We start from the raw sequence: 56,984 nt of genomic DNA on the forward strand, positions 1-56,984 counted from the left end.
CGCACGCGCAGCGCCATCAGGAAGCCGCCGATCTGCGAGGGCGTCGCCTGGCCCGACATCAGGATGTCGAAGGCGGCTCGGGCCTCCTCACGCGTCAGCGGCTCGCGGCTTGCGGCCTTGGCCAGGAACGGCTTCAGATCGGTCATAGAGCCTCCTAGCGGACCGTCGCCTGTTCGGCGAGGGACTGGTTGATCTGCGCACCGTATTGCGTCTGCAACAGGTTGACCATCTGATCGAGAATATCATCGCCGGCGGCATTGGCCATGGCTGTGATCTGGGCATCGCGGTTGTTCAGCACATCGCCGGTCGGCTGGGTGTTGACCTCCGTGACCTTCAGCAGGATCTGCGTCGAGGGATCGGCGCCGACAGCACTTGCGACCGTGTCGACGGGGCCGGAGAAGGCGGCGGTGATGCCTGCCCGGCCGAGGACTGCATCATCGGTGGAGCGGGTGACGCCGCTCTTGCTCTCGACGGCGATGCCAAGCGGCGTCGCGATATCGGCAAGTGCCGTGCCCTTGGCCGCTTCGGCTTTCAATTCAGCGGCCTTCTTGGCGAGCTCGGCCTTCTGCTGCTCCGCCGTCCAGTCTTCGACGGCCTTTTCGTGCACCTCGGCCACCGGGCGCTCGCGGTCCGGCGTGATTTCGCGGACGTTGAACCAGACATAGCCGTCATTGCCGATCGGCAGCGGCGGCGCATCGACGCCGACCTCGGTCTTGAAGGCTTCGCCGAGCAGCTGCTGCTTGGCGGGGAGATCCTTGACCTCCTTGCCGTCCTTGTCGGCGCCGGTCATATCGACGGCGTCGACGGCCACGGCGGTGAGCTTCAGCTGGCCGGCAATATCCTCGAGCGTGGAACCGCCCGCGCGCAGGTCCTCGATGCGATCGTGAACGTTGATCACTTCCTGAGAGGCATTGGAGAGTGCTAGCTGCTTGCGGATATCCTCCTTCACCTCGTCGAAATTCTTCGTCGTTTCAGGCTTGATGTTGGTGACGCGCAGGATGACGGGGCCGAAGGAGCCATCGACGACAGGCGTCGTGCCGCCATCGCGCGAAACCGCAAAAGCCGCATCGGCAACGGCCTGGTCGGGAACCTTGTCCTTGGTGAACTCGCCGAGCAGCACGTCGCTTGCCGTCTTGCCCTGGTCGGAAACCAGTTGGTCGAAGCCGGTGCCGCTCTTCAGCGCCGTTTCGGCGGCGGCGGCGAGATCCTTGCTGGTGAAGGTCAGTTGTTCGATGGTGCGGCTTTCCGGCGTGCGATAGGTATCCTTGCTCTTGTCAAACGCTTCGTGGATCTGGTCGTCGGTGACGGTCGCCGCATCGGCGATATCGGCGGGCTGCAGCTTGAGATAAATGAGCTTGCGGTATTCCGGCGCCCGGTAGCGCTGCTTGACGCCATTGAACCATGTCGCCAGCACGTCGTCGGCAGGCGCCTTGATCGGCTCGATATTGGCGTTGGTCAGCAGCAGGTAGTCGATACTGCGGCTTTCATCGCCATAGAGTTTCAGGGCATCGACCAGCGTCTTCGGGGCCGTGAACCCGTTGGAGATGGCATCGACCACCTGGCTGCGGACAGCGACCTTGCTGCGCTCCTTGATGTAATCGTCCTGGCGGATGCCGGCATTGCGAAGACGCGAGACGAAGAGCTCGCGGTCGAACTGGCCGTTGACCGCCTTGAACGCCGGATCGTCGGCGATCAACTGGGCGAGGCGATCCTGCGACAGGCCAAGGTTCATGTCTTCGGCGAGCTGGTCGAGCGAGGCGCCTGCGACGAGCTGGGCGAGCACCTGCTGCTCGATGCCGAAGGCGCGGGCCTGCTCGGGGGTGAGGCGCGTGCCGAACTGCTGGCTGACGCTTGCCACCTGGCGCTGATAGGCGAGGTGGAATTCGTTGACGTCCACATGCTGATCGCCGACGGTCACGACCGTGGTGCTGTTGCTGCCCGTTATCAGCGACCGGGAGACGCCCCAGATGCCGAAGGACGCGACCAGCAGAAGCATCAGCAGCTTGGCGACCCAGGTCTGAGCGGCCCTTCTCAGGATATGGAACATAGAAACGCAAACCTCGCAGTATCATTGACCCGCGCGCGGGCAGACATTCGACGTTCCTTAAAACAAACCCGACAGGAAATGAAGGGTTTGTCACGCGAAAAGCTGCGCGGACCGGCGGCAGCGCGGCAGCAGCTTTGCGGCGAACAAAAGATCGGCTCCAACGGAACCTTTTTGGCCGCCATTTCGTTGAAGCGGCATCCCATGAAACAGGAGCAGACCATGGCAGAATTGAAAACCGCTTCCGCCGAATCCACCGCTGCGCGCGTCAAGGCTGACATAGCAGCAGACGATCTGTCGGCGCAGGTCGCAGCCCTTCGCAACGATCTTTCCCGGCTGACGGAAAGCGTGGTGGCGCTGGGGCAGGGGGCGAAGTCGGCGGTTACCGACGAGGCTTCGCTGATGACGGAGCAACTGCGCGACAAGGTGCGCGAAGAACCGCTCATGGCACTCGCGGTGACGGCAGGCATTGCCTACGTGTTCGGCCTGCTCAGCCGCCGTTGAACGGGAATATAGGGTGAAGAAAGGCCGGACGTCATGAACGCCCGGCTTTCAATATTTCCGATGACGGCAAAAGCTACCGTCAACGGCGGATGACGCGCCCGATCGCGATCAAGATGCAGGCACCGACGAAACCGGTGATCAGATAACCCAGCCAACCGGCGAGCGGCTGGATGTGCAACAAACCCAGGATCCAGTTGGCGACAATCGCGCCGATGATGCCGAGCAATATGTTCATGAGCAGGCTCATGCTGCTGCGCATGGCCTTTTCCGCCAGCCATCCGGCGACACCGCCGATAATGATGGCTGCAATCCAACCCACGCCTGCGTCTTCCATGGTTATCTCCCTCCTGGCAAAACGAGTCACAGAATGCACGAAACGAAAGGAAGTTCCACTCCCAGTTACTGAGATTGCTTGCAGGTTCAGCAACTTATGTGACTCACGGCTGCAGCAAGGTGACCGGAGAGTTCAGCGCGTGGGCGGCAATCTGGAAGAGCAGGCCGGCAATGGCGAGCATTGCGAATCCGAAAGGCATGATCAGGCTTTTGCTAAACATCTTTCCTCTCCCCTTTTGCGTAAAGCATAAGCGGAAGCGGAAGGAGCGCAACTATATTGTTAACAGATAGTTAAGCCTCACAATTGATTAAACTTTAACACATTTTTTATTGTCGTAATACTTTCGGATGTCGAAACACTTCTTCTTCACGCTTCCCGTGTTTGCTGACGGATCTTCGGCGATCTATGCTCGCCAGACCTTCCGGTCTACGCCGCCTGATCAACGCCGACTGCAGACGCAATAGCACTTGGTGCTGCCATCTCTCCGGATCGCAAACTGGGTCGGCGATGGTCAAGTGATCGAGCGCCTCAAGCCCAATCCACCTCCGGCTGGCAATCAGGTCCGGTGGACGATCAACATGAAGAAGAGGAAGGATGCTGTTGCGACCGTCGCAGCGAAGGCAATCTGATAATCCATGTCGTTAACCCCGGTTTGGATAGCTCCCGTTAACGCCGATCCGCGTCATGGAGTTCCATACCGCCAGTTCGCGCTTATCTCCTGCGGATTGATTTTGGCGAGGAGTGCATCATTTTCTCTAGAATAGGATGATTTTAGGCCCAGTCGGCCTAAAATCTGAATCCTGTTCTAAATTAAGAGTTAGAGCATGATGTCGTCCGAAAACCGCTCACACTTTTCGGCATCATGCTCTGAATCGCCATTCAATCCGGGGGAAAACACTTGATGCCAAAAGCTGCAATCGCCATCGCCTGCATCTGCCTGCTGACACTTTCCGGTTGCGGCAATACCGCATACGGGCTGAAGAAGGATGGACAGGAAGCGAGCCACGCCATGGACAACGCGACCCATCGGGTGCTTTCCGCCGGCGCAAAGAAGTGACGCAGGCGACAGAATAAAAAAGCCCGCCTGGGGTGAGGCGGGCTTAGAATAACAGGGAGAATGGACGGATAGACTCCGTCTCAGCTAATAAAGCACTTTCTTAAACGTGTGGCTTTACGTCATTCGACGTAACCGCGACCGGCAACGATCCGATGCGCACCATGATTCAAAATTGAATCAGAGATATCCGGATCGAATCAATGATATTGGGATCAGATCAGAAGTTGCCCCAGTTTTGAGCGCGGGCACGGGCGCGAATAATCCGGTATTCGCGACCGCCATAGAGCGAGCCGATTGTCAGCAGAAGCGTCAGAACGTCCCAGATGATATGCATGTTATCCTCTTAGGTTGGACGGCCCTGCCGTCGATCGGTTGAAGATACAATAGCAATCTTTCGAATGTGCTTATATGACAAGAAATCGGGATGAGCGGGAAAGCGGGCAGGGCGCTTCCGCAGAGGAGGGGCGGCATCGCCGTCTTGGAGCAGCAAAGTGAACAGATTACCGGACGGCGGCTCATGACGATTTTCTCCGTCCGCCACATCACGTCCTATCGTTACGTCAGGGAGGTCGAATTCGGCGAGCACCGCTTGATGTTCCGACCGCGCGACAGTTTCGACCAGCGGCTGATCGAAGCGTCGTTGACGATCTATCCTGAGGAAAGTCATGTGCGCTGGATCCACGATGTTTTCGGCAATTGCGTGGCGCTCATCAATATTTCGAGGCCGGCGTCCGAGCTTCGTTTCGAAACCTGGATCACGCTCGATCATACGCCGCAGGTCGCCCTGGATCTCAAGGTCGACGACGAGGCCCTGACCTATCCATTCTCCTACGACAAGGATGAGATTGCCGATCTGACGCCGGCGATGCAGCGCCATTATCCCGATCCGAACGACGAGGTCGGACGCTGGGCGCGCCAGTTCGTGCGCGTTGGACGTCCGACGGAGACCGGGCACCTGCTGATGACGCTCTGTTATGCCATTCGGGAAAGCTTCGTCTATGCGCGGCGCCAGGAACATGGGACTCAGACGCCGGTGCAGACCTTGCAGCTTCGTTCCGGCACCTGCCGGGATTTTGCGCTGCTGATGATGGAGGCGGCACGCGTCCTCGGCCTCGCGGCGCGGTTCGTCACGGGTTATGTCTATGTTCCCGACCGGGACGGCTCCACCGTGCTCGGCGGCGGTTCGACGCATGCATGGTGCCAGATCTATCTTCCCGGCGCCGGCTGGACGGAGTTCGATCCGACCAACGGCATCGTCGGCAACCGCGATCTCATTCGTGTCGCCGTTGCCCGCGATCCGCGCCAGGCAGTCCCGTTGAGCGGCAGTTATGACGGGGATGGGAAGGATTTCGACAGCATGACGGTGCAGGTGAACGTCACCACAAGGCAATCTGGCTAGCCAGGCGGTGACAGTCCCGGTCTTGCGGGAACCGGGTAGCGCGATCAGCGTTCCCTACTCACCTCTGCCAATGCGGAGACGCGACAAGGAAGCCACCATGAAGATACGCGCCGGGTTTCATCTGGGCTACGAATGCATGCAGCCAACGCCAATGCTGCTCGTCCTCAATATCCACCCATCCCGTCGTGCCGATCTTCTCAGCGATCAGATCCTGACATTCGACCAGCCGATCGAGGCCTGGAGCTATACTGATGTGTTCGGCAATGCCTGCAGCCGGATCGTCGCCCCGCCGGGCCTGACGACGATCTCGACGGAGTTCGAGATCTACGACAGCGGTCAGCCCGACATCGTTCCCGACGATGCCGTCCAGCACGCGATCAATGACCTGCCAGATGATGTGCTGGTCTTCCTGCTTGGCAGCCGCTATTGCGACACCGACAGGCTTGCCGATTTTGCCTGGGCCACATTCTCATCGACGCCGCTCGGCTGGGCGCGTGTCCAGGCGATCTGCGATTTCGTCCATGACCACATCACCTTCGATTACCTGAAGGCGGACGTTCTCCGGACCGCGCATGGCGGCTTCACCGATAAGGCGGGCGTCTGCCGCGACTTTGCCCATCTCGCCATCGCGCTTTGCCGATGCATGAATATCCCAGCCAGATATTGCACGGGCTATCTCGGTGATATCGGCGTTCCGATCGATCCCAATCCAATGGATTTCAGCGCCTGGTTCGAGGTGTTTCTCGGGGGGCACTGGCATACGGTCGATGCCCGCCACAACACGCCGCGCATCGGCCGGATCCTGATGGCGACCGGGCGCGACGCCACCGACGTCGCCATGTCGACGGCCTTCGGCCCGGCAACGCTTTCCCGCTTCGAGGTGATCACCGAGGAACTGCCGCAGGAGGCACTCAAGGACGATTGATGATGGGCAAGGGAGATCCTATGCCTTCTTCAAAAACTCGGTTTTCAGTACGAGGCCTTTGACCTGCTTGGTGTTACACTCGATCTCACCAGGATTGTCGGTCAGGCGAATGCCCTTGACCAGGGTTCCGCGCTTCAGCGTCTCCGAAGTTCCCTTGACCTTGAGGTCCTTGATCAGCGTCACGGAATCGCCGTCTTGAAGCTGAGTCCCGTTGCTGTCCTTTACAATGATGTCGGCCATGATGTCCCCGCAGTAATTCAAAGTGCTGCAGCGTCCTTTGCGCGTCTGAAAAGACGCACAGCGCTGTCGTGATCCGGACGGGAAATCATGTTGGCATGGGATAGTCAATGCGAAGGGGCCGGCCAGGCTGATCTTCAGTCCTACCCGACCCTTCTTCAATCAACTGATGCTCAGGCCTCCCGAACGCCGGCGATCCCTTACCGGCTGCGCTCAGTGCGCGGGGATAAATGAGCCCGGCACTCATCCGCCGCAGCCAAGCTCAGACCAAGGTCCGACCTGTCTCGGACTTCATGCCCATACTAACGCTTCGGCCGCTGCCATAGTTTTTGCGCCGGGGCGGAGTTTGCGGAGTTTTTGCTGTGACTAAGATTATTGTCGCCGGGATGATACTGGCACCGCTTATCTTCTGGGGTTCTATTGGCGTCCTCATATACTCGTATTTTTCGTGAATATTTATCAGGCGCCCCGAATTCCGAAAACTGGAAAGCTTCTATTCAGTTGTCATGGTTCTCGTTCGCGAGCAACGATCGGCCGGGATCAAGGGGACCGACGACGGCGAAAATTCGACAGTGGGATCAGTTCGATTGGCCGCGGAAGATTGCAACGGCCGCCGCGACCAATGCAGCATTGTCACTCGCAATCGTTCCATCCGGGAGGTGCTTACCATCTTCCAGGCCGATGCGGGTGGAATAGCGGCGTTCGCGCGCCGATCGGACGAACGGCCAGACAGTCCCGTCGAAGCCGTGCAGGAGGATCGGCCGATTGACGCGGCTGCGCTCAAGCACCTCGATGATGCCATCCCTGATATCGCATGCGCGCTGCAGATCCTGTTCGTCGTCAAGCTCGATCAACAGTCGAAAGACCCGCTCATGATCTTCGAGGCTGGTGTAGCGCTCCGCATCGGCGACCGATGCCAGCCCGACTTCAATCCCGACGCCCTTCTGCCGGAGCAGCTGGATGACACCAGGCGCATCGTCTTCCGACAGGTTCACCGACGCATAATCCGGCAGAACGCGCCAGCAGCGGATGCCTTCCCGCGTTTTCTCCCGATCGCCTTCGATCCAGGCGCCTGTGGACACACCGATCAGCGTTCCCGGACAGGCGCGGCGGATCGCGCCAAGCGTGTCGTCTACGGCGGCAAGGCTCTCCTTGCCGTCGGCTCCGCGCGGATGAATGTGGAGCTCCGCGGCACCCGCCGCGACCGAAGCGGCGGCATCGCGCACCATGGCATCGATCGTCAGCGGAATGAGCGGATGGAAATCCCTCGGCCGTGCGCCGTTGATGCAAGCTTGAACGATCATAAGGGAGCCTCGCGCTTGTTGGGCCGCTTAAGACACTGGGTATACCAAAATCTGGAAAATTCGAAGAACCTTGGCGCCGCCGCTATCACGGCTGTTTCCCCTGCTATTGTTGCAGCCCCAGTGATATCAAGTCAGCCGAGATAGGCGGCTGCTGGTTCTGGCCCAGGATCAAGCTGCGCGAACGCCGAGAACCTAAAGCGGCGCAAGGTTGCCGTGTCATGTCAGGACGTCTTTGCGACGCCGGCTCAGAGGACGGCCACGTGATCTCGTGGCAGCGACGTGACGTCAATCTGCCGCCCGACCCCATTCTTGAGTTAATGGCGGTCGCGTCCTGCCGCAGCCTGTACATCATCTCATCATCGACGCAAAGGTTGCCGGTCGGCCTTGGTCTTCTCTCGTTGCTGCATCCGCAATGCGGACGTTAGTTCCCAGCCTCGCCGTTCGCGGAGAACTCGATCTCACGACTCACCAATGACAATGGTGTGGCGTTTGTGGCGGTGCTGGCGATAGCCGGCGTCTGGTTGGCGGCTCGACCTGCATGGAGACAGGTCAAGCTCCTGAAGATCCAAACTGTCGAGCTAACGAGGGAGCGCCTGGCGGAGCGCTACAGGATGATTAGAGACGCAATCAAAGCATTGGAATGGGACCAGTGGGTACAGGAGCATCGATTGCATCCCGGCACGCCGGTAGACAAAGATGCTTTCGTGGAGGAGATGCTGGATACTTTTCGTAATCGAAAGAAAAGGCTTCACTTTGGTTTGTGAAAGAGGTGGCTAGACGCGGCGTTACAAGCCGCCGCGATGGCTAGATCAAGGCAGCGCCCATCCGTTCATCCTAGGTTAATGCTTATTAACCCAGGCTAGACGCCTGAAAGGATGCGCCGATGATGAAGAAACTTTTTCCCGCACTTGCAGCCGTAGTCCTGGCTGCATCTTTCGCCCTGCCGCTAAACGCCACACCGATCGTCGTGCCGAAAGCAGTGCCAATGCAGGCCGCCGACATCGAGCAGGTCAAACACCGCAGCCATGGCAAAAAGCATGCGAATGGCCACTGGAAGCACCAGCGATACGCTTACCGAGACTGTCGGTATTACGGCTCATGCTACCGTCCGCGGAACTATGGCTATCCCCGAAATTATGAATACCCCCACTACGGCTATCGCGACTATTACCCCTACCAACGTAGGTCAGGTGTGAGCCTGTATTTTAATTTCTAGCCGTCCGCGCAGGACGACGAGAAGTACGACACGGGCATCAGAGGTCGTTATTTCGGTACCGATCCGTCCAGTCGATCATCGGGGCGACAGCAAAACGGAAGCCCTCCCTTAGCGCTGTCAGCCTCACCCTCGGGCGGGGCTTTTTTTGCTGTCGGCGCCAGCAAAGAAAAAGGTCGGGGCGAATGCTCGCGCCGACCCTTCTTTGATTGCATCAGCACGGTGCCAGTACATCCGTGGTCACCAGCAAAAGCTATGGACTGAATCTATTCGCCTTGTAAATTTTTGCAAGGATTAGGGGGTGCCGAATTAGGGCTAGGTGAGGGAGGCTCAATACCCACGGTACGACGAGAAGTACGACTTAACACGAAGTCACCTTGTTTCTGGGCCGATCCGTCCAGTCGATCATCGGGGCGACGGCAAAACGGAAGCCCGACCACTGCGCGCCGGTTCCACTTGGATAGCATCCTATCGTTATGATAAGCGTACAATTTTTGGGCAGAAAGCGGAAATTATGCAGCAAATTCAATGTTGCATGGCGGAAGAGGTGGGATTCGAACCCACGGTACGGTTTCCCGCACGCCGGTTTTCAAGACCGGTTCCTTAAACCACTCGGACACTCTTCCATCTGATTGAAAAGGTGGTGAAATCAACATTTTGTTGATTTCTGCGAACCGGCTATTGCCGCCGATTTGCTACCCAATCACTCGATGGCTGGCTTTTTAGCAGCTTTGATAGCAGCGTCAACTTGCTCTGCAGCATTTGCCAGCATCTTCGCCGATCGCAGTTCCGGCGCATAAGCCTCTGCCTCTTTGCGAAACGAAACAGGCAGGGCGGCCTGTTCCGTACATTGGAAATGACTCGCGTTCGCCCCGGCTTGAGCGTTTACTGTGTTGTTCTGGCGGAGGAAACGAACCATGGCCATGTATCTCACGCGCTTCAGCTACACGCCCGAGACGTGGGCGCGAATGATCGAAAACCCCGAGGATCGCCGAGAGGCGGCACGCAGTTACATGGAGTCTGTGGGCGGAAAGCTCCATGGATTCTGGTACGCCTTCGGCGAGCGTGATGGTTGGAATCTGTGGGAGGCGCCTGATAACGTATCGATGGCGGCAGTCGCGCTTGCGATCGGTGCAGGAGGCGCGCTCAGCTCCATGGAGACCACTGTCCTCCTCAGCGTCGAGGATACGATCGAAGCCTTGGAAAAGGCGAAGTCTATTCGGTATCGTCCACCGGCAGCGTAGGTGGCGGTCCACCGATGTGGAAGAAGTGTTTCGCGCGGATCGCATTCCCCGGCGCAAGCTCTCCGTGAATTGCGCCGGAGACATGCGAGACCTAGCCCCCGTCAGATCCGAGGCCCTTCGGACCGTTGAGCTGGTTCATATCCTCGCAGAGAGAGCGAACCGCCTCCATCGTCACAGCGAGTGCCGACATCAGGATTGCGATGTCGTTGTCTTTATCTGGTTGGGAAAGCGCCAGAGATCGGGCATGCAGCTGTTGGCTGACCGTGTCGAGCTGCGTCAGGGTTTCATCGTTCATGGTGATCCTCCAAAGGTCTAAACCTTCAAAGCCTGCGGCGGCCATTTCGTTCCCATACAGCCACGAAGAGTCAAATACGCGATCCGCGTTGCATCATAGCCAGTCGGCGGGGTGACCTACCCATTCGGCTTGCGCAGGGGTGGAAGCCGCAGGTAGGGATTTTGGGGATCGTAGGGTCCCTTCGGTTCACCCTTGCCGGCCTTTACCAGATTGGGCACCAGCTTTCCCTTCGGCCCGAAAATATAGTCGATGCCGGCGCAGAGATGGGCGAGGGAGCGGTAGTTGAAATATTTGAACCAGTCGTCGGCGAGGAAGGCGGCTTCGTCCCACGTCTTTCCGCGGATGCGGTCATAGCCGGCCCGCTGCAGATAGGCTTCGCCTGTTCTCCTATCGACGGCGGCGCCGAGGCATAGGTTGCCGGTGATCAGCGACAGCCTGAGCACCTTGAGGGTTTCGGCATCCTTGTTCGGCAAGGGTTTCAAGGTCTCCGCAAGATAAAAATTCGTCGAGGGATCATTGGTCATCGTCTTGCGCCAATAGGCGGGGAAACTCTCCGTGGCGGCGCCGACCGCCGATGGGGCTGACATCACCACCAGCAAGATCAAGCTTTTGAAAATTCGGCCCATTCTTATGCCCCCAACCCGCGATGAGCGTGCATAGCGTCATATCGCCGGGATAGGCAAGGAGTGCCGCGCTGCCGCTCGCGAAATACGCGCAGACCGTGTTTCAATATGGAGCTTTTGGGGCATCCGGAAGCGCCCAGATGTTCACCATATGCCCCGCATCGGCACGATGATTTCCGGCCTCATTGCGGCGGCGGAAGGGTAGGCGGAAAGGGCTCGCGTTAGTGATTTATAAACCATAATCATTAGAATTGTCGCTATCGCTGCGAAATCGTTCGTAAATTTGCCATGAACTTAACAAGATTAAAGCCTCGTTAGGCGGGTGGGGATAAGGCGTTATTGGCCCAGGATGGGGCAAGGTTCCTTAACCATAACGATCTTTGAGCGGCGTGGGACATATGAAACTGGAATACGGGGCGGCGTCTTTCGCAACGACAGCACGGTGGCTGGCGATCTCGGCGATGTGTGCAACGGTTGCGGCGTGTGGCACGACGCAGGCAGTGCCGAAGAAAAAATCCCACGGCAAAGAATATTTCTCCGAATCCGAATATGGCGTGAAGGCGAGCCCGCGGGTCGCCACCGGCAACAATATCCCCAAGGGCGGCGGCCGCTACATCGTCGGCAACCCCTACGAGGTGAAGGGCAGGTGGTACTACCCGAAGGAAGACTTCGCCTATAACAAGGTCGGCGTCGCCTCCTGGTATGGTTCGGCCTTTCACGGGCGTCTAACGGCGAACGGCGAAGTCTACGACCAGATGCATCTTTCCGCCGCGCATCCGACCTTCCCGCTGCCGAGCTATGCGCGCGTCACCAATCTCGAAAGTGGCTCCTCCGTCATCGTGCGCGTCAACGATCGCGGCCCCTATCACGAAGGCCGTATCATCGACCTTTCCAACAAGACGGCCGATATGCTCGATCTGCAGCACAGCGGCACCGGCAAGGTGCGCGTGCAATATGTTGGCCGCGCCCGTATGGACGGCCACGACATGCCCTATCTGATGGCTTCCTACGTGCCGAAGGGCAGCCGTATTCCCGGCGTCAATCCGGAAGGCCAGATCGCAACCGGCGTGATGGTCGCCTCCAACAGCCGCAAGATCACCCGCGACCAGCTGCAGAGTTCGGAAGATTACGAGACGCCGGCCAACGTGCCGGTGCCGATGTCGGCAACCTCCTATGCCGGCTCGACGCCGAGCGCACGCTACAACGCAGCACCCGCTCTGGCACCGGCTGCCCATGTTCTGGTCGCGCCATCGCCGCCGTCCTTCAACAATGGCGCGCAGGCCATGGATCAGATGGTCGTACTGCCCGAGATCGGTCCGATGCCTTATGAGCGGCCTCAGAATTCGCTGGCGCTCGGCTACCAGGACGAAGAGGTGAAGACGGTGACCGTCGATCTCGCTTTCGATGCGGTGATGGTGCGCAATGACGGGCTGACGCAGGATTCGATCCTTGCCGCAGCCAAGCGTCATCAGGCCAAATCCGTCGCGCGCTGAGCATGGCATTGCATCGGATTCTCCCTGGCTCTAACCTCTCGACATACGCCGCTCCATAAATGGAAATTGCGATGCTGAAGCCTGCGCTTCGCCTGCTTGCATGCCTGATGCCGTTTGCCACCGGCGCGTTTGCAGCCGATGGCGGTGCCGCCGGTTTCGCTACCAAGGCGGCGCAGGCCTATATGATCGAGGCTGCCACCGGCACTGTGCTTCTCGCCAAGAACGAGGACCAGGGCTTTTCGCCGGCTTCGCTCGCCAAGCTGATGACGATGGATCTCGTCTTCGAGGCGGTGACGAAGGGCCAGATCACGCTCGATACCGAATATCCCGTTTCCGAATATGCCTGGCGCACGGGCGGCGCGCCGTCGCGGACGGCAACGATGTTTGCCAGCCTCAAATCGCACGTGCGCGTCGAGGACCTGATCAAGGGCGTCGCCATCCAGGGCGCCAATGACAGCTGCATCATCCTCGCCGAAGGCATGGCCGGTAGCGAGCAGCAATTTGCCGTGTCGATGACGCGCCGGGCCCACGAGCTCGGCATGGAGAAAGCTGAGTTCGGCAATTCCACCGGCCTTCCCGACGGCAAGAGCAAGGTGACGGCGCGCGAAATGGTCACGCTTGCCGCGACCCTGCAGCAGACCTATCCGAACCTCTATCCCTATTTTGCCCAGCCGGATTTCGAGTGGAACAAGATTTTCCAGCGCAACCGCAACCCGCTGCTCGGGCTCGATCTCGGCGCCGATGGGCTGGCGACCGGCTTTACCGAGGGCGAGGGGTATTCGATCGTCGCGTCGGTTGAGCGCGACGGCCGGCGGCTGTTTCTGGCGCTTGCCGGCATCGATTCCGACAAGGAGCGGACGGAGGAGGCCAAGCGGGTGCTCGAATGGGGGCTGACGGCCTTCGAAAACCGGCAGATCTTCGCCGAGAAGGAAGTGATCGGTGCCGCCAGCGTCTATGGCGGCACGGCACGCACCGTCGATCTCGTCGCCAAGGCGCCGGTCAGCGTCTATATTCCGATCAGCAATCCCGACCGGCTGTCGGCGCGCATCATCTATCGCTGGCCGCTGACGGCGCCGGTCAAGCCGGATACCCAGGCAGGCACGCTGAGGATTTTTGCCGGCAGCCGGCTGCTCAGGGAAGTGCCGCTCTATACCGTGCAGGCGGTCGGCGAAGGCTCGCTCAGCAGCCGGGCGGTCGACGCCGTGTTGGAACTCGGCGAATCGCTGTTCTTCTCCTGGCTCTGGGATAAGTCCGCGCCCGGCTAAAAGCCCGGTCCTTTCATGCAATTTGCCGGGAAAGGTGAATATGTCGCCGCGGCAAAAGGTTTTCCTACCTGATATCTTCGGATAGATAGAAGGAGCAGGGCGCGTGCGGCGCCTGGAATGCGGGAAGTTGTCATTGTCATCCGGTACGGGATTGTTCGTTACGTTTGAAGGCGGGGAAGGCGCTGGGAAATCCACGCAGATCCGCCGCCTCGCCGAGGCGCTGAAGGGCGAAGGTCACGACGTGCTGGTGACGCGCGAACCAGGCGGATCGCCGGGCGCCGAAGCGGTGCGCCATGTGCTGTTGTCGGGGGCTGCCGAAGCCTTCGGCACGCGAATGGAGGCGATCCTCTTTGCCGCGGCCCGCAACGACCATGTCGAAGAGGTGATCCGGCCGGCCCTTGCATCAGGCAAGGTCGTGCTCTGCGACCGCTTCATGGATTCCTCCCGGGTCTACCAGGGCGTCACCGGCAATCTCGAGCCCGATTTCATCGAGACCCTGCAGCGCATCGCCATCAACGGTGTCATGCCGGATTGCACCGTGATTCTCGACATCCCCGCCAAGGTCGGGCTGGAGCGGGCGCAAAAGCGTGCTGCGGCCGATGCTCCCGATCGCTTCGAGAAGGAGCGGCTGGAAACGCACGAGAAACGGCGCGAGGCCTTTCTCGATATCGCCGCCCGCGAGCCGGAGCGCTGCCACGTGGTCAACGCCATGCAGGCGGAAGAGACGATCGGCGCCGAGATCCTGGCGATCGTCAAACAGCTGCTATCGCCCGCAGGCCGTGCCCGAATGCCGGAAGCCGCACATCATGAGTGAGGCCCAGTATGAGTGAGGAAAGGCCCGGACTGCTCGACGGCGCCATCTGGCCGGGAGAAAATACCAGGCTGTTCGGCCATAAGGATGCGGAAGCCTTCCTCGCGCAGTCCTACCGGTCCGGCAAGGGCCACCACGCCATCCTGATCGAGGGGCCGGAAGGCATCGGCAAGGCGACGCTCGCCTTCCGCTTCGCCAATCACGTGCTCTCGCATCCCGATCCCGAGACAGCGCCGGAGACGATCGGCGATCCGGATCCTGCCTCTCCCGTCAGCCGGCAGATCGCGTCGGGCGCCTCGCACAATCTCCTGCACCTTGCCCGGCCGGTGGACGAAAAGACAGGCAAGGTGAAATCAGCGATAACAGTCGACGAGGTGCGCCGCGCCGGCAAATTCTTCTCGCAGACCTCCGGTACCGGCAACTGGCGGATCGTCATTATCGATCCGGCCGACGACATGAACCGCAATGCGGCCAACGCCATCCTGAAGATCCTGGAAGAACCGCCGAAGCGGGCGCTTTTCCTGGTGCTCTCGCATGCGCCGGGACGGCTGCTACCGACGATCCGCTCGCGCTGCCTGCCGCTGAAGCTGGCGCCGCTCGCCGACGATGAACTCGTCGCGGCCCTTGCCCATCTCGGCATATCAGGCGAAGGCGGGGCGGTGCTTTCGGCCGCCAAGGGCAGCGTCGGTGAGGCGCTGAAACTCTTGAACTACGGCGGCGGCGAGATCATCGCCGCCTATGACGAGATGCTATCCGCCGAGGGACCGACAGCACGCAAGGCAATGCATCGGCTGGCCGACGCGCTTTCGGGGAGGGAAAGCGACACGATTTTCGATTTCTTCGTCAGCCACGTCGGCGACGACATCATGAACCGGGCTCGCGTGGCAGCGGGCGAAGGGCAGATCACTGCTGCGGAGCGGCTGGCGCGGCTCTATTCCGAGATCACCGAACGGCTCACCGTTTCCGATGCCTACAACCTCGACCGCAAGCAGACGATCATCAGCATTCTCGCCGATATCAAGCAGCCAGGCCTCTAAAGCGCGTCACCGCTGATACTTTTCGGCACCATGCTCTGATCAGCCGGTCAACAGCTTCAATGCGACGACAGCAAGCGTGGCGGCAAGGACGATGCGGATGGTGCGTTCGTGCAGCTTCGGCGCCAGAAGGCTTCCAATGATGATGCCGGGGATAGAGCCGATCAGCAGGGCAAGCAGCATCGGCCAGTCGATCTCGCCGATCAGCCAATAGCCCGTGCCGCCGATCAAGGTCAGCGGTACCGCATGGACGATATCGGAACCGACGATCTCGCGCACATCGAGCCGGGGATAGAGGACCAGCAGGATCGTCACACCCAGCGCGCCGGCCCCGACCGAGGTCAAGGTGACGAGTACGCCGAGAACGAACCCGAGAATGACAGTGAGGGCGAGGATGGTCGTCGGCTTTGGCGGCGTTCGATCACCGATGGCGCGGCGCGCCAATTCGAGGATCGGGCCACGGAAGACCAGCATGATCGCGGTCATGACGAGAAGCCAGCCGAGCGCGGTGGTGATGGTATTGGTCACGCCGATGCTTTTGCGATCGACGCCTGCCAGCAGCCACAGCATCAGCAGGGCGGCCGGCAGGCTGCCGGCTGCGAGGCTGCCGACGATCTTCCAGTTGACCCGCCCATGCATGCCGTGAACGGCTGTGCCCGCCGTCTTGGTGATCGCCGCATAGAGAAGATCGGTGCCGACGGCAGTGGCCGGATGAACGCCGAAGAGCAACACCAGCAGGGGCGTCATCAGCGAACCGCCGCCAACGCCTGTGATACCGACGAGGGCGCCGACACACAGACCGGAAAGCGAATAGAGCGGCTCGAATGTCAAACAAGCGCCCCTGGCTGCGCGGGGCCGCGACAAATCCGGTAGATGAAAACTGGCACTTCGTTCTTGTCCCGCCCTCTTTCCCAAGACGGGTAGATTGGGCGAGAAGCCGAGTCAAGTTCACCACGCCAGCGTCTGGGAAATCATCGACAGCTGGAAAGTTGAGGTTTCGCTCGGCGGTGACATGCGCTAAGAGCGGCTGACCATTTTTATAGAGTTAGCCGGACATTGGCCGCCATGACAGACAAGACACCCTTCTACATCACCACCGCGATTTCCTACCCTAACGGTAAGCCGCATATCGGCCATGCCTATGAGCTGATCGCGACCGATGCGATGGCGCGTTATCAGCGCCTGGATGGCAAGGATGTCTTCTTCCTGACCGGCACCGACGAACACGGCCAGAAGATGCAACAGACGGCGCGCGCCGAAGGGATCACCGCGCAGGCGCTCGCCGACCGCAACTCCGGCGAATTCCAGGCGATGGCGACGCTGCTCAACGCCTCGAATGATGATTTCATCCGCACCACGCAGGAGCGTCATCACGAAACGTCGCGGAACATCTGGAAGCTGATTGCCGACAATGGCGACATCTACAAGGACAGCTATGCCGGCTGGTATTCGGTGCGCGACGAGGCCTATTACCAGGAAAACGAGACGGAGCTGCGCGCTGACGGCGTGCGCTACGGGCCGCAGGGCACGCCTGTCGAGTGGGTGGAAGAGGCAAGCTATTTCTTCAAGCTCTCCGAATACCAGGAAAAGCTGCTTGCGCATTACGAGGCGAACCCCGACTTCATCGGTCCGGCCGAGCGCCGCAACGAGGTGATCTCCTTCGTCAAGTCGGGCCTCAAGGACCTCTCGGTCTCGCGCACCACCTTCGACTGGGGCATCAAGGTGCCGAACGATCCGGCCCACGTCATGTATGTCTGGGTCGACGCACTGACCAACTACATCACCGCAACAGGCTATATCGAGGACAGGAACGGCCCGCGGGCGAAATACTGGCCGGCCGACGTGCACATCATCGGCAAGGACATCATTCGCTTCCATGCCGTCTACTGGCCAGCCTTCCTGATGTCGGCGAAGCTGCCGCTGCCGAAGCGGGTCTTTGCCCACGGCTTTCTGCTCAACAAGGGCGAGAAGATGTCGAAGTCGCTCGGCAACGTCGTCGATCCGGTCAATCTGGTGAACCATTTCGGCCTCGACCAGGTGCGCTACTTCTTCCTGCGCGAAGTGTCATTCGGCCAGGACGGCAGCTATAGCGAAGAGGCAATCGGAACCCGCATCAACTCCGACCTCGCCAACGGCATCGGCAATCTCGCCAGCCGCTCGCTGTCGATGATCGTCAAGAATTGCGACGGCAAGATCCCGGAATGCGGGGTCCTCAGCGACGAAGACAAGGCGATGCTGGCACAGGTCGATGCGCTGCATGCCTCGACCCGCGAAGATATGGGCAAGCAGCAGATCCATCGGGCGCTCGCCTCGATCATTTCGGTCGTCTCCGAGACCGACCGCTATTTCGCCGGCCAGGCGCCGTGGGCACTGAAGAAGACCGATCCGGAGCGGATGGGCACGGTGCTCTACGTGACCGCCGAAGTCGTGCGCCAGATTGCCATCCTGCTGCAGCCCTTCATGCCGGAATCATCCGGCAAGCTGCTCGATCTTGTTGCAGCACCTGCAGACAAGCGCGATTTTGCTGCCCTCGGCGAAGCCGGCCGTCTGGTTGCCGGAACGGCGCTCGAAGCGCCGACGCCGGTCTTCCCGCGCTACGTGGCTCCGGAGGCTTGAGGCCGTGTTGATCGACACGCATTGCCATCTTGATTTCGCCGACTTCGAGGCGGAGCGGGACGAGATCGTCGCGCGCGCCCATTCGGCCGGTGTTGCGCAGATGGTGACGATCTCGACGCGGGTGCGCAAGCTCGAGACGCTGCTTGCCATCACCGAGAAATATCCCTCGGTGTTCTGCTCGGTCGGCACGCATCCGAACAATGCCGACGAAGAGCTGGATATCCAGACGGAAGAGCTGGTGCGTCTCGCCAATGCCCATGAGAAGGTGGTGGCGATCGGCGAGGCCGGTCTCGATTATTTCTACGACACGCAGAAGCCTGAGGATCAGCAGACCGGCTTTCGTCGGCATATTGCGGCGGCGCGCGAGACCCGGCTGCCGCTCGTCATCCACAGCCGCAGCGCCGACGAGGACATGGCTGACATACTGACAGAGGAAAGCGGGAAGGGGGCCTTCCCCTTTATTCTCCACTGCTTCTCCGCCGGCCCGGAGCTTGCCAAGACCGGTGTCGCACTCGGCGGCTATATTTCCTTCTCGGGCATCCTGACCTTCCCGAAGTCGGAAGAGCTGCGCGAGATCGCCAGGACGATCCCGCATGAGCGGCTGCTTGTGGAAACAGACGCGCCCTATCTCGCGCCGAAGCGCTGGCGCGGCAAGCGCAACGAGCCGTCCTACGTCGTCAACACGGCAGAGGTGCTCGCCGATACGATCGGCCTGTCCTACGAAGAGGTCGCGCGGATCACGACGGAGAACGCTTTCCGGCTGTTCTCGAAGATGCCGAGGATCTAGCGGCGTGCTCTACCGGCGGCGTTTCACCATTCTCGGCTGTTCGTCGTCACCGGGCGTGCCGCGCATCACCGGCGACTGGGGCGCCTGCAATCCCGACAATCCGAAGAACCGGCGCACGCGCGCAGCCTTCATGGTGCAGCAATTCGCACCGGATGGTGGGGTGACCACCGTCGTCATCGACACCGGGCCGGATTTCCGCGAGCAGATGATCAGGGCAGGGGCCGACCATGTCGACGCCGTACTCTACAGCCATCCGCATGCCGATCATATTCACGGCATCGACGATCTGCGCGGCTATTTTCACAATACCCGCCGCCGGGTCCCGATCTTTGCCGACCAATTTACGATGGACAGGTTGCGGGAGGCCTTCGGCTATTGCCTGGAAACGCCGCCGGGCAGCAATTATCCGCCGATCGTGCTGCCGATTGTCATCGAAAATCTCGACGAACCTCTGGAAATCCGCGGCCCCGGAGGCACGATTGCCTTCCATCCGCATATCCAGCAGCACGGCGACATCCACTCGCTCGGCTTCCGCATCGGCGATGTGGCTTATTGCAGCGATATCAGCGACTTCCCGCCGCAGACAGTCGAGAAGCTTCAAAATCTCGACATGCTGATCATCGACGCGCTGCAATATACCTACCATCCGAGCCATCTGTCGCTGGAACAATCGCTCGACTGGATAGGCCGGCTGAAGCCGAAACAGGCGATCCTCACGCATATGCACACGCCGCTCGACTACGACGTGGTGATGGCTGAGACGCCGGACCATGTGGTGCCGGCGTATGACCAGATGAGCTTCGAGACCGAGGTCAGGATCGAGACCTGAGCCGCGTTACCGCATGCCCGGTCCCTGCATGCAGGGTCACTGCATGTAGGGCAGAACCTCGACGGCGCCGCGGTGGATCATGTCGAGCGAGACATAGAGGATGATCAGCAGACCGACATAGGCGATCCAGCGATGGTTGGTGAGCAACCGGGCGATCAGGTTTGCGGCAATACCCATCAGCGCGATCGACAGGCCGAGACCGATGACCAGCACGCTCGGATGTTCGCGCGCCGCACCGGCAACAGCCAGAACGTTGTCGAGCGACATCGAAACGTCGGCGATGACGATCTGGGTCGCCGCCTGGAAGAAGGTCTTTTTCGGCGCGCCTACGGCACCTGCGGCTTCGTGGTTCTCGCCATGACCGGCGCGAAGCTCGCGCCACATCTTCCAGCAGACCCAGAGCAGCAGCAAGCCGCCTGCCAGCAGCAGGCCGACGATTGCCAGCAGATAGACTGCGACGCTGGCAAAGAGAATACGCAGAACTGTCGCGGCCAGAATGCCGACGATGATCGCCTTGCGGCGTTGCGTGGCCTCGAGGCCGGCAGCGGCAAGACCGATAACCACGGCGTTGTCGCCGGCGAGAACGAGGTCGATAGCGATGACCTGCAGCAAAGCCGTCAGACCGGCTGCCGTAAACATGTCCATATGAATTATCCCCAATGCGTCAAAGCCGTGCTAGCGTCTCGACGGTTTGACGTCAACCGCTGAGGGATTTCGCGAGCGGCGCAATTTGCGACTTTGCGTATCTGATGGCAGGCGGCAACGTTATGGAACGCGAGCGACATGCGGAGTCATTCCCATGCCATTCCCTTGGAACATTCAACTCAGCCGCCGGTTCTTCAAGTCAGGACACCAGACTTCGCCAAACTTCGGATTGGCGGCTGGGCCAGACATCGAGAGGAGAGTCCCATGGGCAGCATTTACAACGATACCAACCCGGCCTTTTCAGGACCGACAGGCGGCAGCAGCCTTACTGCATTCTTCGACAGCCGATCGGAGGCCGAATCCGCCGTCTCCCGTCTTGAAGATGCGGGCGTGCCGGTTGCGAGAATAAGGCTGATGCCTGGATATGAGGCGGATGGAAAAAATGCCGGCGCGATGAGCGACGACCGCAGCGGCTTCTTCGACGCGCTGGCAGACTTCTTTTTCCCCGACGAGGATCGTGCGGTCTACGCAGAAGGGCTGCGGCGAGGCGGCTTCCTCGTCCAGGTCAATGATATCGATGACGCGCTTTATGAGACCGTCCACGATATTCTGGACGACGAGGGCAGCATCGACATGGATGAGCGGGCAGATCTCTGGTCGTTGGAGGACAGACAGCAAGGCGCATCCAATACCGGCTTTGCCGGCCAACCCTCTGGCGGCAAATCGTCGGAAGATCTCGCTGTGTCCGAGAGCGCGTTCGACGATGCGCGCCCGGTTGCAATGCGCAACACCACGCATGGAAGCGCCAAGGTGCGTGCCTATACCTTGCCCGACCCCGACACCCCGTCATCGGACGAAACCAATCGCCAATCGCAGACCCAATCGCAAGGCGGATCTCACCAGAGCCAGGGTTTCCGGCGCGACCACTGATATTATGAGGCCCGGCCGCAATGCCGGGCCTTATTGCCTCTCGCTCACCTATTCGAGGATACGTCCATGCAATCATCCATCAACCGCCACGGCCTTCCGCCAGATCCCGACGAACTGATCGCAGAAGGCGATCCGCCCTTTGCCGATGCCGCTGAGCAAACCGCGCGTGAAAAGGCCGACGAGAGCCTGAACGCTCTGCAGCATGAGGTCAGGCTGCTGAATGCCCGCATAGGCATGCTGCGCGAGGATGCGGAAGCGGCGCTGAAAGCCAAGGCCACATCGGTCGATGCAAGCGCCCATGTCCAGCTCGGCGACTATCCCTGGCTGAAACTTGCCGCGGCGATCGGCGCAACCTTCATTGCGGCCAGACTGGTACGACGTCTTCCGCTCGGCGTGCTGCTTGCGGGATTTGCCGGTCATCTCTCTGAGGTGAGACCGCGGTGACGATCGTTGATGGTGTCCCCAGGCACCGATTGGTTGGACGAACGTCATTGGAGCCGGTGATCGACATGCGAACAAGGGCTCATGTCAAAACCAAGCCGGCAATTCCGGCCAAGGTCGCGACACCACCTGCGATCGCAAAACGAACCGCATAGGCGATGGTCCCCATACTTGCTGCAAGAACGGCTTTCGCCAGAAGATTGGCGAAAGCGGCGACCGCGATGGCTCGAGCGGCCGCATCTGCAGGCACCTGGATGGATGACAGTTTCGCAACGGCAAGCGTTATCGCATCGAGATCGCCCAGTCCTGTGATGAATGAAAGGGCGATCAGCGACTGAGTTCCAAAGACGATCAAGGTCATTCGCGTCAGGACTGTCACGACGGCGAGTACGAGTGCGAAGCGCAGCACGACCATCACCTCGAGCGGGTTTCGAGGTGAAAAATCGGTGCTGTCATCCGGGCGTTGCAGCAATGCAGCAAAGCCGCCTGCTATGGCAAGGGTGGCAGCAGCCGGAGCGAGTAATGGAGCAAGCTCCCTGAAAACAGCTGGTGCAATGACGCCGCAAATTAAAAGCACGCGGGCGAGAGAAACGGCTCCCGCCAGCATTGCTCCCGCTGAGAGGAGTGGCGAGAGGGCAGGCATCTCTTTCGACTGACGGGCGAAGGAAAGCGTCAAGGCCGTCGAGGAAACAATGCCACCGCTGGTCCCGGTCAGCAGTATTCCGGCGCGGGCGCCGCTCAGCCTGATGAGGATATAACCGGCAAAGGAAACGGCTCCCACCAGGATTGTCATCATCCAAAGCTCGAAAGGATTGATTGTCTGCCAAGGATCAATCGGTTCGTTGGGAAGGATAGGGAGGATGACGATGGTCATCGTCAGCAGGATCAGAGCGGCCCTGAGTTCAAGCCAGGTCAATCGGCGAAGAAATCCATGCAACGGCTCCCGCGCTGCAAGAAGGGCCGTTATTGCCACAGCGCTTGCGGCCGTTACCGTCATATCCGCCACGACCGCACCAAAGCCGAGCGCAAAGACCGCCAGGGCGGCGATGGTGCCGGTGGCGCTGTAATCCTCTTCTTGTGCCGCCTGCATGCGGCTGAAGAGGAGTACCGTGATGCAAAAGAATATAAAGATAGCTGTCGGCAGAATCGGCCCTGTCACCGGCTGCAGGAAACCGCAGAAGCCGCCAAGGAAACTTGACAGGCCATAGGTGCGGATACCGGCAACTCTTTTGCCTGGCGCAGCCTCACGATCCTGCCAGCCGCGCTCAATGCCGACAAGAATGCCGATTGCAAGCGCCAGACTGAGGCGCTGGAATGCTTCTGTCGTCACCAATGATGTCATCATCCGATGGGTCCAGGCGCGCCGGCCGATTCATCGAAGGCAGCTGCGCCGTATATGCCATTGCTGTTCATCCACAAGCTGCTCTGCGAAGTGCTGATATTCAATCGCGCATCGCACTTCATCGCTTAGCATAGATCTTTGCCGCTTCGCCCAACGAATTCCGCTTCCTTCCGGTTGAGGACGTTCATTATCACGCTCGCGCTTTCGCGGTTTCGCGACCTTGATCTTCGTCAAAGCGCGAGAGACCCCCCATATGTAATGATACCTGCAAGCATTCGGAGGACTTCAGCCATGAAAGCGCAATTCCATTTACCGCTGGCCACCTATCCAGACGCAAGCTCCTTCTCGCTCCTTCAGAATGCTGTCGATTTTTCCCTTCACCAAAAGGCCGGTTTGACGGCAAGTATACCGCTGGTCAGGATCGAACCCGTTCAGCCGCGATTTCCATCACTCCTTGACGTCGCCAACATGCGTGCGGAGGCGGAGCGCTTGAGTAAAGACAATGGAACCGTTCTCGGGCAGACGCTCCGTGATTATGCGAAAAAAGCCGAGGTCGAGGTCGAGATCCAGCCATTCGATGTGAGGCAGCCGTTTGTCGCACAAACGCTTGCCGAGCTGTCGCGCGCATATGATCTTTCTATTTTGGAAGCATCTGAGCTGATGAAGCCGCTGATCGAGAGCGTGCTGTTTGAAAGCGGTAGACCGCTCCTGCTTTTTCCCCCGGATAATTTCTCCGGCCGGATCGATGCTGTTGCCGTCGCCTGGGATGGAGGAGCCACTGTCGCGCGGACACTGGCGGGTGCCAGGTTCTTGCTGGAACGGGTTTCGCGTATCGTCCTGATTTCCATCACCGATGATAAGCAGATTGACGAGGGCAGCCGAGATCACCTTGCGACGGCGCTCCGCAAGGCTGGTCTTGCCGTCGATGTCGCCGCCGTGCAAGCGAAGGGAGACTCGCCAGCTAACGTCATTCAAGGCGCAGCCCTGGAACGCAAGGCAGATTTGCTCGTCGCCGGCGCATACGGCCATTCGAGGCTACGCGAATTCATCTTGGGAGGGGTTACACGGTCCCTGTTGACCCGCCTCGAAATGCCCACTGTCCTTTGCCACTGACTGCGGTGCGCGCGGCGCGTTGCTGATGACCGAAACATCGATCACTGCCCGGAGAAGAGCGTCCTCTGCGGGTGTCAAGTATCAAGGGCTCGCACAGACCATCGCAATCGCCAAAAATCTGATGCGACAACTAGCACTTGGGAAGGAATCAATGAACCTGCGCGACGTCTGAAGGCATCGGCTTGGCAAGCTCTTTGAGAATCGCTTCAAGCGCATCGGCCGTCGCCTGCAGGCCGGATGACCGCGCGATTTTCAGTGCCGCACTGCAGTGAGCAGACAATTCGTCCTGCTGGACGTGATCATTCGTCGGAAATACGATGCCCGCATATTGCGACGGGTTTCCGTCTTCATCCCTGAAGCAGCGACCTAAGGCAGCCACGGCTACTATTTGCCCGCTTCGATCAAACACCCGATAGTCACAGCGATACGGATTTCCTGTGATCACCGATTCGGAAATCGCCTTGGCCACAGATGGCTTGTCGTCAGGGTGAATTCGGTCGAGGTATCGTATGACCGGCAGCCCTGTGAGGGTCTGTTCCGGATCAAGCCCAAAGAGGTTTGCCAGCGCCGAATCCGCATAAACCTTGTCGGTCGCCAACTCCCAGGTGAAAATCCCAGGCTCTTCGGCATCCGAAAATTCGGACGCTCCGAAAGCTCTGTCGACAAGGTTCATTCCGCATCCCCAGTCTGCGCGCCAATGCTGCCGGTCGATCACGTCACCCCGGCTCTTCAGAGAATACGACGTGCTCGACCATTTCTCCGCCGATCTTACTGCATAATTCCTCAAATCGGAATCGATTTAAGGATTCCTCGCTTGGCAGGAACCTACGCTTGATGGGTTCGATCTGTGCCGAATGAGTGGTAAGCTTGCCACCGAAGCTCCGCGCGAAAGTCGGCCCGTGACCGCCACACAAGCTCGCCACGCGCAGCCAGCAGCGTCGTTTTCTTGACGCGTACGGCGAAGGTGTGCTCCACCTCGGCTTCGACGTTCCAGAATGCGACGAAGCTGACAAGACCGGCGCGAAGGGTTGAGGGAAATCATGACGAAAATCGATCTCAATTCTGATCTCGGGGAGGCGTTTGGACCTTGGCGCATGGGCGACGACAAGGCGATCCTTGACGTCGTCACCAGTGCGAACATCGCATGTGGCGGCCATGCCGGAGATCCGGCGACCATGGTGGAGACGCTGGCGCTCGCAAGCCAACGGGGCGTCGTCGCCGGGGCCCACCCGGGCTTTGCAGATCGCGAGGGCTTCGGACGACGCCTGATCCCCTTGAGCGTCCGGGAAGTGGAGCAGCTTGTGGCGACGCAGACAGGGGCGCTGATGGGCGCTGCGGCTCTGGCGGGCGCCCGCATCCGTTACATCAAACCGCACGGCGCACTCGCCAATTGGGCGGCCGACGAACGGCCGGTCGCTGACGCGATCATCCGTGCAACCCGAGCGGTTTCGCCGGAACTTGCCGTACTGGCGATCTCCGGGACGGAGCTGGAACATGCGGCCCGCGATGCTGGCATGACCGTCTTCAGCGAGATTTTTGCCGACCGCGGCTACCTCTCCACGGGTCGGCTCGTTCCGCGCAACTTGCCAGGAGCGATGATCGATGATCCAGCACAGGCGGCATCGAGATTGATCGGGTACCTCTCCAGCGGCCTCATGCCGACGGTCGACGGCGTTCCGATCCCTCTCGATGCGCACTCGATCTGCGTTCACGGGGACAGCCCAGGAGCGCTCGCCATGGCCGTCCACGTGCGAAGGGAATTGCAAAAGGCAGGCATCGAGGTGGCTCCATTCCTCCAACCGACACAGGAAAACAGGTGATGGCCAAAGGCTATCTTATTGCCCGGGTTACCGAGCCGGATGCCTACGGGACCTGCGCGCGAGCCGCGGATGCGGATTTCATTCTGATCGAAGGCGCCGACTGACGTGTCACAGACCCCGTTCGCAGCGTCCGGCACGGGTCCGAACTACCGTCCGGTGGGCGGCCACGCGGTGCTCGTCGAATTCGGCGCGACCATCGATAAGCGGATCCACGATCGGGTCGTCAAGTTGGATGCCGCCTTGAAGGCGGCACCCTTTCAAGGATTCGTCGAAGCTGTACCGGCCTATGCCAGCATTCTCGTATGCTTCGATCCGCTCGTGGCCGATCACCGCACGACGGAGGCGGCCATTGCCGAGCGTCTGGGAGCTGAGGTTCCAGCGACGATTGGAGCGATGCGCGAAGTCGAAGTCTGCTACGATCCTGATCTTGCGCCCGACCTTGCCGCCGTCGCGGAGGCAAGCGGATTATCGCCGGAAGACGTTATATCCGCCCATCTCTCGGGCGACTACAGCGTCTTCTTGTACGGCTTCGCTCCGGGATATGCATATCTTGCAGGCGTGCCCGAAGCCATTCAACAGCCGAGGAAGCCGGCGCCCATTCGCGGCATAGCTGCCGGAAGCGTGCTGATCGCGGGGCCGCAGTGCCTGGTGAGCACGCTCACCATGCCGACCGGCTGGTGGATCATCGGCCGCTCGCCGACGAAGATCCTCGACGCCGCGTCTGACGACCGTCCGTTCCTTTTCGACGTCGGCGACGCGGTGCGTTTCCGCCGCATATCGAGAGCCGAATTCGACGCGAGGTGCCCCGAATGAGCGAAGCCGTCCTTGCAATCGACTTCGCGGGTCCTCACGTCGCGGTCCAGGACGGAGGACGTCACGGATTGATGCGGTATGGCGTTCCGGCCTCCGGTCCGATGGACAGGACCTCGTTTGCAGCCGCCAACGCCGCCGTCGGCAATCCTGCTGGCCAGCCGGCAATCGAAGTCTCCATGGGCGGCCTGGTTCTCGACTGCGTGTCGGGAGAGGTTACATTCGCCGTCGCGGGAGGAGGCTTCATCATAGAGCATGCCGGCGACAAGCGCGGCGCGTGGATGGTCGCCACCTTGAAGGCCGGGGAACGGCTGGCAATCCGTCCGGGACACTGGGGAAGCTGGACCTATCTGGCCTTCGCCGGTCATATCGAGGCGAAGACCTGGCTGGGCAGCATGTCGACTCACAGTCTCTCCGGCCTCGGCGGCGGGCGCCTTGCGGCCGGTCAAACGCTCACTCTCGCCGATCCGGAAGTGCGAGATGATCGAAATGGTCCGATCACATGTCCGGTCATCGCAAGACCGCGATCCGAGCTGCGTGTGGTGGTTGGTCCACAGGATCGGTTCTTCTCGAAAGAAACCTTATCGAATTTCCTATCGTCGCCCTTCCGCCTGAGCGACGCCTATGATCGCATGGGCGTACGCCTCCAAGGTCCGTCGCTTGCGCCAAGCGTCGCGTTGGACATGCCATCGGAAGCGATTGTGCGGGGCTCGGTGCAGGTGGCCGGAGACGGCGTCGCCACCATTCTGCTGGCCGACCACCAGACGACCGGAGGCTATCCCAAGATCGCAACGGTGGTGGATTCGGATCTGGACGCTTTCGTCCAACTGCGCCCACGCGACCATGTCGGTTTCCTGGCCGTGACACCGCAACAGGCGGTCGAGCACATTCGGCTTCGGGCTGCGACGATGTCCCGTTACCTCGCGGCAGTCCGCGACGGACCATGCAACGCCATTATATAGGCGTGTCGATCTGAAGGGGCGGCGATAGACGCTTGGAGCTGCCGTTAGCTCGAAGTAGTGTTCAGAAAATCCAGATTCAGTTCGGGGGCACCATGGATTTTCTGAACGTCGCGGCGATCGCTTTCTTCATTCTCGTCTGGGTGGCGGTCGAGCCTTTGATGGCAGCAGGGTGGCCGAGGAGGAACGATAGCCTTTCCGTTGATATGGTGCGCGTTCGCGCGGCCTGGATGCGGGAGGTCCTGACGCGAGACAACAACTTCATCGGCGACGCCGCGATCCTGGGACACACGATCAATTCGGCATCCTTCTTCGGATCCGCCAATCTCATCGTCATCGTCGGGCTGAGCGGCGCGTTGTTCATGGAGCCGAACTATGGATCGGGTGGCCTGATTGCGATGTTTGCGGCTCAGGACCCCGCGTGGTTTTTCCAGTGCAAGGTCTTGTTGGTCATGGCCACACTGCTGCGGGGACTATCCGATTTCATCTGGGCGGTCCGGCAGATCAACTACTGCCTGGCGGCGATCGGGGCGAGCCCATCCCGCGATGAAGACCGGGACATCGCCAGCTGGACAAACGCCCTGACCCTGGTTTTGAACCCTGCTCTTCGATCCTTCAGCGTCGGTGTCCGATCTTACTACTTCACCGTTGCAGCCGCCTTCTGGTTCATCGGGCCAATCCCCTTCGCTGTTGCGACCATCCTCAGCGTCGGCGTGTTGATTTGGCGTCAATCCTGGTCGGATGCTGCAAAAGGGATCATGGCCATACGGAAGCTGCTTGACTAGAGCATGATGCCGAAAAGTGTGAGCGGTTTTCGGACGACATCATGCTCTAACTATATAATGTAGAACAGGATTCAGATTTTAGGCCGACCCGGCCTAAAATCATCTTGTTCTAAAGCCAACCCTTAAGCTGGGCTGAACAGAAGCGATATCTTACTGGCGGTGTCCGATGGATCGTCTAGAAGCGATGCGCATATTGCTGGCCGTCGTCGATGCCGGAAGCATCTCTGCCGGCAGCAGGAAGCTGAACGCGCCCTTACCCAGCGTCAGTCGCAAGGTGGCGGACCTTGAACGACATCTTGGGGCGAACCTGATCGTCCGCACCAGCCGCAATCTTCAGCTCACCGATGCCGGGCGTGACTATGTCGACGCCGCCCGAAAGATCATGGCGGATCTGGAGGAGGCCGAACGAAGGGCGTCCGGGGAATACCAGACGCCCAGAGGCGTGCTGACGATCACGATGCCGATCGAATACGGGAGCCGCTACGTGCTGCCCGTTGCTCTGAGCTTCATGGACAAATATCCCGAGGTATCGCTGAACCTGCTGTCGCTCGACCGCACGGTCGATCTCGTGTCCGAGCAGGTGGATATCGCGATCCGTCTCGGCAACCTCGCCGACAGTTCGCTCCATGCCGCCAAGGTCGGGGAATTCCGCTTGATGACCTGTGCGAGTCCTGCCTATCTCGAGCGGCATGGCATGCCGGAGCGTCCCGGCGATCTCATCGATCGCGACGGGATCATCTTCAACAAGCGGACATTCTTCTGGACCTTCGACGTCGACGGCACGCCGCTTGAGGCGGTGCCCCGCAACCGGCTGGAGGTGAATACGGCGGCGAACTGTGTTGCGGCGGCCGTCGGCGGGGCGGGGATCGCGCGGCTGTTCGATTATCAGGTTCCCGACGAGCTGGCGTCTGGCGCGCTCGTTCCCATCCTCCGCAATTTCGACGGCGCGCCGCAGCCTATTCATATCGTCTACGCCCGCCAGGGGCTTCTCGCCTTGAAGGTACGGGCTTTCGTCGACTGGGCATTGCCTCACTTGCGCGCTATCTAAAAACGAAAATAATCAAACATTATCTGAATGATGTGTTGATCTCTTCAACCGTTTGTTTCGAGTTCTGAAGATGCGGAAAGTGGCCGATACCTGAGAGGATATCGACTTTTGCACCGATTTTGCCGGCGAACTCGATGCCCATCTCCCTTGCGATGTAGATGTCCTTCTCGCCCCAGATCACCTTCACGGGCGTCTTCAGCCGGGTGAGGTTGGCCTCGAGATAATGCTGATCGCCGGTGAAATTCGCGTAGTAGTGGGCGAAGGCATCCGCTGAAGTCATCCCGTCAAGGCTCCACGAACGGGTCATGTCCCGCTGGACGTCAGCCGGCAGATCGAATTGTTCAGCGGGAGATAGGCCGCGCCTGTGCACGTTCTGGAGGATCTCGTCGCTCGTCTTGTTCATGTAGGCACGGGTCGGCGAGGCGGTCGGCTCGGCTTTAAGGTTCTGCAGGTTCTCCCACATGTAGTGCGGCCGGTCGAACGGCGCGAAGTCTCCGACGATGATCTGCCTGGCGATCGTCGGCTCGTCGAGAGCAAGCAGCAGGACGGGGAGGGCACCGATGTCAGTGGCGTAGATCACGAGCTTCGACCGATCGATGCCTGCCCGTTCGATATAGGCCTTCAACACCTGGGCGTACGCCATCGGCGCATAGGAAAACCGTTCCGAAGCCGGGCGCGACGACTGCCCGTAGCCCGGCCAATCGAAGGCATGGACGTCGTAGTCGTGAGCAAGGGTTGTCGCGATGACGTTCCACACCGTCAGCGTTTCCGGAAACCCATGCAGCAAAAGCACCGTGCCTTTTGGCGCGGGGGCGCGGACAATCATCCTCCTCAGCGTGAGGACCTCATCGATCTCGATGAAGTCGACGGCGTCTTGCGCGGCCTCTCTGGACGCGGAAGTGAAGGCTCCAGCCGCCTGGGAAGAGAGAGTTGCTGCGGCCGATGCAGCATTTACGGTTTTGTCCTTAGACATAGGATGTCCTTTCTGAACGGCGGTCAGCCAAAGCCCAAAAGCCGGCTGTCGCCACAAATAATTGAGCACGGCGTCAGCCCGCGGTAGCCGGAGAAAGTGAGAGGAACCCTCTCGACGGCGGCACGCTGAAACCCGGCAGCCCAAGGCTGACATCTGAACGAGAGGGTGCCTCTCACTTTGGCGAGGTGCCGGCCGGCCATCGACCCGCCCAAATATCCACCAGCCGCCGATTTGAGACAGCTCGTTGGCGTTTGCGTGCGGAAGGCAGAGCGTCGGCCGCGACAATATAAGGAAGAACTGATATGAACGACATTTCCCAAAGCAGACAAGTTGCGGCCGCCCCCAACAAGGTCCGCAGCCTCCCGGGCCACGCCACTGTCGGCACGAATGATCTGGATGCCGCGTCGGTATTCTACGACAAGCTTCTGGCCGTGTTCGGGATCGGACGAGTCCTCGTCCAGCCCAACCGAGCCATCTACTACGGTCATCGCACGCTCGAATTCGGCATCATCAAGCCGTTCGATGGCCGCCCTGCCACCGTCGGCAACGGTGGAATGATTGCTTTCGAAGCTCCGTCCCGCTCAAAGGTCGACGAAGCCCATGCAACGGCATTGGCGGCGGGTGGCTCGGACGAAGGAGCGCCTGGCCCACGTGGCGAGAATGGCACGGGTCCTTACTGCGCATATTTTCGCGATCCGGAAGGCAACAAGTTTCTGATCTTTCGTTCCGGAGCTGACGAGACCTGACGTTTTCGGCATTGAAGCGGGGCAGGGCCATCGTTTCCCCTCCCGCCCCAGGAAGACCCTCGATGTCATGAAAGGACACGTGCCATGGCACTGCCGAACTCTTTGAAACACAGGGATATATCGCGACGCTCGCTGTTGTTGGGGGTTGCCGCGGCCGGCATATCCGCCGCTCTCCTCCCACGCACGTCCGCCGCTGCAGATGTCGTCGTCGCCGCATCCGGAGAGATCCGACCGTTCAAGGTTGAGGTCTCCGAGGCGGCGCTTACAGACCTCAGGCGGCGTCTCACCGAGACCCGCTGGCCCGACGGCGAAACCGTGATGGATCGTTCGCAGGGCGTCCAGCCGGACAGGCTGAAGGAACTGGCGCGTTACTGGCAGTCGTCTTATGACTGGCGGAAGGCAGAGAACAGGCTGAACAGCTTTCCGCAGTTTCTTACCAATATCGATGGACTGGACATCCATTTCATCCATGTCCGCTCCCATCATGAAAACGCGCTGCCGCTGATCATGACCCACGGCTGGCCGGGTTCGGTCTTCGAGCTGCTTGACGTCATCGGGCCGCTCACGGATCCGACGGCGCATGGCGGCAGGGCTGATGATGCCTTCCATCTGGTGATCCCTTCGATTCCAGGATTCGGCTTTTCCGGGAAACCGCCAGCAACAGGTTGGAACCCTCAACTGATCGCGGCTGCCTGGGACGTGCTGATGAAGCGGCTTGGCTATGACCGCTATGTCTCGCAAGGCGGCGACTGGGGCGCGATCATCAGCGACGCCCTGGGTCGCCAGGCGCCCGATGGGCTACTAGCGATCCACGTCAACAGGGTCGAGCGTGCGACGACTTTCCCAGCGGACGCAGCGCAGGCTCTTAAAAATGGAGGGCCGGCTCCCGATAGCCTGTCTCAGGATGAGAAGGTCGTCTTCGACGAGGCCCGGGACTTCCTCAACAACGGCTTCGGCTACGCAGCGATCATGAGCACACGGCCGGAGACGGTCGGCTACGGGATTGCGGATTCTCCAGTCGGCCTCGCCGCCTGGCTTTACGACAAGATCGCCGACTGGGTGTATACACGCGGCGATCCCGAACAGGTTCTTGGCAAGGATGCCATCCTTGACAACATCACACTGTATTGGCTGACGAACACCGGCCCTTCAAGTGGTCGGATCTATTGGGAAAACGTCATGTCGGGCGCCAAGCTCACGGCCGTCAAAGTACCGGTCGCCGTCACGGTGTTCCCCGGCGAGGTCTACAAGCCGCCAAGGCATTGGCTGTCGAAGGCTTATCCGAAGCTCATCTACTACAATCGCGCCTCCAAGGGTGGTCACTTTGCTGCCTGGGAGGAGCCGGAACTCTTCAGTCAGGAGATCAGGGAGGCCTTCAGAAGCTTGCGGTCTTAACGCCGCCTGGCCTTTGGTTCGCAGTCAGCGTCCCCGAGACCGGTTCGTCGATTGACGTTGGTCGTGCAACGCTTCACAAAGTCCGAAGTTTCGACCAATCCGGCAAAAGCGACGACACCATCGCGGGGACCACGGCCATATGCGCATCATCGACGACCGTCATCCCCTCCGCAGAGTGTGTGCATTCGTGGCGGTGGTATTTTCAACGCTTCTGCTGGCGAGCGCAAACCCCGCCTCGGCGGCTGAGCCGACCAATTCCTCGGCGCCGATCCGGGTTATTATCGAATTGCCGAATGATGATTCCGGACGAGCGCTGGTCGGCCGGATCGTTCCCGGCAATCAGGAACCGGCGCAGCCGGTGGCAGTCTCGCAAGAGGCGGCACCGACTTCGATTGCCACGTCACTGCAGGATTTGCGCCAGAGGTTGCTGACACTCGTCGATGCCGTTCCGACCCTTCCCGGGCAGATCCAGTCGGCGATCCGGGTCTTCCAAACGGATGATCGTATCGAACCTGTCGGCCTGATCTTGGCGGTCATACTCTTCGTCGCAGGCGGGTTCGTTGCGCAGCGCCTTGCCTGGTGGTCAGGGCGAGGGCTGCTCCATTTTGTGCTGAACGCGCCTGCCGACACCGTTCGGCAACGCATCAAGCTCCACGCCGCCCGGCTTTCAATGGGTCTTCTCGCGTTGGTCGGTTACCTGATCGGAAGTCTCGGCGCGTTTATCCTCTTTCCATGGCCTGCCGTGTTTCGCGATATCGCGCTCATCTTGCTATCGGCCGCGCTCATGGTGCGCCTTGGCGTGCTTGTGGGCCGCATTGTCATCGCGCCAGGCGCCCGTCTGCCGCATATGCGGCTTCTGACGCTTGTCACCTCGCTTGCCTGGTTCTGGTACTACTGGCTCCTCGGAATCGTCGCAGTGCTGGCGGCTGGCTGGGCAACCATTGAAGTGATCGGGACGATCGGGGCTTCACCGATCTTGGCCGACCTCTTTACCGCGGCATGGCTTGTGGTCGTTTCAATCGCTTTGATCGTCATGATCTGGCTGCGGCACTTTCGTTCTGACGGGCCGCCCGTGAGCCGGCTGGTCTGTGTCGGCTTCAGCGCGAGCATCTTGCTATCGTGGCTGTTATGGGTATCCGGGCTGCGCGGGGCATTCTGGACAGTGATCATCATTACGCTTCTGCCGCTTACCGTTTCAGTGGCTCATGATATCATTCGTCGCATTATTCAATCCGGGGAGGGGCAGGCGGTCGAGGATCCGGCCATCGTCGGATGGTCTGTTGTCATCATGCAAACGCTGCGGAATGGCCTCATTGTGGTCGCCGCGCTGCTCATTGCCCGCGCGTGGAATGTCAATCTCAGTGACCTCGCCGCAGCCGAAACGGTGACCACGCGCTTGATCCGCGCCGGAATCCGCATCGTTATCGTGCTGCTGGTGACCGACGTTATCTGGAAGCTCGCAAGCACGCTGATCGACAGTCAGATGGCGGTGGCGTCGCGAAGCGTGCAGGAAGGGCATCAGGAAGGACCCGATGCACGCCGGCGTCAACGGTTGAATACCCTCCTGCCCATTCTTCGCAATGTACTGTTCCTGGCGATCGGCGCTGTCGGCTTCCTGATGATCCTGGATGCCATCGGCATTCAGATCGGACCGCTGCTGGCGGGCGCCGGTGTCGTCGGCATAGCCGTCGGCTTCGGCGCCCAAACACTCGTCAAAGACATCATCTCCGGCGTCTTCTATCTGTTCGACGATGCTTTTCGCATCGGCGAATACATCCAGGCGGCAAAATATAAAGGAACGGTCGAAGGTTTCTCGCTGCGATCGATCCGCTTGCGCCACCATCGCGGTCCGGTCACCATCGTTCCCTTCGGCGAACTGGGCGCGGTGCAAAACCTCAGCCGCGACTGGGTCATCGACATCATTACGCTCACCCTGAACTATGACAGCGATCTTGAGGAGGTCCGCAAGACCATCAAGCGCATCGGCGTTGAGCTTCTGGAGGACGCCGAACTCGGGCCCAACATCATCGAGCCCTTGAAAATGCAAGGGATTGAGCAGATGGCGGACTACGGTGTGCAGATTCGGCTGAAGTTCATGACGAAACCCGGCGAACAGTTCGGCGTTCGCCGAAAGGCTCTCGCCATGCTCAAGAAGACATTCGCGGAAAAGGGCATCCAATTTGCAACGCCGACCGTTCATGTTTCCGGCGGTCCCGCCGATGCCGCGGCTTCTGCTGCCGCAACGGAGCTGCAAAGACCATCGAAAGTCATCTCGACACTTGAGGAATAGCAACGGCGGGCGGACAGGCGAGCTTTCCGTCGAATGCCGTCAAGGCAACTCTCTGACCCGGACGTTGCGGCCAAGCGCGTCGTCCGAGACACGGGTTTCGAAAGAGTTTGTCGGCTGGGATCAGTTGTTCCATGTGGGCACGTTCGCCGGTGAACTCGTCGATGTGCTGGATCGTCAAGACGCAAATTCGAGCAGGCCGATTTTAAAAGAGTGGACCTGTGAGATGGATGACGAAGGTATGCCATTGTAATCAAATGGCATCTTTCTGTTCCATAATCTATCTTATGCGATATATGTGTGTAGCCGGGTACATTCTATTTCCAAGCGCGACTTGCGAAAGATGCCAATGGGTTATCGCTCGCAAGGAAAGCGCAATGAGACACACCTACTCCCATATCGACCTGGATGAACGCCGCAAGATCGCTCGCTGGTCACGATACGCGTGGCCGCTCCCATCCACTGACCTAGTCCTGATTGGCAACCACTGGCAAACTGCCTTCGTTGGAATGACGGGTATCGGTCTGCCGGGCGGCAGAGACAAGGCGGCGCTTTGCGCGGATCGCGTGCCATTGTTGGTCGATCAGAACGCCGATGAGGATCACGCCACCCATGACAGCGAAATTCAACGACGAAGGGATACCAAGTAGATTCACGAGATTCTGCAACTCTTGGAGCAGGACCGTCCCCAGCACGACGCCGACGATCGATCCCTCGCCGCCGCGGAGCGAAAAGCCGCCTAGTACGGCAGCGGCAATCGCGTAGAGTTCGTAGAACTGGCCATGGCTCGCCGGCGAGATCGAGCGTGTGTACATGGCGAAATAAATTGCCGAAAGCGCCGTTAGCAGCCCGCAGATGACATAGGCCGACATGACCATGCGGCCGGTACGGATACCAGAATAGCGGGCCGCCTCCTCGTTCTTGCCGATTGCGTAAAGATAACGCCCGAAGACAGAGCGATGCAGCATGACCCACATGACCACGGCAATGATGACGAGTGCGATGAAAGTGTTGGGAACGCCGTAAAACCGCCCAGCGGTGAGGAATTCGAGGTCTGGGAAATTCTGGCCGAAAGCAAAGCCCGCCGTTCCGTCGGCCGTATAGAAGCGCGCTGCCCCACGATAAATCAGGAGGCCGCAGAGGGTGACGACGAAGGGCTGCAGGTTGAGCCGGGTGATCAGCCAGCCGTGGACGGCGCCTATGACCGCGCCAAGCACGAGAATGAGCGGCAGCGCCAGCATCCAGGACATATCCTGGACCGCGATGAAATCGACGAACAGCACGCCGAGAAGCGCGACGAGCGAGCCCACGGAAAGCTCGATACCGCCGGTAATGATGACAAAGGCTTGGCCAATCGACAGGATGCCGAACAGGCCGATCAGGTTGGCGGTGTTGGCCAGGTTGATCGGTAGCAGGAAGCGCGGATTGATGATGGCGACGACGATGCCGACGACGACGATCAAAAGCAGCAGTCCGAGATCTTTTTTGATCATTCGAGATCCATCCCCGATACTTATTTATATTGGCCGCAGCCGCTATTTTACCCGTTTGCCGACAGCAAGCAAAAGGACGCTTTCCTGGCTGATTTCGTCCTCTTCCAATATGCCGGCGATCTGGCCCTCGTGCATGACGGCGATGCGGTCAGAAACGCCGATCACCTCTTCCATGTCGCTGGAGATCATCAGGATCGCCACTCCGGCATCGGCAAGCGCTCGCATCAGGCCGTAGATCTCGTTCTTCGCGCCGATATCGATGCCGCGCGTCGGCTCGTCGAAGATCATCACCCTCGGGCTCATCGACAACCATTTGGCAAGCACTACCTTCTGCTGGTTGCCACCGGATAGAGTGCCGGTTCGCGTCGAAACGGAGGGCGCCTTGATACCGAGGCGAACGCGCTGTTTTTCGGCCGCCGCCTTCTCCTGCTCAGCGGAGAGCATGAAACGGCTGGAGAGCTTGGGGAGATCGGCAAGGGTTATGTTCTGGGCGATCGGGAAATCAAGAAGAATGCCGTTGCGCTTGCGATCCTCCGGCACCAGGAAAATGCCCCGAGCGACGGCGTCCCGGGCAGACCCGATCGCAATTTGCCGCCCGTCCTGAAGAATGGCTCCGCCGTAGCTCCGGTCGATGCCGAAGAGTACTTTTGCAAGCTCGGTGCGGCCCGACCCAACGAGCCCTGCAAGCCCCATGATTTCTCCATACTGGATTTCCAGATCAACGGGACGCCCGGGATAGGCCTCGGTGCGCACGCCGCTTGCCTTCAGCGCCACCGAGCCGGGCGAGCGCTGCGGTTTTGCGGTCCGGGCCGCAAGCACCCGGCCGATCATCAGCTTGACCATCTGGTCGTGGCCGATGTCTTTCTTGGCGAGCGTGCCGACGAGCGTGCCGTCGCGCAGGACTACGACGCGGTCTGCGACGCGCTCAACCTCGTGGAGGCGATGCGAGATGAAAATTACGCTGATGCCATCCGCTTTCAGCGATTTGATAATGCTCAGGAGCCGCTCGGTCTCGGCCAGCGGCAGGCTGGACGTGGGTTCGTCGAAGATGACGAGCCTGGCGTTGATGGACAGCGCCTTGGCGATTTCCACCATCTGCTGCTCGGCAAGGGAAAGCGATGCCACGGGTGTATCGGCGGAAAAATGAGCCCCTACCCGCTTCAAGAGCGGCTTCACCATGTCTCGCAGTCGATCGCGATCGACGAGCTTGAAAGGTCCCGCCTTCAGCGGTTCGCGGCCCAGGAAGATATTGGCGGCAACGTCGAGATTCTCAAAGAGATTGAGTTCTTGGTGCACGAAGGCAATGCCGGATGCGATGCTCGATTCTACAGTGAGGAAACGAAGCTCCGTGCCGTCGAGCAGGATCGTGCCTCGGTCGGGGGCGATCACGCCGCCGAGAATCTTCATCAGCGTCGATTTTCCAGCCCCGTTCTCGCCGACGAGGCCGATGACCTCTCCTGGCATGATGTCGATCGACAGGCCCTCAAGCGCAACGACGCCCGGATAGGTCTTGCCAACGCCGGAAAGCGACAGGAATGGCGTTGCAAGCGCGTCCGGTGACGGGATGTCGGAGCTGTGGTTCATCGCCTGTCCATGGCTGCCAATGGCTGTGTCGGCATGAGACGTCTTTCGCGGCAGCGGCAAGTGCCACCGCCGCGAAGGAGGATTATTTTCCAGACATGGCCTTCAGGCTAGCGGCATACTTGTCGACGTCATCCTTGCCGATGATCACCGTCGGGATGATGATCAAGCCGTTGCTGGGAACGCCTGATTTGTCGCCCTTGAGGTAGGCCGCCATCAGCTTCATGCCCTGATAGGCCCACTCGAACGGCTGCTGCACGACGGTCGCTGCGATCGTGCCTTCCTTGACGCCGCCGAGCGTGATCGGATCGTCATCGAAGCCGACGACGGTGATCTGGCCGAGTTTGCCGGCGTCGCGCAGCGCCTCATAGATGCGCGGCGTATTGTAGGAGTAGAAGCCGACCATGCAGGTGACGTCGGGGCTGGCCACCAGCGCGTCCTCGACGTTCTTCTTTGCGCGCGTCTGGTCGATATCGTCGCCGCGTACATCTGTCAGCTCGATCTTCGTGCCCTTCAAGCCGTCCTTCATGCCCTGGATGCGTTCTTTGGCATTGTCGGCGCCGAGCAGGCCGACGAAGCCGATGCACTTGCCGCCGTCCGGCATCGCCTTCTTGGCGATTTCGGCCGCTTGCAAGCCGGCGTCGATATTGGACGAGCCGATATAGGCAACGCGGTTGGTCTGCGGCGCGTCACTATCGGTCGTGAAGAGAGCAGTCTGCGAGCCGATCTTGTTCAAGCCATCCGTCTGGGTCTTGGGATCGACCGCGGAGACCATGACCCCCTTGACGCCGGCACTGACCAAGTCTTCCATAAGTCGTTGCTGAACGGCGACAGATGCCTGCTCAGGGTACTTCAGCTCCATCTGGTAGTCAGGCATCTCGCCCTGCGCCTTCTTCACGCCCGCTTCTGCGGCTTTCCAGAAGTCGGATGCGCCGTTGACGACGAATGCAAGTGTCGGTTTGTCGGCAGCATGCGATACGGCAATCGGCGCCGCGCTCAGCATCAACCCGGCGAAGAACAAGGCTGCATTGCGTTTCAGCTGTTTCATAATACACCTCCCGAGGGGCCGCAGTTGCACGGGCCCGTTTCCGATTTACGGCCGGCCGGATGCGCGCCCCCTCCTAGGGCCGTCGCCAAGCGACGAGTGGCATAGGTTCCGATCGCTCCCTGACGGTATACAAGAAATTTAATTAGTAAATAGTATTATCAATGCAGATCAAAACATTTCATCACGCAGTGGCCAGGATGGCTATTTTGTACTGGCAATGGCCAATAACTGATAGTGTTGCAACAATTCATGCAATTGCCAGCGCTTTCAGATAGATGCTAATATTAATTAGCCGAAACGACGATCAATCCACCCGACCCTATTATCCCGAGAGAGACAGTTTCCACGAATGCGAAAACCCAAGACCCAAAATAAGCCTGCGCGCGTGACGATGATGGACATCGCCGCGGCGGCTGGCTGCTCGCAGGCGGCCGTCTCCTTCGTCCTCAACGACACGCCCGGCACCCGTATCTCACAGCAGACGCGCGACCGCGTATGGGAGGCGGCGCGCGCGCTCGGCTACATGGAGAAGACCTATACGACGAAGGCCTCCTATTCGGGACTGGACAACGTCATCGGTTTCGCCGTGGATCAGCTCGCCACCAGCCCGGAAGCGATCGTTGCGATCGAAGGCGCGCGGCAAGCCTCCTGGAACGCCGGCAATGTCCTTTTGGTAACCCAGACGCTCAGTGATCCCGTCATGGAGCCGAAAGCAATCGAGGCGTTGACGAGCGGAGGCATATCGGCGCTCATATATATGACAATCTATACCCGCCAGGTGGAGCTTCCTTCCTATGTCCGCAAGCTTAACATCCCGACGGTCCTGCTGAACTGTTATACGGCGGACCATGCTTTTCCCGCCGTGGTGCCGAGCGAGATCGCGGGAGGGCAGAGCTCCACGCGACATCTGATCATGCATGGACACCATCGTATCGCGACGATCACCGGCGAAATCTGGATGCAGGCTGCGCAGGACCGGCTGACGGGATATCGCCGCGCGCTGGCGACCGCCGATATACCCTTCGATCCGGAATTGGTCATTGAAGGCGACTGGTCGGCCAGTGCCGGCTATGCCTCCACGATGAAACTGCTTGCTTTGAAAGAGCCGCCCACCGCGATCTTCTGCCAGAACGACCGCACCGCCATCGGGTGCTACGAAGCGCTCAAGGATGCAGGGCTTCGCATTCCCCAGGACATGTCGGTGGTGGGTTATGACGACGAAGAAATTTCACGACATCTCGTACCCCCGCTGACGACTTCGGTCCTTCCACATCTTGCCATGGGGCAATGGGCGATCGAACATCTCAACCCGGAAAGTACGCCCGGCAAGCGCTATCCGATTGCGAAGCTCGAATGCTCGCTGGTTAATCGTCACTCCGTAGCCGCGCCGCGGGCCGAGGCGCGGCAAATCCTCGATGGCGCATATACCTCGCCATAGGATTTGGGTTCGCGCCGGGACCGAACGCCGCCGGCTGGCACGGAACCCCTGACCGGCGCGCATTGGAGGAAGTGGTCGAAGTCGCTTCGCGGACGATAGAACGGGAGAGTTTGCCTTTGGTCGATAGGTTGCGAACGGGTTGCCCCCTGCCCTTGCTTTGTCACTGACCGAACCACTGATCTCAAACATTCTCAACCACAGACACACTCTGCGCAGAGACGACGTTGACGACGTGTAGATTTGGAGCTAGCTCTATCGCCCATGAAAATCGCAATGGTTCTCGTAGTGGTGATATCGCGCATGGGCAGGACGGTCTGATCGTCCGGCAATAGCCACCCATGCGCCGAAAACAGGTCCCTGACGGGGCCTTTTTTTATGCCCCGTCGCACCTATCACCTCACTCACGACGGAACCCAGATATGACCGGCGAGAAAGCCAACTCTTCCCTCAATACCCCTTCTGATCGTCTCATGAACGGTGGCGAGATCGTTATGCAAGCGCTGCGCGACAACGGTGTCGAACACATTTTCGGTTACCCCGGCGCAGCGGTGCTGCCGATCTATGACGAAATCTTCCAACAGGAGGATATTAAACATTTCCTGGTGCGCCATGAGCAAGGCGCCTGACACGCAGCCGAAGGCTATGCCCGCTCGACGGGAAAGGTCGGCGTCATGCTGGTGACATCGGGACCAGGGGTCACAAATTCGGTTACGGCGCTGCAGGATGCGCTTATGGATTCCATTCCGATCGTCTGCCTCTCCGGTCAGGTGCCGACAAGCCTGATCGGCACGGACGCCTTTCAGGAATGCGATACGGTCGGCATCACCCGTCCCTGCACAAAGCACAATTTCCCGGTCCAACACATCGACGATCTGGCCAAAACGATCCATCTGGCTTTCCGGATCGCGGCGGCCGGTCGACCCGGCCCTGTTCTCGTCGACATGCCGAAGGACGTGCTCTTCGCCAGCGGGACCTACGTCTCACCTGACAAGGTATCTCCCCTGCCCAGCTACCAGCCCGCAATGCAAGGCGATCAGAACGCGATCCGGGCGGCTGTCGCATTGATGGCCGAAGCCCGACGACCTATCATCTATGCCGGCGGCGGCGTCATCAACTCGGGGCCGGAGGCGTCACGATTGTTGCGTGAGCTCGTCGACCTCACCGGCTTTCCCATAACGTCCACCATCTTGGGGCTTGGAGCCTATCCCGCCACCGGGAGGAACTGGCTACGCGTCGCCGGACAGGACGGCTCGCATGAAGCCAATATGGCAATTGGCGATTGCGACCTGATGATCGCCATCGGCGCGCGCTTTGACGACCTTGCGACCTCGCGCATCCATGAGTTTTCGCCTCACTCGAAGAAAATCCACATCGATATCGATGCCTCGTCGATCAACAAACGCGTTCCCGTCGATATCGGCATTCAAGGCGACGCCGCGCACGTGCTGGCGGATATGCTCCATGCCTGGCGGTCACTTTCCTCTGTCCCCGACCAGAAGCGGCTGCGGGCGTGGTGGACACAGATCGACCATTGGCGAGCCCGCCATTCGTTTTCCTACGAGCGGCTGGACCATACAATCATGCCGCAACACGCCCTGGAGCGTCTGCATGCGCTGACAAAGCCACACGACCCCATCATCGCCACGGAGATCGGTCAGCAGATGTGGGTGGCGCAGTTCTTCGGGTTCGACAAACCTAATCGCTGGATTACCTCAGGGGGATTGGGGACTATGGGCTTCGGTCTTCCTGCCGCCCTGGGGGCGCAGCTCGCAAATCCCGGCCGCCTTGTCATCGACATTGCGGGCGACGCGTCGGTGCAAACGACGATGAAAGAGCTGTCGACGGCGATACAGCATCAAGCGCCGATCAAGATCTTCATCTTGAGCGATGAGCATCCGGGCATGGCGCGAGAATGGGGTCAAGTGCCGGATGGCAATGGTCGATCGCGCGCTTATTCGGCCTCGCTGCCCGATTTCACCAAGCTCGCTGAAGCCTATGGTGCCATCGGCCTTCGTTGCGAGAGCCCTCGCGAACTCGATGCCAGGATCGAGGAGATGATCAACGTGGACCGGCCGGTGCTCTTTGACTGCCGGGTTGCAAGGCTCGCCGACGCCCATCCGCAGTGACGGCGGATATCGACACCCCAAAAGCAAGCCATGCGATCCAGCAGCCGCCGCACGGTAAGTCCATTCGTTCGTGAACGCTCATGACGCCAAGATCGCCGTTCTCGAGCTGCCGAAGCTGTCCCCAGATCCGCCGCTTGTTTAGTGCTTGCGGGCCTGGGGCAGCAGGTTCATGCTTGTCCCCTGTCTGAGGCCTGCTGGTTGCGGCTGAAATAGCCGTACATCGGGGTTTCGTGAGATGCGTCCGATGGAGTGCAGCGGCTGCGGGTTCGATATTCAGAGCGGTTTTGCTTTCTGTCCGCGATGCGGCGCAAAGCAACCACTCTCCTGTGCTGCCTGCGGCCATCCTTGTCAGCCCGATTTTGCCTTCTGCCCCCGATGTGGTGCGTCGATACCAGGCACAGCGCAGTCCGCATCGAAGCCGAAGATCGAGGCGGTCCTGTCTAAATCGGAGGGTGACGCCGACCGGCGGCCGGTGACCGTGCTCTTTGCCGATCTCTGCGGCTTCACGACGCTGAGCGAGCAGATCGACCCTGAAGTCATGCGGGTGCTGCAGAACGAATTGTTCGAAGAGATGACCCAGGCAGTCGAGGCCTATGGCGGCTTCGTCGACAAGTTCGTCGGCGATGCGTTGCTGGCGCTGTTCGGCGCGCCGGTCGCTCACGAGGATGATCCCGTCCGGGCGCTCGGTGCCGCACTTGACATGATCGGTCGAGCGACGCAGGTCGGCGAGCGCTGGCATGCTCGCGCCGGTGTGCCGCTGCGTCTGCATATCGGCATCAATAGCGGCCCTGTCGTCACCGGTGGCTTCGGTGCGGTCAGTACAAAATCCTATTCCGTGACCGGCGACACGGTGAACACCGCCCAACGCCTGCAGTCCATGGCCGGCGAAAACGATATCCTCGTCGGGCCGCTGACCTATCGCCTCACCCGCCACGCCTTTGCCTTCGAGAGCCTCGGCGCGCAGGCGTTGCGCGGCAAAAGCGGAAACGTCCTTGTCCATCGGCTGACCGGGCTGTCGGAAGCGCCGCATACGGCGCGCGGGCTCGAGAGTCTCGGCCTTCAGGCACCGATGATCGGACGGGATACGGAAATGTCGCGGTTGCTGACATGCCTCGACCTTGCCTGCGGCGGCGCGGCGCAGCTTGTCCGGCTGATCGGCGAAGCGGGCATCGGCAAGTCGCGGCTGGTCAACGAATTCGTCGCAATTGCCGGCAGTGCTGCCCGTTTCCAGGGCCTCGCCATCCGCAAAGCGACCTGCTCTCCGCTCGGCGAACAATCCTATGGCACGCTCGGCGCGGTGGTGCGCAGCGCCTACGGCATCGGCGAGCGGGATGATCTCGACAGGGCGCGGCAATTGCTGGCAACGGGGTTCCGCGCGCTCGATCTGACCCAGGATGAGGTCGAGGGACTTTTGCCGCTGTTTCTACATGTCCTCGGCCTCGGCGATCCCGATGGCGCGTTGCGGTACATCGAGCCGGAGCAGTTGCGGCGGCAGATCTTCTATGCCGTCCGCACCGTCTTCGAGCGGCGGCTGGCGCAAGGTCCGCTGCTGCTTGTCATCGAGGATCTGCACTGGGCGGACGCCACCTCTCTGGAAGTGCTTCGCTTCATGATGGACCGGCTGGAGCGCAGCCGGTTGATGCTACTTGCGATCTACCGGCCGACATCGCAGACCGACCCTCTGGACTCCAATCGTGTCAGCGTCACCGTGCAGCGTCTTGCCCCACTCTTTGTGGCCGACGGGCAGAAGCTGCTTGCTGCGTTTTTTGGCGTGGATCATGGCAAGTTGCCGGCCACGATGCGCAAGCGCATCCTCGACCGCGCCGGCGGCAATCCGCTTTTCATCGAAGAAATCCTTCGGGCGTTGATCGACATGGGCACGTTGCACAATGACGGCCAGCGCTGGCATGTCGCAGCGGAAGACACGGATGTCGATATCCCGGTGAACCTGCAAGCCCTGTTGCTTGCCCGCGTCGATCGTCTGCCACAGGAGATCAGACGGCTGGCGCAAGAGGCGGCAGTGGTCGGCCCGAAGTTCGATACCGCCCTGCTCCGCACCGTCGCCACAGAGCCGGCCGCCATCGATGCTGCATTGGATCATCTCTGCGATGCCAATATCATCGAAGAATTGCGCGGGCCCGATGCGGGGCAATCGCCGGGCTATCGCTTCAGCCAGACGCTGATGCACGACGTCATCTATCACAATCTCCTGCTTCAACGGCGCATGGAACTTCATCGACGGATCGGCCAGGTTCTGGAACGTCAATATGGCGCAGCACCCGACCGGCCCGAGCACCTGGCGCAGCTCGGCCATCACTTCAGCCTGACCACAGAAAGGGCCAAGGGGGCCAGCTATCTGATGGCGGCGGGCGATCTGGCGCGCAAAACCTACGCCAATGACGATGCGATGCGCCTCTATCGTCAGGCCCTTGCCGCCCTCGCAAACGAGGTGGAGGTTACACCAGAGCAACTCGCGCTGCTGGAGCGTCTTGCCGATCTCTGCGGTCCCGCCGGTCTCCGCGACGCTGCCTTGAACCACTATCAGCGAGCGCTTGCGATCCACCGCAACAACAACCCTATCGCCGCAGCGCGGATATTGCGCAAGGTCGGCCGTTTGCATCTCGATGCAGGACGCCGCGATCAAGCGGAGACACATTTGGCCGAAGCCGAAGCAATAATCGCAACAATCGATGCGCCGGTCGAACGTGCACATGTCCTGCAGGAGCGCGGCCATCTGGCCTTCCGCATGGGGGATCAGGCCGCTGCCGCCGAGTGGGCGACGCTGGCACTGCAATCCCTGCAAACGCTGCCGATCGACGGGACGACCGAGGCCGGACGGGAGACGGCGCGAGCGATGGCGGAGGCGCTGAACACCAAGGGTGCGGCCTTTGCGCGGCTCGGACGTCGCCGCGAGGCCGTGCAGGAAGTGGAGCGCAGCCTCTCGGTCGCCGAAAAGGCCGATCTGCAAAGTGCTGCCTGTCGTGCCTATTCCAATCTCGGCGTTCTCTACACGATTGTTGATCCGGCCAACGCCATCAAGATCTGCCGGCGCGGACTGGAGCTTGCGACCCGTATCGGCGATCTCGGCTTCCAGGCGCGGCTTCTCGCCAACCTCGCAGTTGCCTGCTGCACCTTCACCGATCGCTGCGCTGCCGAGGGTGTACCGGCTGCGGAAAAGGCCGTCGAAATCGACCGGGCACTCGATCAGCGCGACCATCTCTCCGTGCCGCTGATCGTGCTGGGCCAAATTCATCAATGCCACGGGCAACCGAAGCTAGCTCGTAAGTATTACGAGGAAGCCCTTGAGGTTGCGAAGGAAATTGATGAACCGCAACTGCTCTTTCCGTGCTATGATGGCTTGGCGACACTCAGCCTTGAGCATGACGACATGGACGAGGCGGAACGGTATTTCACCCTGGCACAGGATGTGTGCATCCGCCACAACCTCGATCCTGGCACGCTCGTCGTCCTGCCGTTTCTCGACTGACTTGCCCTCGTTTCAGTGATCGCCGGAGATCGATTAGGCAAATCGATTCAACAATATAAAGGGAGGAACGAAACATGCATGAGAACCACGCCGGAAGACCGCTAAAGCCGGGAGATCGCGCGCCGAACGTGGTGCTGGACGCAATCACCCGCCAGGGCAAGGTCGCCATCGACGATTTTCGCGGCCAGAAACCGGTGCTCGTCGGCTTGTTCCGCGGACTGCATTGCCCGTTCTGTCGCCGGCAGATTGCCGCCATGGCCGAACTCACCGATGCCTTGCAGGAGAAAGGCATCGACAGCCTGACCGTTGTCAACACGCCGATCGACCGCGCTCGCCTCTATTTCCGCTACCATCCGCTTCCCAATCTGCTGGCGGCCTCGGATCCGGAACGGGTATCGCACAAGGCCTTCGGCCTGCCGAACCTTGAGTTTACCGAAGACGAGAATGACTGGCCGCACAAAATCAGCATGAGTGCGGTGACGTCGATGCGCATCGACATGCCGGACGAGCTTCCAGCGCCCATGGACCTGATGGCGGCGGTGGACTACCTCGACAAGGCGGACGGCTATGAATTCACCGAGGACGACAAGCAGATGATCGCCACCGGCCACGGCCAACTTGTCGGCGAATTCCTGCTCGATCGGGATGGAATCGTGCGCTGGTGTTTCACGGAAGTGGAGGAGGATGGTCGCCATATGTTCGGCGGTCCCGCCCCTCGGGAAGTGATGTCGGCAGCGTCGAATATGGCTGTTTGAAGCGAATGATCTGGGACGGCGCGGCGTGCCCGCGCCCATTCCACTTATCTTGAGGAACAAAACTCGCATGTCGATGTTGTCCTTGCGATGGCATGGCCATGGGAGGTACTCATGCGGAAATCACTTCAGTTCATACTCATCGGCTCGGCGGCCTTAACCGGGTTGACGATCTCGCCGACGATCGCGGCGGCGCAAGATTTGGAGTTGCGTGTCGGCCCCGGTGGCCTCGGCGTTTACGAACGTGATCGCGACCCTGATCGATATGACCGATATGACCGGCGCGGACCACGGGGCTGCGATCCTGACGACGCTCTCGACATCGCACGCAGCGAAGGGTTTCGCAGGGCACAGATCGTACGCATGTCTTCCCGCACTATCGTTGTGCAAGGGATGACGCGCCGTGGACCGGAACGAATGACCTTTGCAAACAGGCGAGGTTGCCCGGAAATCTGACCGCTGCGTGAGCAACGAGGTGGACGGCCGGGCCTTCGAGGCCGCAAACGAATGCGGACGGCGCGGCCTTGTTTCCAAACCGGCGCGGAACCTTTGAGCACTCAGGACATTGCGTCCTTGCGGCGCGCCGCGCTGCAGGAGCACCATAGGAGGATTCATCATGATGAGCGGTCAATTGAAGGCGCTTCTCGCCGTCCTTGCCGTTGCCGGCTACCAAAACAGAGACAAGATCGGGGAGCTCCTGCGGGGCATCCAGAACCCTCAGCAGGCGGGCGCAGGAAACCAGCAGCCCGGCGGGCTTGGGGGCCTTCTTGGCGGACTGGGCGGTTCGGGCGGTCTCGGCGGCCTTCTCGGTGGGCTGACATCAGGCGGTATCGTCAGCGGTGGTCTCGGCGACCTGCTGAAGACGTTTCAGCAGAATGGTCAGGGTGACAAGGTGGAGTCGTGGATACAGCCCGGTCCGAATGCCGACATCGATGACGGCCAGCTCGCGGAAGCACTAGGTCCGGACGTTCTCAACGAGATCGCTGCCAATACCGGGCTTTCGCATCAAGAGATTCTTGGGCGACTGAAGCGCGATCTTCCCAAGGCTGTCGACGACCTGACCCCAAACGGAAAACTGCCCACCGCCGAAGAGGACTTTTTGTCTTCCGCGAGCCAATCAACTGCGCGGCCCGGCACCGTCTAGATCGAGCCGTCTTCGAGGCGCGCCGGCGTCACTCCGGAAGCCCCGCCTTGCGGTAGCCGTCAACGAAATGCTCAAGCGTCCGGGCGTCGCGGAAGGGTTCCGTCGCTGCCCAGTGGCGGGTTGAAAAATGCGGGTTGGCGACGAGGAACAGTTCGGCCTCGGCGCGCGCCTCGTCGAGCCGGCCAAGTTGGGCAAGACTTGCCGCCAGGAAACGGCGTGAGCTTGTCCGATAGGTCTCGTCCCTGCGCAGCGTCTCGACGGCGGCTTCGTATTGGCCGGCGGCATATTGCGCCTGGCCGAGCGCCAGATAGTACCAGCTTGCCGGAAACGGGTTCAGCCGGAAGGCCTTGGCAATATGCTCAAGACCTTCCCCGACCCGCCCGGCCAAGACCGCAATGTCGGATAGTGCCGCAAAGGTGTCGGCCTCGTTCGGGTCGAGTTCGATCGCCTTGGCGAATTCCGCATCCGCCTCGGCAAAGCTGCGCTCATAGGCAAGCAGGTAAGCCAGGATCCAGCGGCAGCCGGCATCATTAGGATCGATCGCGACGGCCTTGCGCACCAGCTCCAAAGCTAGGCTACGGGTGGGTTGCGTTGGTCCGCCGGAATGCACCTCTCCCATCCAGTGGTTCATGGCAAGCCAGCGATAGGCCTCGGCATAGTTGGGATCGAGGGAAATCGCGCGCGTCAGCATCAGATGCGCTTCCCGCGCTGTCTGCGGCGTATCATCCATCAGCCTGCGCGCCCGCACGCAGAGATCGTAAGCCTCGAGATTATTGGGCCGATTGCGCGATGGCGGTGCCCGCAGCCGCCCGAGCAGCGCTTCGACGATCTTGCCAGTCACCTCGTCCTGAACGGCAAAGATATCTTCGAGGCTGCGATCGAAGCGTTCCGCCCACAGATGATCGCCACTTGCCGCATCGACCAGTTGAGCGTTGACGCGCACGTGCCCTGCTACGCGTCTTGCGCTTCCCTCCAGAAGGTAGCGCACGCCGAGCTCCTCGGCGATCTCGCCTACGTCCCTCGCCTTTCCCTTATAGGCGAGGGCCGAGTTGCGGGCGATGACGAACAGGCCCGGTATCCTGGACAGGTCGGTGATCAGGTCTTCGGTCAGCCCATCCGTGAATGATTCCTGTTCGGGATCGTTGCTGATATTCACGAAGGGCAGCACCGCGATCGATGGTTTGTCAGGCAGCGGCAAAGGTTTTCGCTGCACGCCGCCAAGTTGATTGATGGCGCCTATGAAGCGGTAGCCGACGCGCGGCACCGTGGAGATCCATTCGCCGCCGTCACCGGTCGGACCGAGCAGCTTGCGCAGTTGCGCGATCTGAACGGTGAGGTTGCCTTCCTCGACCGCCCTGCCCGGCCACGCCGCATCCATCAACTCAGCCTTGCCAAGGATTTCGCCGGGCCGCCCGACGAGTGCGGCAAGCAGCATTACCCCGCGGTGGCCAACGGCAACGGGATCATCGTTCCGAAGGAGCGTTCCCGCAGCCGGATCAAGCACGAACGGTCCAAAGGCAAAACGCGATCCCTGCATGAGGCGCATCTATAATCCGTTTGGACGTTTTTGAGAACTTTTTGGGAAAGCTTAAGTACGGCACTCCCGGCCTCCTGCAGAATTCATCCTCTTTGACGTTGAGGCTTTCTCGGCCCTTCAAACCATACGGTCTGACAAGGACATCTGCATGACTGCCGAAAGCATCACATCAGCGCGCACTGATCGGATCCCATGGGCCGCGATGGCGGGTATCATCGCGACCGTCACGGTATTCGCCGTGGCACAGGGGCTGACCTATCCGCTGCTCAGCTTCATCCTGGAGCGGCAGGGAACGACATCGGGCCTGATCGGCCTGTCGGCGGCGATGACGCCGTTGGGCTTTATCCTATCCGCGCCCTTCATTCCGGCGCTGTCGCAGTGCCTGGGCGGGGCGCGGCTGGCGATCCCTTGTTCGATCCTGGCTGCCCTCACCCTGATTACGATTGCCTGGATGCAGGACATCTGGGCCTGGATGCCTCTGCGCTTCCTGCTCGGCTTCTTCGCCAATCCGCTTTACGTGATCAGCGAAACCTGGTTGATTTCGATCACGCCGGCGCCGCGCCGGGGCCGGATCATGGGCCTCTATTCATCGATCGTTTCGGGTGGCTTCGCCATCGGACCACTGTCGCTCGGCCTCACCGGCACCGAGGGATGGCCGCCCTTCATGATCGGCATTACGGCCTTTGTTCTCTGCGGCCTGATCGTGCTTGCCGTCGCCGCTCGCCTGCCCGAGATGCCTAACGAAGGCGAGGCAACCTCGGTCGGAGGCTTCTTCGTACTGGCGCCGCTGCTGCTGTTTGCGGTTTTCACGGCCGCCGCCTTCGAGCAGATTCTGCTTTCCCTATTCGCGGTCTATGGCTCCGCACTCGGCAGCGCCGAGGGACGCATCGCGTCGCTCATCACCTGTTTCATCGCAGGCAATGCCGCGCTGCAGATTTTGCTCGGGCGGGTCGCCGAACGGTTTGGCTCGACGCGGATCATGTTATTCTGCGTCCTGGCTTGCCTGGCCGGCTGCCTGCTGCTGCCGTCGGTCTTCACCACGTGGCTTATCTGGCCGCTGGTGTTCGTCTGGGGCGGGGTCTCGTTCGGGATCTACACCCTGTCGCTGATTCAGCTCGGCGAGCGTTTCACCGGTCAGGCCCTGATCGCCGGTAACGCGGCCTTCGCCTTGGTATGGGGCATCGGCGGCATCGTCGGCTCGCCCGCGACAGGACTGGCGATGCAACTGATCGGACATCAGGGTCTGCCATTGTCCCTTGGGCTGCTCGGCTGCGTGCTGGCGGTGTTTCTGATGGCCAGGACATGGCGGGGCTGATTGAGGCTCTTGCTCGTGCCGCCCTGCCCTGGCCTCGTCTGCCGACCACATTCGAAGGAGAATTGCCACAATCTATAACACGTTATATAACATCCAATACAAATGAGGAGTTGGCATGGTCGAGGATGTAGTCCGGACGCTGGGGTTTCTCTGCATGGGCAGCCGGCTGCGGCGCATCGGAGAAAGGCTGCAGGCCGATACGCAGCAGGTCATCGACGAGGCCGGTCTCAGCATCCAGGCGGGCCAGTATCCATTCCTTGCAGCGATCGACCGGGCCGGGCCGCTGACGATCGGAGAGCTTGCGCAGGCGGTGGGCATCACCCAGCCCGGCGCAACGCGAACCACCGGCCAGCTTCTCGAACTCGGTTACGTCGACATGCAGCCGGCGCCGGACGATCAGCGTCGCAGGCTGGTCTCGCTGACCGACAAGGGACAGGAGCTCGTCGATCATTCAAAGAAGGTGATCTGGCCGCGCATCGCAGCCGCCGTTGCCGATCTCTGCGGCGATCTCGACGGACCGATCCTCGAACAGCTGGCGGCCATCGAGGATGGGCTTGCGGTGGCGCCGCTTGCACGCCGCAGCCCTGTCAAGGAGGAAGGATGATGAAACATATTCTCGACCGGCCGATCTGGAGCGCACTGGAAACCGCACATGCAGATCTCGCAGAAGGCAATGAGAAGGCACGGCGATACCCGCCGTCAATCGTCCCCTTCGCGGCGTCCGCCGACGATGCGCCGGAAAGCCTCGACGCCCTGGAGGAACTGCCGGCGCCGGAGGAGAGCATGATCCTCGTCGAAGCCGGGCCGATCGCCATTCCACCGAGCCTGGCTATCGTCACAGAGGCATCGGTGGTCCAGATGGTGGCCGAGCGGCCCCACGCGCGGATTTCCGATCCCCGCATCGAGCCCCTGACGGAGACCGATGCCGCCGACATGCTGGCGCTGGCGACACTGACCAAACCCGGGCCGTTCACCCTGCGAGCCCAGAGCCTCGGCAGCTTCTGGGGGATCAGAAGCGAGGGCCGCCTGGTGGCGATGGCCGGGCAGCGGATGCGGCAGACTGGCTTTACCGAGCTTAGCGGACTTTGCACCCATCCCGATTTCCAGGGGCGCGGCCTCGGCACCCTGCTCTTCCGTTTCGTCGCCGGCGAAATCGCGTCCACCGGCGACACGGCCTATCTACATGCCTATGCGGCGAATACCTCGGCCATTTCCCTCTACGAAACCCAGGGCTTCGCTCTTCGCTCGGAAATGAACATGCGCGTGGTCAAACGCCGTTCGTGAGCGGAGCTCACGACCTATCGTACCGCCGCCGGCAGCACCTCGAATTTCCAGAATTTTTCAGGGCTGAAATAGGCCGTGGCAAACGCGCGGATATCCCCGGCAGTGACCTTGCCGTAGCCGCTGAGACTATCGCGTATCCGGTCTAAACGACGCGAATCCTCTTGGGCGTGGTGCAGGTATGCGATCCAATATTCGTTGCTCTGCTGCTGATGCTTCAATGTCTCGATGATGGGTTCCCGGGCGCGCGCAAGCTCGTCTTCGGAGACGTCATGCGACCGCAGATCATTGGCGGTCTCGTCGACAAGTGCATAGAAGCGCGCAACCTTTGCCGGGTCGGTCTCGACGTAGAAATATGCGTAGCCGTAGCCCGGGATTTCCCTTGACAGGTCAACGTCGCCCTGCACGGCATAGCTTGAGCCTTCTGCAATGCGAAACTGGTCGATCAGCCTGTTTTGGATAATCTGGGTGGCAATATTGGCGGTTAAGGACCGGGGCAGATCGGAGAGCAAATCGCCGATGGAAGCTCCTACCGCGGCGGCGGCGTTATCCGCCCTGCCGTTATGGGTCTGCAAGACGGGCTTCTCGGTCGTCGCCGGAAAGCGCACTTCGTCCCGATCGTTGCTCAAGGCCGTCTCCGGGCGCGGCGGCAAAGCGCCAAAGGTTTCAGCCGTCAGCCGGATTGCGTCGTCCACGGTTACGTCGCCGACGATGGTGATGTCGATCGGGCCATTGGAAACCATAGGCCGGAACAGTGTCTCGAATTCGTCTGGCTTGGCGGCGGACAACTGCGCGCGGTCGGGGAAGGTCCAGCGCGGGTCGCCGGAATGCACGAGACCTGCGAAATCGCGGCTGAAAACGCCGCCGGGCGACGCGTCATACTGATCGAGGCCGCTCAAATAGGCCTGCTGCACACGCTTGAACGCCTCGGGGCGATAGGCGGGATCGGAGGTGTATGCGCTCATCAGCTGCAACTGCGTCGCAAGATCTTCAGTCCGTGTACGACCGTCGAACCTGAAGGAACTGTCGCCGACCGAGAAGTCGACGCCGACAATGTTGGCCGTCAGCGCTTTCTGCATATCCTGGTAATCCATGGCCTTTACGCCGGACAGCACGACGGCCGGAGATGCCCAGATCGCGGCGGAACGGTCGTGCGGCAGGTCCAACCGACCGCGGCCGATATCTTCGCGCACTAGCACTTCGTTGGCACGCAGCTTGGTTGGCTTGACGGTAAGCCGTACGCCGTTGGAAAAGCGCACCATGGTCAAGCCGAGATCTTCAACCGCACGACGTTCGACCACAGCGCCCGGTTCGCCGAAATGGGTGTAGGGCCAGGCAACGTCAGTTGCACCGGATGGTGCCGAGACGGCAATGGCCTTTGAAGCGTCATAGACCCGCCGAACCGTGTCGGCTCCGCCCTCAGGTGATTGGTCCGCCTGCAGCACGACCTGCGGACCGTTGCCGGAGAAAGCACGCTGCAGGGCCCGATTGACCTCGTCCGCTGTGACGCCGTTCGTCATCGTCTCGAACATCGAGAGGTCTTCGGCGGGTGAGGTGAAGACTTGATCGTCATCGACGCTGCGAGCCAGCATGGAAGCAATGTCGGTGGTCATCCGCGTCGCGGCTCCGGCCGCAGCAGCCTGCAGGGCCGAGCGATATTCGCGGATTTCGCGATCGATCTCCGCCTGCGCAACGCCGAACTCCTGGATCCGGCGCTGTTCCTGGTCAATGGCCGCGAGCGCCGCCTGCCATTTGTCCGGCTCCGAATTCGCCGCGATCAGGACGACATGGGCGGAATCGAGGAGATCCTGGGAGCCGACGTCCGCACTGATGAAAGGGGCATCCGCCTTGCTGGCGATGGCGCTCACCCGACGTTTGAGCACCAGGAAACCGAGATCCTCAATAAGCCCAGCGCGGCGCTTGGCGAAGGTGTCAGGCGCGGCGTCATAGGGACGCGTCCAGGCGATCTGTATGCTGGTCATGCCGCCGGGAACGACGATGACCTCGGCGCTTTCGCTTTTCGTCACAAGCGTGCCAAGATCCGGTTTTGTCGGCGCCGGACCCACGGCCTCCCAGTCGCCGAAGCGCTGCCGGATTTCGACTTCCATGGCGGCGGGGTCGATATCGCCCACCACTATCAGGGTTGCCCGATCGGGTCGGTAATTGGCCCGGTAATAATCACGGACGAGGTCTACGGGCGCATTGCTGATGATGTCGGCTTTGCCGATCGGTGCGCGCATGGTCGCGCGCTGGCCGGCGAGCAGCGAATTCATGATTCCGAGTGACGCGCGATACTGCGGCGTGTCGCGCAACCGCTCCTCCGACAGGATGACGCCGCGTTCGCGATCAAAGGCGCTGGCATCGAGGGTCAGCTCGCTCGCCGTGTCGCGCATCAGCATCAGGCCCGTCGAAATTGTGTCTGCATCGACCTCGGGCAGATCGAGCGCATAGACGGTCTCGTCATACGAGGTATGGGCGTTGGTGTCCGGTCCAAAGGCCAAGCCCTTGCGCTGCAAGATACGGATCATCTCCCCTTCGGCGACATGTGTCGAACCCTTGAAGGCCATGTGCTCGAGAACATGCGCCAGGCCCTGTTGGTCGTCGTTTTCGTCGAGCGAACCGGAGCCAATACGAAAGCGGATAGCTGCCTGTCCGGGCGGCGTGACATTGCGCATGATCGCAAACCGCATACCGTTGGCGAGCGTGCCAAAATGCACATCGGACTCGGCTTGGATGTCGCTTTGCGTTTGTGGCCAGGACACGGACGTGGTGTCCGCATGGGCTGGCAACGCGAAGTTTGCGACAAGGGAGACCGTCGCAAAAAACCACCACGCCGTGGAGCATTCCATTTTTTTGTGAGACATTCTTGTCCAGGTGATGAGAATGAAGTGGGTAGATGGCGTAAACTTGACTATTCCACAGGTTGCATTCCCCAGCAACTTCCTTGTGTGTGAATAAATAAGAAGCAGATAATTCTGCCTAGAACAGGATGATTTTAGGCCCGGTCGGCCTAAATCTGAATCCTGTTCTCAATTAAAGAGTTAAGCATGATGTCGTCCGAAAACCGCTCACACTTTTCGGCATCATGCTCTGGGTGTCAGATCATTGTCATCGAACCCGCCTAAAGGATTGCGCCTCGATGCTGTCACCAGGAGGCGCTTTCGATGGCGACATTGGAGCAGGTCGCATTCCGGGCAGGCTGCTCGCTGGCGACCGCAAGCCGTGTCCTCAACCGCAACGGACCCGCCAGCGATTTGATGGTGCGCAAGGTGCGCCGCGCGGCCGCAGAACTCGGTTATCACTCCGCCGGCCGGCTCGGGCGCAGGCCGGTGGTCGGCGTGCTGATCCCGAGCATCACCAATCCGGTCTTTGCCTCGTCGCTGTCAAGCATCCAGAATCGCATGCTGGTGGCCGGCCACGGCGTATTGATCGCCCAGTCGAATTACGATCCGGCGCGCGAGGCCGATGCCGTCGCCGCACTCTTGAACGACCGGCCGACCGGGCTGATCCTCACTGTCTGCGATCCATCGACCAGCAAGGCGCTGCTTGCGAAGCTCCCGCCGACCGTGCTGCTCAACAACCTGCCGACGGCGCAGTTTCCGGCGGCTGTTACCGCCGACAACCGCGGCGCGGGCCGCGAGATCGCAAGCTTCCTGATCGGCATGGGCCATCGCCGCATTCTCTTTCTCTCCGGCAATTTCGCCACCTCCGACCGCGCCCATCTTCGCTACCGTGGTTATCTCGACGCCATGGCCGAGAACGGGCTGACACCCCTCGATGCGGTGCAGATCCCCTTTGTCAGCGGCTATGACCAGCTCGATCTTGGCGTCACAATGAGCTTACTTGCGCCGACGGCGATCATCGCCTCCAATGATCTGCTGGCGCTCGGCGTCATCGGTGCGCTGAAGCGCGAGGGGCTGTCGGTGCCCGGAGATGTTTCAGTCGCCGGCTTCGACGGCATCGCCATCGGCCGGCTGATCGACCCGCCGCTGACGACCATCGAAATGCCGGATGCCAGCATGGGCGCGACGGCCGCCTCGCTGCTTCTCGACATGGCGGAGAATGCCGCGCCCGCCCGCCATCTCGACGTCGCCTATACGCTGCGCCGCGGCGGCACGGTGCGCGCCATCTGAAGCTTCGGAAACGGGAAGGCCGCCACACGCGCGGCGTGGCGGCCCTGCCCTATTCCCAGTAAGGAAGGCGATCAGCTGCGCGGCAGCATGTCCTCGACGTCAGCAGCTGCGTCGTCGAGTGCTTCCTTCGGTTCGGCCGACTGGTCGACGATGCGCGAGAGGTTGTCGACGATTGTCTGCGTGACCTTGACGCCGTTCGAGCCGGGGAAGGCATACCACGGGATCATCACCGGCATCTGGCTGAGGCCTGCCTGGAACAGCGGGTTTTGCTTGTAGAAGTCGCCGAGATAATCGGCCGATTTCGCGGCGAGCTCGTTGTTCGGGACATAGCCGGTGCCGGG

Annotated in this window: 52 protein-coding genes, 1 tRNA gene and 2 pseudogenes (1 of these 55 running past the window's edge); 35 read left to right on the plus strand and 20 right to left on the minus strand. The window is 60.5% G+C overall.

Annotation, left to right across the window (positions count from 1 at the left end; all coding sequences use genetic code 11):
* Together MOV76_RS16205 and MOV76_RS16210 are read right to left on the minus strand one after the other, a co-directional pair.
* Positions 1-146: pseudogene (locus tag MOV76_RS16205) on the minus strand (anthranilate phosphoribosyltransferase); the annotation flags it as partial.
* Between the two features lie 8 nt (positions 147-154).
* Positions 155-2,047 (minus strand): peptidylprolyl isomerase, encoded by a 1,893-nt coding sequence (locus MOV76_RS16210; RefSeq protein ID WP_115157517.1) that lies wholly within the window; start codon positions 2,045-2,047, stop codon positions 155-157.
* Between the two features lie 219 nt (positions 2,048-2,266).
* Between MOV76_RS16210 and MOV76_RS16215 the strand changes: the two genes are divergently transcribed.
* On the plus strand, positions 2,267-2,548 hold the full coding sequence (locus MOV76_RS16215) for a hypothetical protein (RefSeq protein WP_026188395.1): 282 nt from the start codon (positions 2,267-2,269) through the stop codon (positions 2,546-2,548).
* Positions 2,549-2,627: 79 nt separating this feature from the next.
* On the opposite strand, the gene MOV76_RS16220 is transcribed toward MOV76_RS16215, so the two are convergent.
* Entirely contained in the window at positions 2,628-2,882 is a 255-nt protein-coding gene (locus MOV76_RS16220) for a GlsB/YeaQ/YmgE family stress response membrane protein (RefSeq protein WP_018242084.1), read from the minus strand.
* Positions 2,883-3,783: 901 nt separating this feature from the next.
* On the opposite strand from MOV76_RS16220, the gene MOV76_RS16225 reads away from it, so the two are divergent.
* The 3 genes from MOV76_RS16225 (at position 3,784) to MOV76_RS16235 (ending at position 6,263) form a co-directional block, all read left to right on the plus strand.
* Positions 3,784-3,939, plus strand: coding sequence for a hypothetical protein (locus MOV76_RS16225; RefSeq protein WP_018445292.1), 156 nt, complete (start codon positions 3,784-3,786; stop codon positions 3,937-3,939).
* Between the two features lie 517 nt (positions 3,940-4,456).
* Complete coding sequence (locus MOV76_RS16230) at positions 4,457-5,338, plus strand: transglutaminase family protein (protein ID WP_028733729.1); 882 nt, start codon at positions 4,457-4,459, stop codon at positions 5,336-5,338.
* Between the two features lie 97 nt (positions 5,339-5,435).
* The gene (locus MOV76_RS16235) at positions 5,436-6,263 is read left to right on the plus strand and encodes a transglutaminase family protein (protein WP_018242079.1); all 828 of its coding nucleotides are present in this window, start codon (positions 5,436-5,438) and stop codon (positions 6,261-6,263) included.
* Between the two features lie 18 nt (positions 6,264-6,281).
* Here the strand turns inward: MOV76_RS16235 and MOV76_RS16240 are convergent, their stop codons facing one another.
* A complete protein-coding gene (locus MOV76_RS16240) occupies positions 6,282-6,503 on the minus strand; it encodes an alkylphosphonate utilization protein (RefSeq protein WP_018242078.1) in 222 nt (73 codons plus the stop codon).
* A 575-nt stretch (positions 6,504-7,078) separates the two neighbouring features.
* On the minus strand, positions 7,079-7,804 hold the full coding sequence (locus tag MOV76_RS16245; protein WP_193442278.1) for a 3-keto-5-aminohexanoate cleavage protein: 726 nt from the start codon (positions 7,802-7,804) through the stop codon (positions 7,079-7,081).
* A gap of 482 nt (positions 7,805-8,286) precedes the next feature.
* Here MOV76_RS16245 and MOV76_RS16250 point away from each other — a divergent pair, with 482 nt between their 5' ends.
* Positions 8,287-8,568, plus strand: a complete 282-nt coding sequence (locus tag MOV76_RS16250; RefSeq protein ID WP_247264886.1) for a hypothetical protein — start codon at positions 8,287-8,289, stop codon at positions 8,566-8,568.
* A 119-nt stretch (positions 8,569-8,687) separates the two neighbouring features.
* On the plus strand, positions 8,688-9,020 hold the full coding sequence (locus tag MOV76_RS16255) for a hypothetical protein (RefSeq protein WP_247264887.1): 333 nt from the start codon (positions 8,688-8,690) through the stop codon (positions 9,018-9,020).
* A gap of 533 nt (positions 9,021-9,553) precedes the next feature.
* On the opposite strand, the gene MOV76_RS16260 is transcribed toward MOV76_RS16255, so the two are convergent.
* Together MOV76_RS16260 and MOV76_RS16265 are read right to left on the minus strand one after the other, a co-directional pair.
* Positions 9,554-9,643, minus strand: a tRNA-Ser gene (locus MOV76_RS16260).
* A 77-nt stretch (positions 9,644-9,720) separates the two neighbouring features.
* The gene (locus MOV76_RS16265) at positions 9,721-9,942 is read right to left on the minus strand and encodes a hypothetical protein (protein WP_247264888.1); all 222 of its coding nucleotides are present in this window, start codon (positions 9,940-9,942) and stop codon (positions 9,721-9,723) included.
* Between MOV76_RS16265 and MOV76_RS16270 the strand changes: the two genes are divergently transcribed.
* Entirely contained in the window at positions 9,935-10,261 is a 327-nt protein-coding gene (locus MOV76_RS16270) for a GYD domain-containing protein (RefSeq protein ID WP_165403090.1), read from the plus strand. The genes MOV76_RS16265 and MOV76_RS16270 overlap by 8 nt on opposite strands.
* A 91-nt stretch (positions 10,262-10,352) precedes the next feature.
* Here MOV76_RS16270 and MOV76_RS16275 read toward each other — a convergent pair whose 3' ends face one another.
* Both MOV76_RS16275 and MOV76_RS16280 read right to left on the minus strand, forming a co-directional pair.
* Positions 10,353-10,556: a hypothetical protein gene (locus MOV76_RS16275; RefSeq protein ID WP_028733723.1), complete on the minus strand. Its 204-nt coding sequence runs from the start codon at positions 10,554-10,556 to the stop codon at positions 10,353-10,355.
* Positions 10,557-10,672: 116 nt separating this feature from the next.
* Positions 10,673-11,182, minus strand: a complete 510-nt coding sequence (locus MOV76_RS16280) for a hypothetical protein (RefSeq protein ID WP_130716416.1) — start codon at positions 11,180-11,182, stop codon at positions 10,673-10,675.
* A 395-nt stretch (positions 11,183-11,577) separates the two neighbouring features.
* Here MOV76_RS16280 and MOV76_RS16285 point away from each other — a divergent pair, with 395 nt between their 5' ends.
* The 4 genes from MOV76_RS16285 to MOV76_RS16300 all read left to right on the plus strand — a co-directional run bounded on the left by MOV76_RS16285 (position 11,578) and on the right by MOV76_RS16300 (position 15,785).
* Positions 11,578-12,672 (plus strand): septal ring lytic transglycosylase RlpA family protein, encoded by a 1,095-nt coding sequence (locus MOV76_RS16285; protein ID WP_113543492.1) that lies wholly within the window; start codon positions 11,578-11,580, stop codon positions 12,670-12,672.
* Positions 12,673-12,743: 71 nt separating this feature from the next.
* Entirely contained in the window at positions 12,744-13,937 is a 1,194-nt protein-coding gene (locus MOV76_RS16290) for a D-alanyl-D-alanine carboxypeptidase family protein (RefSeq protein ID WP_018242068.1), read from the plus strand.
* Positions 13,938-14,070: 133 nt separating this feature from the next.
* Positions 14,071-14,751 (plus strand): dTMP kinase, encoded by a 681-nt coding sequence (gene tmk / locus MOV76_RS16295; RefSeq protein WP_018242067.1) that lies wholly within the window; start codon positions 14,071-14,073, stop codon positions 14,749-14,751.
* Between the two features lie 8 nt (positions 14,752-14,759).
* Positions 14,760-15,785 (plus strand): DNA polymerase III subunit delta', encoded by a 1,026-nt coding sequence (locus tag MOV76_RS16300; protein ID WP_018242066.1) that lies wholly within the window; start codon positions 14,760-14,762, stop codon positions 15,783-15,785.
* Positions 15,786-15,824: 39 nt separating this feature from the next.
* Here the strand turns inward: MOV76_RS16300 and MOV76_RS16305 are convergent, their stop codons facing one another.
* Positions 15,825-16,613, minus strand: a complete 789-nt coding sequence (locus MOV76_RS16305) for a sulfite exporter TauE/SafE family protein (protein WP_018242065.1) — start codon at positions 16,611-16,613, stop codon at positions 15,825-15,827.
* Positions 16,614-16,847: 234 nt separating this feature from the next.
* Between MOV76_RS16305 and metG the strand changes: the two genes are divergently transcribed.
* The 3 genes from metG to MOV76_RS16320 are packed head-to-tail and all read left to right on the plus strand — an operon-like array spanning position 16,848 to position 20,014.
* The gene (metG, locus tag MOV76_RS16310) at positions 16,848-18,398 is read left to right on the plus strand and encodes a methionine--tRNA ligase (RefSeq protein ID WP_018242064.1); all 1,551 of its coding nucleotides are present in this window, start codon (positions 16,848-16,850) and stop codon (positions 18,396-18,398) included.
* A 4-nt stretch (positions 18,399-18,402) separates the two neighbouring features.
* On the plus strand, positions 18,403-19,185 hold the full coding sequence (locus tag MOV76_RS16315) for a TatD family hydrolase (protein WP_018242063.1): 783 nt from the start codon (positions 18,403-18,405) through the stop codon (positions 19,183-19,185).
* Between the two features lie 4 nt (positions 19,186-19,189).
* Positions 19,190-20,014: an MBL fold metallo-hydrolase gene (locus tag MOV76_RS16320; RefSeq protein WP_018242062.1), complete on the plus strand. Its 825-nt coding sequence runs from the start codon at positions 19,190-19,192 to the stop codon at positions 20,012-20,014.
* Between the two features lie 36 nt (positions 20,015-20,050).
* Here MOV76_RS16320 and MOV76_RS16325 read toward each other — a convergent pair whose 3' ends face one another.
* A complete protein-coding gene (locus tag MOV76_RS16325) occupies positions 20,051-20,659 on the minus strand; it encodes a TerC family protein (RefSeq protein WP_018445305.1) in 609 nt (202 codons plus the stop codon).
* 264 nt (positions 20,660-20,923) lie between these two features.
* On the opposite strand from MOV76_RS16325, the gene MOV76_RS16330 reads away from it, so the two are divergent.
* Both MOV76_RS16330 and MOV76_RS16335 read left to right on the plus strand, forming a co-directional pair.
* Complete coding sequence (locus MOV76_RS16330; protein WP_247264889.1) at positions 20,924-21,589, plus strand: hypothetical protein; 666 nt, start codon at positions 20,924-20,926, stop codon at positions 21,587-21,589.
* Between the two features lie 66 nt (positions 21,590-21,655).
* Positions 21,656-22,033, plus strand: coding sequence for a hypothetical protein (locus MOV76_RS16335; protein WP_018445307.1), 378 nt, complete (start codon positions 21,656-21,658; stop codon positions 22,031-22,033).
* Positions 22,034-22,112: 79 nt separating this feature from the next.
* Here MOV76_RS16335 and MOV76_RS16340 read toward each other — a convergent pair whose 3' ends face one another.
* Complete coding sequence (locus MOV76_RS16340; RefSeq protein WP_028733714.1) at positions 22,113-23,375, minus strand: DUF4010 domain-containing protein; 1,263 nt, start codon at positions 23,373-23,375, stop codon at positions 22,113-22,115.
* Positions 23,376-23,663: 288 nt separating this feature from the next.
* On the opposite strand from MOV76_RS16340, the gene MOV76_RS16345 reads away from it, so the two are divergent.
* Complete coding sequence (locus MOV76_RS16345; RefSeq protein WP_018445309.1) at positions 23,664-24,485, plus strand: universal stress protein; 822 nt, start codon at positions 23,664-23,666, stop codon at positions 24,483-24,485.
* Between the two features lie 148 nt (positions 24,486-24,633).
* On the opposite strand, the gene MOV76_RS16350 is transcribed toward MOV76_RS16345, so the two are convergent.
* Complete coding sequence (locus MOV76_RS16350) at positions 24,634-25,158, minus strand: PAS domain-containing protein (protein ID WP_018242055.1); 525 nt, start codon at positions 25,156-25,158, stop codon at positions 24,634-24,636.
* A gap of 367 nt (positions 25,159-25,525) precedes the next feature.
* On the opposite strand from MOV76_RS16350, the gene MOV76_RS16355 reads away from it, so the two are divergent.
* The 5 genes from MOV76_RS16355 (at position 25,526) to MOV76_RS16375 (ending at position 29,907) form a co-directional block, all read left to right on the plus strand.
* Complete coding sequence (locus tag MOV76_RS16355; protein ID WP_018242054.1) at positions 25,526-26,305, plus strand: LamB/YcsF family protein; 780 nt, start codon at positions 25,526-25,528, stop codon at positions 26,303-26,305.
* A gap of 105 nt (positions 26,306-26,410) precedes the next feature.
* Positions 26,411-27,118, plus strand: coding sequence for an allophanate hydrolase subunit 1 (locus MOV76_RS16360; RefSeq protein ID WP_026188393.1), 708 nt, complete (start codon positions 26,411-26,413; stop codon positions 27,116-27,118).
* Entirely contained in the window at positions 27,106-28,077 is a 972-nt protein-coding gene (locus MOV76_RS16365) for a biotin-dependent carboxyltransferase family protein (RefSeq protein WP_026230517.1), read from the plus strand. Before MOV76_RS16360 ends, MOV76_RS16365 begins: the two co-directional genes overlap by 13 nt.
* A gap of 92 nt (positions 28,078-28,169) precedes the next feature.
* Positions 28,170-28,859: a DUF599 domain-containing protein gene (locus MOV76_RS16370; RefSeq protein ID WP_247264894.1), complete on the plus strand. Its 690-nt coding sequence runs from the start codon at positions 28,170-28,172 to the stop codon at positions 28,857-28,859.
* A 166-nt stretch (positions 28,860-29,025) separates the two neighbouring features.
* The gene (locus MOV76_RS16375) at positions 29,026-29,907 is read left to right on the plus strand and encodes a LysR family transcriptional regulator (protein WP_018242049.1); all 882 of its coding nucleotides are present in this window, start codon (positions 29,026-29,028) and stop codon (positions 29,905-29,907) included.
* Between the two features lie 19 nt (positions 29,908-29,926).
* Here MOV76_RS16375 and MOV76_RS16380 read toward each other — a convergent pair whose 3' ends face one another.
* Positions 29,927-30,880, minus strand: coding sequence for an alpha/beta fold hydrolase (locus MOV76_RS16380; RefSeq protein ID WP_047622887.1), 954 nt, complete (start codon positions 30,878-30,880; stop codon positions 29,927-29,929).
* A gap of 302 nt (positions 30,881-31,182) precedes the next feature.
* Here MOV76_RS16380 and MOV76_RS16385 point away from each other — a divergent pair, with 302 nt between their 5' ends.
* From MOV76_RS16385 to MOV76_RS16395, 3 genes are all read left to right on the plus strand, one after another.
* A complete protein-coding gene (locus MOV76_RS16385) occupies positions 31,183-31,626 on the plus strand; it encodes a VOC family protein (protein WP_018242047.1) in 444 nt (147 codons plus the stop codon).
* Positions 31,627-31,710: 84 nt separating this feature from the next.
* The gene (locus tag MOV76_RS16390) at positions 31,711-33,021 is read left to right on the plus strand and encodes an epoxide hydrolase family protein (protein ID WP_130716413.1); all 1,311 of its coding nucleotides are present in this window, start codon (positions 31,711-31,713) and stop codon (positions 33,019-33,021) included.
* A 139-nt stretch (positions 33,022-33,160) separates the two neighbouring features.
* Positions 33,161-35,311, plus strand: coding sequence for a mechanosensitive ion channel domain-containing protein (locus MOV76_RS16395; protein ID WP_047622889.1), 2,151 nt, complete (start codon positions 33,161-33,163; stop codon positions 35,309-35,311).
* A gap of 464 nt (positions 35,312-35,775) precedes the next feature.
* On the opposite strand, the gene MOV76_RS16400 is transcribed toward MOV76_RS16395, so the two are convergent.
* The 3 genes from MOV76_RS16400 to MOV76_RS16410 form a co-directional block, all read right to left on the minus strand.
* Positions 35,776-36,801: an ABC transporter permease gene (locus tag MOV76_RS16400; RefSeq protein ID WP_018242044.1), complete on the minus strand. Its 1,026-nt coding sequence runs from the start codon at positions 36,799-36,801 to the stop codon at positions 35,776-35,778.
* Positions 36,802-36,843: 42 nt separating this feature from the next.
* Positions 36,844-38,385, minus strand: coding sequence for a sugar ABC transporter ATP-binding protein (locus MOV76_RS16405; RefSeq protein WP_026188391.1), 1,542 nt, complete (start codon positions 38,383-38,385; stop codon positions 36,844-36,846).
* 82 nt (positions 38,386-38,467) lie between these two features.
* Positions 38,468-39,430: a sugar-binding protein gene (locus tag MOV76_RS16410; protein WP_018242042.1), complete on the minus strand. Its 963-nt coding sequence runs from the start codon at positions 39,428-39,430 to the stop codon at positions 38,468-38,470.
* Between the two features lie 349 nt (positions 39,431-39,779).
* Between MOV76_RS16410 and MOV76_RS16415 the strand changes: the two genes are divergently transcribed.
* From MOV76_RS16415 to MOV76_RS16440, 6 genes and pseudogenes are all read left to right on the plus strand, one after another.
* Positions 39,780-40,868 carry a LacI family DNA-binding transcriptional regulator gene (locus tag MOV76_RS16415; protein ID WP_018242041.1) on the plus strand — a complete coding sequence of 363 codons (1,089 nt, stop codon included), beginning with the start codon at positions 39,780-39,782 and terminating at the stop codon, positions 40,866-40,868.
* A gap of 419 nt (positions 40,869-41,287) precedes the next feature.
* Positions 41,288-42,994, plus strand: a pseudogene (gene ilvB, locus MOV76_RS16420) (biosynthetic-type acetolactate synthase large subunit).
* Between the two features lie 244 nt (positions 42,995-43,238).
* Entirely contained in the window at positions 43,239-46,481 is a 3,243-nt protein-coding gene (locus MOV76_RS16425) for an adenylate/guanylate cyclase domain-containing protein (protein WP_247264890.1), read from the plus strand.
* A 74-nt stretch (positions 46,482-46,555) separates the two neighbouring features.
* Positions 46,556-47,236 carry a peroxiredoxin-like family protein gene (locus MOV76_RS16430; protein WP_018242038.1) on the plus strand — a complete coding sequence of 227 codons (681 nt, stop codon included), beginning with the start codon at positions 46,556-46,558 and terminating at the stop codon, positions 47,234-47,236.
* 111 nt (positions 47,237-47,347) lie between these two features.
* Positions 47,348-47,689 (plus strand): hypothetical protein, encoded by a 342-nt coding sequence (locus MOV76_RS16435; RefSeq protein WP_026230521.1) that lies wholly within the window; start codon positions 47,348-47,350, stop codon positions 47,687-47,689.
* 160 nt (positions 47,690-47,849) lie between these two features.
* A complete protein-coding gene (locus MOV76_RS16440; RefSeq protein WP_018445331.1) occupies positions 47,850-48,377 on the plus strand; it encodes a YidB family protein in 528 nt (175 codons plus the stop codon).
* A 28-nt stretch (positions 48,378-48,405) separates the two neighbouring features.
* Here MOV76_RS16440 and MOV76_RS16445 read toward each other — a convergent pair whose 3' ends face one another.
* Positions 48,406-49,914 carry a winged helix-turn-helix domain-containing protein gene (locus MOV76_RS16445; protein WP_247264895.1) on the minus strand — a complete coding sequence of 503 codons (1,509 nt, stop codon included), beginning with the start codon at positions 49,912-49,914 and terminating at the stop codon, positions 48,406-48,408.
* Positions 49,915-50,062: 148 nt separating this feature from the next.
* Here MOV76_RS16445 and MOV76_RS16450 point away from each other — a divergent pair, with 148 nt between their 5' ends.
* The 3 genes from MOV76_RS16450 to MOV76_RS16460 all read left to right on the plus strand — a co-directional run bounded on the left by MOV76_RS16450 (position 50,063) and on the right by MOV76_RS16460 (position 52,513).
* Positions 50,063-51,229 (plus strand): MFS transporter, encoded by a 1,167-nt coding sequence (locus MOV76_RS16450; protein ID WP_247264891.1) that lies wholly within the window; start codon positions 50,063-50,065, stop codon positions 51,227-51,229.
* 115 nt (positions 51,230-51,344) lie between these two features.
* Positions 51,345-51,833 (plus strand): MarR family winged helix-turn-helix transcriptional regulator, encoded by a 489-nt coding sequence (locus MOV76_RS16455; RefSeq protein ID WP_112903097.1) that lies wholly within the window; start codon positions 51,345-51,347, stop codon positions 51,831-51,833.
* A complete protein-coding gene (locus MOV76_RS16460; protein WP_247264892.1) occupies positions 51,833-52,513 on the plus strand; it encodes a GNAT family N-acetyltransferase in 681 nt (226 codons plus the stop codon). The genes MOV76_RS16455 and MOV76_RS16460 overlap by 1 nt, the downstream gene beginning before the upstream one ends.
* A 14-nt stretch (positions 52,514-52,527) precedes the next feature.
* On the opposite strand, the gene MOV76_RS16465 is transcribed toward MOV76_RS16460, so the two are convergent.
* On the minus strand, positions 52,528-55,374 hold the full coding sequence (locus MOV76_RS16465) for a pitrilysin family protein (protein WP_247264893.1): 2,847 nt from the start codon (positions 55,372-55,374) through the stop codon (positions 52,528-52,530).
* Between the two features lie 300 nt (positions 55,375-55,674).
* Between MOV76_RS16465 and MOV76_RS16470 the strand changes: the two genes are divergently transcribed.
* Entirely contained in the window at positions 55,675-56,643 is a 969-nt protein-coding gene (locus MOV76_RS16470; RefSeq protein WP_115157531.1) for a substrate-binding domain-containing protein, read from the plus strand.
* Between the two features lie 71 nt (positions 56,644-56,714).
* Here the strand turns inward: MOV76_RS16470 and MOV76_RS16475 are convergent, their stop codons facing one another.
* On the minus strand, positions 56,715-56,984 hold the 3' portion of the coding sequence (locus tag MOV76_RS16475) for an ABC transporter substrate-binding protein (RefSeq protein WP_113544166.1). Its footprint extends 996 nt past the window's final position; only the last 270 of its 1,266 coding nucleotides appear in the window; the start codon falls outside the window, past its right edge — the gene reads right to left on this strand; it ends in the stop codon at positions 56,715-56,717.

The organism is Rhizobium sp. PRIMUS64 (genome assembly GCF_023006465.1).
Lineage (GTDB): Bacteria > Pseudomonadota > Alphaproteobacteria > Rhizobiales > Rhizobiaceae > Rhizobium > Rhizobium leguminosarum.

Bases quoted from the DNA above. Each gene is read 5' to 3' on its own strand.
- MOV76_RS16440 (WP_018445331.1), top strand. From the start codon at position 47,850: ATGATGAGCGGTCAATTGAAGGCGCTTCTCGCCGTCCTTGCCGTTGCC.
- MOV76_RS16370 (WP_247264894.1), top strand. From the start codon at position 28,170: ATGGATTTTCTGAACGTCGCGGCGATCGCTTTCTTCATTCTCGTCTGG.
- MOV76_RS16415 (WP_018242041.1), top strand. From the start codon at position 39,780: ATGCGAAAACCCAAGACCCAAAATAAGCCTGCGCGCGTGACGATGATG.
- MOV76_RS16455 (WP_112903097.1), top strand. From the start codon at position 51,345: ATGGTCGAGGATGTAGTCCGGACGCTGGGGTTTCTCTGCATGGGCAGC.
- MOV76_RS16460 (WP_247264892.1), top strand. From the start codon at position 51,833: ATGAAACATATTCTCGACCGGCCGATCTGGAGCGCACTGGAAACCGCA.
- MOV76_RS16290 (WP_018242068.1), top strand. From the start codon at position 12,744: ATGCTGAAGCCTGCGCTTCGCCTGCTTGCATGCCTGATGCCGTTTGCC.
- MOV76_RS16400 (WP_018242044.1), bottom strand. From the start codon at position 36,801: ATGATCAAAAAAGATCTCGGACTGCTGCTTTTGATCGTCGTCGTCGGC.
- MOV76_RS16300 (WP_018242066.1), top strand. From the start codon at position 14,760: ATGAGTGAGGAAAGGCCCGGACTGCTCGACGGCGCCATCTGGCCGGGA.
- MOV76_RS16230 (WP_028733729.1), top strand. From the start codon at position 4,457: ATGACGATTTTCTCCGTCCGCCACATCACGTCCTATCGTTACGTCAGG.
- MOV76_RS16210 (WP_115157517.1), bottom strand. From the start codon at position 2,047: ATGTTCCATATCCTGAGAAGGGCCGCTCAGACCTGGGTCGCCAAGCTG.
- MOV76_RS16330 (WP_247264889.1), top strand. From the start codon at position 20,924: ATGGGCAGCATTTACAACGATACCAACCCGGCCTTTTCAGGACCGACA.
- MOV76_RS16245 (WP_193442278.1), bottom strand. From the start codon at position 7,804: ATGATCGTTCAAGCTTGCATCAACGGCGCACGGCCGAGGGATTTCCAT.
- MOV76_RS16235 (WP_018242079.1), top strand. From the start codon at position 5,436: ATGAAGATACGCGCCGGGTTTCATCTGGGCTACGAATGCATGCAGCCA.
- MOV76_RS16240 (WP_018242078.1), bottom strand. From the start codon at position 6,503: ATGGCCGACATCATTGTAAAGGACAGCAACGGGACTCAGCTTCAAGAC.
- MOV76_RS16465 (WP_247264893.1), bottom strand. From the start codon at position 55,374: ATGTCTCACAAAAAAATGGAATGCTCCACGGCGTGGTGGTTTTTTGCG.
- MOV76_RS16450 (WP_247264891.1), top strand. From the start codon at position 50,063: ATGACTGCCGAAAGCATCACATCAGCGCGCACTGATCGGATCCCATGG.
- MOV76_RS16435 (WP_026230521.1), top strand. From the start codon at position 47,348: ATGCGGAAATCACTTCAGTTCATACTCATCGGCTCGGCGGCCTTAACC.
- MOV76_RS16410 (WP_018242042.1), bottom strand. From the start codon at position 39,430: ATGAAACAGCTGAAACGCAATGCAGCCTTGTTCTTCGCCGGGTTGATG.
- MOV76_RS16470 (WP_115157531.1), top strand. From the start codon at position 55,675: ATGGCGACATTGGAGCAGGTCGCATTCCGGGCAGGCTGCTCGCTGGCG.
- metG (WP_018242064.1), top strand. From the start codon at position 16,848: ATGACAGACAAGACACCCTTCTACATCACCACCGCGATTTCCTACCCT.
- MOV76_RS16355 (WP_018242054.1), top strand. From the start codon at position 25,526: ATGACGAAAATCGATCTCAATTCTGATCTCGGGGAGGCGTTTGGACCT.
- MOV76_RS16375 (WP_018242049.1), top strand. From the start codon at position 29,026: ATGGATCGTCTAGAAGCGATGCGCATATTGCTGGCCGTCGTCGATGCC.
- MOV76_RS16345 (WP_018445309.1), top strand. From the start codon at position 23,664: ATGAAAGCGCAATTCCATTTACCGCTGGCCACCTATCCAGACGCAAGC.
- MOV76_RS16340 (WP_028733714.1), bottom strand. From the start codon at position 23,375: ATGATGACATCATTGGTGACGACAGAAGCATTCCAGCGCCTCAGTCTG.
- MOV76_RS16430 (WP_018242038.1), top strand. From the start codon at position 46,556: ATGCATGAGAACCACGCCGGAAGACCGCTAAAGCCGGGAGATCGCGCG.
- MOV76_RS16350 (WP_018242055.1), bottom strand. From the start codon at position 25,158: ATGAACCTTGTCGACAGAGCTTTCGGAGCGTCCGAATTTTCGGATGCC.
- MOV76_RS16405 (WP_026188391.1), bottom strand. From the start codon at position 38,385: ATGAACCACAGCTCCGACATCCCGTCACCGGACGCGCTTGCAACGCCA.
- MOV76_RS16255 (WP_247264887.1), top strand. From the start codon at position 8,688: ATGATGAAGAAACTTTTTCCCGCACTTGCAGCCGTAGTCCTGGCTGCA.
- MOV76_RS16275 (WP_028733723.1), bottom strand. From the start codon at position 10,556: ATGAACGATGAAACCCTGACGCAGCTCGACACGGTCAGCCAACAGCTG.
- MOV76_RS16285 (WP_113543492.1), top strand. From the start codon at position 11,578: ATGAAACTGGAATACGGGGCGGCGTCTTTCGCAACGACAGCACGGTGG.
- MOV76_RS16280 (WP_130716416.1), bottom strand. From the start codon at position 11,182: ATGGGCCGAATTTTCAAAAGCTTGATCTTGCTGGTGGTGATGTCAGCC.
- MOV76_RS16325 (WP_018445305.1), bottom strand. From the start codon at position 20,659: ATGGACATGTTTACGGCAGCCGGTCTGACGGCTTTGCTGCAGGTCATC.
- MOV76_RS16445 (WP_247264895.1), bottom strand. From the start codon at position 49,914: ATGCAGGGATCGCGTTTTGCCTTTGGACCGTTCGTGCTTGATCCGGCT.
- MOV76_RS16270 (WP_165403090.1), top strand. From the start codon at position 9,935: ATGGCCATGTATCTCACGCGCTTCAGCTACACGCCCGAGACGTGGGCG.
- MOV76_RS16220 (WP_018242084.1), bottom strand. From the start codon at position 2,882: ATGGAAGACGCAGGCGTGGGTTGGATTGCAGCCATCATTATCGGCGGT.
- MOV76_RS16390 (WP_130716413.1), top strand. From the start codon at position 31,711: ATGGCACTGCCGAACTCTTTGAAACACAGGGATATATCGCGACGCTCG.
- MOV76_RS16265 (WP_247264888.1), bottom strand. From the start codon at position 9,942: ATGGCCATGGTTCGTTTCCTCCGCCAGAACAACACAGTAAACGCTCAA.
- MOV76_RS16380 (WP_047622887.1), bottom strand. From the start codon at position 30,880: ATGTCTAAGGACAAAACCGTAAATGCTGCATCGGCCGCAGCAACTCTC.
- MOV76_RS16335 (WP_018445307.1), top strand. From the start codon at position 21,656: ATGCAATCATCCATCAACCGCCACGGCCTTCCGCCAGATCCCGACGAA.
- MOV76_RS16225 (WP_018445292.1), top strand. From the start codon at position 3,784: ATGCCAAAAGCTGCAATCGCCATCGCCTGCATCTGCCTGCTGACACTT.
- MOV76_RS16215 (WP_026188395.1), top strand. From the start codon at position 2,267: ATGGCAGAATTGAAAACCGCTTCCGCCGAATCCACCGCTGCGCGCGTC.
- MOV76_RS16425 (WP_247264890.1), top strand. From the start codon at position 43,239: ATGGAGTGCAGCGGCTGCGGGTTCGATATTCAGAGCGGTTTTGCTTTC.
- MOV76_RS16385 (WP_018242047.1), top strand. From the start codon at position 31,183: ATGAACGACATTTCCCAAAGCAGACAAGTTGCGGCCGCCCCCAACAAG.
- MOV76_RS16395 (WP_047622889.1), top strand. From the start codon at position 33,161: ATGCGCATCATCGACGACCGTCATCCCCTCCGCAGAGTGTGTGCATTC.